General features: G+C 70.2%; 47 protein-coding genes, 3 tRNA genes and 5 pseudogenes (1 of these 55 cut by a window edge). 37 read left to right on the top strand and 18 right to left on the bottom strand.

Annotation, left to right across the window (positions count from 1 at the left end; translation table 11 throughout):
- Positions 1–108: 108 nt before the first annotated feature.
- Entirely contained in the window at positions 109–1,542 is a 1,434-nt protein-coding gene (locus E0500_RS08425) for a PIN domain-containing protein (RefSeq protein WP_131558551.1), read from the top strand.
- A 378-nt stretch (positions 1,543–1,920) separates the two neighbouring features.
- Here E0500_RS08425 and E0500_RS08420 read toward each other — a convergent pair whose 3' ends face one another.
- A complete protein-coding gene (locus tag E0500_RS08420) occupies positions 1,921–3,018 on the bottom strand; it encodes a DUF1152 domain-containing protein (RefSeq protein WP_131558553.1) in 1,098 nt (365 codons plus the stop codon).
- 144 nt (positions 3,019–3,162) lie between these two features.
- Here E0500_RS08420 and E0500_RS08415 point away from each other — a divergent pair, with 144 nt between their 5' ends.
- From E0500_RS08415 to E0500_RS08345, 15 genes are all read left to right on the top strand, one after another.
- On the top strand, positions 3,163–3,903 hold the full coding sequence (locus E0500_RS08415; RefSeq protein ID WP_131558555.1) for a GntR family transcriptional regulator: 741 nt from the start codon (positions 3,163–3,165) through the stop codon (positions 3,901–3,903).
- 288 nt (positions 3,904–4,191) lie between these two features.
- Complete coding sequence (locus E0500_RS08410) at positions 4,192–4,656, top strand: ATP-binding protein (protein WP_131558556.1); 465 nt, start codon at positions 4,192–4,194, stop codon at positions 4,654–4,656.
- A gap of 62 nt (positions 4,657–4,718) precedes the next feature.
- Positions 4,719–5,447 carry a GntR family transcriptional regulator gene (locus E0500_RS08405; protein ID WP_131558558.1) on the top strand — a complete coding sequence of 243 codons (729 nt, stop codon included), beginning with the start codon at positions 4,719–4,721 and terminating at the stop codon, positions 5,445–5,447.
- A gap of 123 nt (positions 5,448–5,570) precedes the next feature.
- On the top strand, positions 5,571–5,921 hold the full coding sequence (locus E0500_RS08400; RefSeq protein WP_131558560.1) for a hypothetical protein: 351 nt from the start codon (positions 5,571–5,573) through the stop codon (positions 5,919–5,921).
- A 5-nt stretch (positions 5,922–5,926) separates the two neighbouring features.
- Entirely contained in the window at positions 5,927–7,300 is a 1,374-nt protein-coding gene (locus tag E0500_RS08395; protein ID WP_131558562.1) for an FtsK/SpoIIIE domain-containing protein, read from the top strand.
- A 90-nt stretch (positions 7,301–7,390) separates the two neighbouring features.
- Positions 7,391–7,597, top strand: coding sequence for a hypothetical protein (locus E0500_RS08390; protein ID WP_131558564.1), 207 nt, complete (start codon positions 7,391–7,393; stop codon positions 7,595–7,597).
- Positions 7,594–8,259, top strand: coding sequence for a DUF2637 domain-containing protein (locus tag E0500_RS08385; protein WP_309504996.1), 666 nt, complete (start codon positions 7,594–7,596; stop codon positions 8,257–8,259). The genes E0500_RS08390 and E0500_RS08385 overlap by 4 nt, the downstream gene beginning before the upstream one ends.
- Before the next feature lie 19 nt (positions 8,260–8,278).
- On the top strand, positions 8,279–8,470 hold the full coding sequence (locus tag E0500_RS08380) for a hypothetical protein (RefSeq protein WP_131572065.1): 192 nt from the start codon (positions 8,279–8,281) through the stop codon (positions 8,468–8,470).
- The gene (locus E0500_RS08375; protein ID WP_131572066.1) at positions 8,470–8,661 is read left to right on the top strand and encodes a mobile element transfer protein; all 192 of its coding nucleotides are present in this window, start codon (positions 8,470–8,472) and stop codon (positions 8,659–8,661) included. The genes E0500_RS08380 and E0500_RS08375 overlap by 1 nt, the downstream gene beginning before the upstream one ends.
- Positions 8,662–8,671: 10 nt before the next feature.
- Positions 8,672–8,866: a hypothetical protein gene (locus E0500_RS08370; protein WP_131572067.1), complete on the top strand. Its 195-nt coding sequence runs from the start codon at positions 8,672–8,674 to the stop codon at positions 8,864–8,866.
- Positions 8,867–8,892: 26 nt separating this feature from the next.
- Positions 8,893–9,156 carry a SpdD protein gene (locus E0500_RS08365; protein WP_165935263.1) on the top strand — a complete coding sequence of 88 codons (264 nt, stop codon included), beginning with the start codon at positions 8,893–8,895 and terminating at the stop codon, positions 9,154–9,156.
- 131 nt (positions 9,157–9,287) lie between these two features.
- The gene (locus E0500_RS08360; protein ID WP_131572068.1) at positions 9,288–10,586 is read left to right on the top strand and encodes a replication initiator; all 1,299 of its coding nucleotides are present in this window, start codon (positions 9,288–9,290) and stop codon (positions 10,584–10,586) included.
- Positions 10,583–10,795 (top strand): excisionase family DNA-binding protein, encoded by a 213-nt coding sequence (locus tag E0500_RS08355; RefSeq protein WP_131572069.1) that lies wholly within the window; start codon positions 10,583–10,585, stop codon positions 10,793–10,795. Before E0500_RS08360 ends, E0500_RS08355 begins: the two co-directional genes overlap by 4 nt.
- Positions 10,795–11,937 carry a site-specific integrase gene (locus E0500_RS08350; RefSeq protein WP_131572070.1) on the top strand — a complete coding sequence of 381 codons (1,143 nt, stop codon included), beginning with the start codon at positions 10,795–10,797 and terminating at the stop codon, positions 11,935–11,937. Before E0500_RS08355 ends, E0500_RS08350 begins: the two co-directional genes overlap by 1 nt.
- Before the next feature lie 175 nt (positions 11,938–12,112).
- Entirely contained in the window at positions 12,113–12,502 is a 390-nt protein-coding gene (locus tag E0500_RS08345) for a hypothetical protein (protein WP_131572071.1), read from the top strand.
- A 270-nt stretch (positions 12,503–12,772) separates the two neighbouring features.
- Here the strand turns inward: E0500_RS08345 and E0500_RS08340 are convergent.
- Positions 12,773–13,641, bottom strand: a pseudogene (locus E0500_RS08340) (bifunctional DNA primase/polymerase).
- 388 nt (positions 13,642–14,029) lie between these two features.
- Between E0500_RS08340 and E0500_RS08335 the strand changes: the two are divergent.
- The 9 genes from E0500_RS08335 (at position 14,030) to E0500_RS08295 (ending at position 23,140) form a co-directional block, all read left to right on the top strand.
- On the top strand, positions 14,030–14,338 hold the full coding sequence (locus E0500_RS08335; RefSeq protein WP_131570321.1) for a hypothetical protein: 309 nt from the start codon (positions 14,030–14,032) through the stop codon (positions 14,336–14,338).
- A 308-nt stretch (positions 14,339–14,646) separates the two neighbouring features.
- Complete coding sequence (locus E0500_RS08330; protein ID WP_131570319.1) at positions 14,647–15,810, top strand: acyl-CoA dehydrogenase family protein; 1,164 nt, start codon at positions 14,647–14,649, stop codon at positions 15,808–15,810.
- A 137-nt stretch (positions 15,811–15,947) separates the two neighbouring features.
- On the top strand, positions 15,948–16,871 hold the full coding sequence (locus E0500_RS08325; protein ID WP_131570327.1) for a bifunctional MaoC family dehydratase N-terminal/OB-fold nucleic acid binding domain-containing protein: 924 nt from the start codon (positions 15,948–15,950) through the stop codon (positions 16,869–16,871).
- Position 16,872: 1 nt separating this feature from the next.
- The gene (locus tag E0500_RS08320) at positions 16,873–18,030 is read left to right on the top strand and encodes an acyl-CoA dehydrogenase family protein (protein WP_131570317.1); all 1,158 of its coding nucleotides are present in this window, start codon (positions 16,873–16,875) and stop codon (positions 18,028–18,030) included.
- Positions 18,027–18,419 carry a MaoC family dehydratase gene (locus E0500_RS08315; protein WP_131570315.1) on the top strand — a complete coding sequence of 131 codons (393 nt, stop codon included), beginning with the start codon at positions 18,027–18,029 and terminating at the stop codon, positions 18,417–18,419. Before E0500_RS08320 ends, E0500_RS08315 begins: the two co-directional genes overlap by 4 nt.
- Positions 18,419–19,585 (top strand): lipid-transfer protein, encoded by a 1,167-nt coding sequence (locus E0500_RS08310; RefSeq protein ID WP_131570313.1) that lies wholly within the window; start codon positions 18,419–18,421, stop codon positions 19,583–19,585. The genes E0500_RS08315 and E0500_RS08310 overlap by 1 nt, the downstream gene beginning before the upstream one ends.
- 177 nt (positions 19,586–19,762) lie before the next feature.
- Positions 19,763–20,317 carry a SigE family RNA polymerase sigma factor gene (locus E0500_RS08305; RefSeq protein ID WP_131570311.1) on the top strand — a complete coding sequence of 185 codons (555 nt, stop codon included), beginning with the start codon at positions 19,763–19,765 and terminating at the stop codon, positions 20,315–20,317.
- Between the two features lie 287 nt (positions 20,318–20,604).
- Positions 20,605–21,228, top strand: a complete 624-nt coding sequence (locus tag E0500_RS08300) for a superoxide dismutase family protein (protein ID WP_131570309.1) — start codon at positions 20,605–20,607, stop codon at positions 21,226–21,228.
- A gap of 256 nt (positions 21,229–21,484) precedes the next feature.
- Positions 21,485–23,140 carry a long-chain fatty acid--CoA ligase gene (locus E0500_RS08295; protein WP_181586915.1) on the top strand — a complete coding sequence of 552 codons (1,656 nt, stop codon included), beginning with the start codon at positions 21,485–21,487 and terminating at the stop codon, positions 23,138–23,140.
- Between the two features lie 91 nt (positions 23,141–23,231).
- Here the strand turns inward: E0500_RS08295 and E0500_RS44895 are convergent, their stop codons facing one another.
- From E0500_RS44895 to E0500_RS08285, 3 genes are all read right to left on the bottom strand, one after another.
- On the bottom strand, positions 23,232–23,966 hold the full coding sequence (locus tag E0500_RS44895; RefSeq protein WP_309504995.1) for a hypothetical protein: 735 nt from the start codon (positions 23,964–23,966) through the stop codon (positions 23,232–23,234).
- A 92-nt stretch (positions 23,967–24,058) separates the two neighbouring features.
- A complete protein-coding gene (locus tag E0500_RS08290) occupies positions 24,059–28,144 on the bottom strand; it encodes a PAS domain-containing protein (protein ID WP_309504994.1) in 4,086 nt (1,361 codons plus the stop codon).
- Positions 28,145–28,534: 390 nt separating this feature from the next.
- Positions 28,535–29,050: a subtilase-type protease inhibitor gene (locus E0500_RS08285; RefSeq protein ID WP_258572677.1), complete on the bottom strand. Its 516-nt coding sequence runs from the start codon at positions 29,048–29,050 to the stop codon at positions 28,535–28,537.
- Positions 29,051–29,381: 331 nt separating this feature from the next.
- Here E0500_RS08285 and E0500_RS08280 point away from each other — a divergent pair.
- Together E0500_RS08280 and E0500_RS08275 are read left to right on the top strand one after the other, a co-directional pair.
- A tRNA-Ser gene (locus E0500_RS08280) sits at positions 29,382–29,472 on the top strand.
- A gap of 220 nt (positions 29,473–29,692) precedes the next feature.
- Positions 29,693–29,765: transfer RNA gene (locus E0500_RS08275), tRNA-Arg, on the top strand.
- A gap of 91 nt (positions 29,766–29,856) precedes the next feature.
- Here the strand turns inward: E0500_RS08275 and E0500_RS08270 are convergent.
- The 3 genes and pseudogenes from E0500_RS08270 to E0500_RS08260 form a co-directional block, all read right to left on the bottom strand.
- On the bottom strand, positions 29,857–30,645 hold the full coding sequence (locus E0500_RS08270; RefSeq protein WP_309504993.1) for a site-specific integrase: 789 nt from the start codon (positions 30,643–30,645) through the stop codon (positions 29,857–29,859).
- A gap of 410 nt (positions 30,646–31,055) precedes the next feature.
- A complete protein-coding gene (locus E0500_RS08265; RefSeq protein ID WP_131569951.1) occupies positions 31,056–31,253 on the bottom strand; it encodes a helix-turn-helix domain-containing protein in 198 nt (65 codons plus the stop codon).
- Positions 31,250–32,423: pseudogene (locus tag E0500_RS08260) on the bottom strand (replication initiator); the annotation flags it as partial. The pseudogene E0500_RS08260 and the gene E0500_RS08265, both read right to left, overlap by 4 nt.
- 147 nt (positions 32,424–32,570) lie before the next feature.
- Between E0500_RS08260 and E0500_RS08255 the strand changes: the two are divergent.
- Complete coding sequence (locus tag E0500_RS08255; protein ID WP_131569953.1) at positions 32,571–32,837, top strand: hypothetical protein; 267 nt, start codon at positions 32,571–32,573, stop codon at positions 32,835–32,837.
- Between the two features lie 689 nt (positions 32,838–33,526).
- Here E0500_RS08255 and E0500_RS08250 read toward each other — a convergent pair.
- The 6 genes and pseudogenes from E0500_RS08250 to E0500_RS08230 form a co-directional block, all read right to left on the bottom strand.
- Positions 33,527–34,863, bottom strand: a pseudogene (locus tag E0500_RS08250) (cryptochrome/photolyase family protein).
- 14 nt (positions 34,864–34,877) lie between these two features.
- On the bottom strand, positions 34,878–36,398 hold the full coding sequence (locus tag E0500_RS08245) for an SDR family oxidoreductase (protein WP_165935188.1): 1,521 nt from the start codon (positions 36,396–36,398) through the stop codon (positions 34,878–34,880).
- A gap of 263 nt (positions 36,399–36,661) precedes the next feature.
- Complete coding sequence (locus E0500_RS08240; protein WP_131569959.1) at positions 36,662–37,450, bottom strand: Fpg/Nei family DNA glycosylase; 789 nt, start codon at positions 37,448–37,450, stop codon at positions 36,662–36,664.
- A gap of 627 nt (positions 37,451–38,077) precedes the next feature.
- Entirely contained in the window at positions 38,078–39,496 is a 1,419-nt protein-coding gene (locus E0500_RS08235) for a zinc ribbon domain-containing protein (RefSeq protein WP_258572674.1), read from the bottom strand.
- A 42-nt stretch (positions 39,497–39,538) separates the two neighbouring features.
- The gene (locus E0500_RS43065; protein WP_220140444.1) at positions 39,539–39,754 is read right to left on the bottom strand and encodes a hypothetical protein; all 216 of its coding nucleotides are present in this window, start codon (positions 39,752–39,754) and stop codon (positions 39,539–39,541) included.
- Between the two features lie 410 nt (positions 39,755–40,164).
- Complete coding sequence (locus E0500_RS08230) at positions 40,165–43,194, bottom strand: SpoIIE family protein phosphatase (RefSeq protein WP_181586914.1); 3,030 nt, start codon at positions 43,192–43,194, stop codon at positions 40,165–40,167.
- 592 nt (positions 43,195–43,786) lie between these two features.
- On the opposite strand from E0500_RS08230, the gene E0500_RS08225 reads away from it, so the two are divergent.
- Complete coding sequence (locus E0500_RS08225) at positions 43,787–47,806, top strand: glycoside hydrolase family 2 TIM barrel-domain containing protein (RefSeq protein WP_131565786.1); 4,020 nt, start codon at positions 43,787–43,789, stop codon at positions 47,804–47,806.
- Positions 47,807–47,832: 26 nt separating this feature from the next.
- Here the strand turns inward: E0500_RS08225 and E0500_RS08220 are convergent, their stop codons facing one another.
- The 3 genes and pseudogenes from E0500_RS08220 to E0500_RS44890 all read right to left on the bottom strand — a co-directional run.
- Positions 47,833–49,911 carry a copper resistance protein CopC/CopD gene (locus E0500_RS08220; RefSeq protein WP_131565774.1) on the bottom strand — a complete coding sequence of 693 codons (2,079 nt, stop codon included), beginning with the start codon at positions 49,909–49,911 and terminating at the stop codon, positions 47,833–47,835.
- 132 nt (positions 49,912–50,043) lie between these two features.
- A pseudogene (locus E0500_RS08215) lies at positions 50,044–50,887 on the bottom strand (SDR family NAD(P)-dependent oxidoreductase).
- A gap of 334 nt (positions 50,888–51,221) precedes the next feature.
- Positions 51,222–51,284: pseudogene (locus E0500_RS44890) on the bottom strand (cupin domain-containing protein); the annotation flags it as partial.
- Between the two features lie 65 nt (positions 51,285–51,349).
- Between E0500_RS44890 and E0500_RS08210 the strand changes: the two are divergent.
- The 4 genes from E0500_RS08210 to E0500_RS08195 all read left to right on the top strand — a co-directional run bounded on the left by E0500_RS08210 (position 51,350) and on the right by E0500_RS08195 (position 54,532).
- Positions 51,350–51,943, top strand: a complete 594-nt coding sequence (locus tag E0500_RS08210) for an HhH-GPD-type base excision DNA repair protein (RefSeq protein ID WP_131565771.1) — start codon at positions 51,350–51,352, stop codon at positions 51,941–51,943.
- Positions 51,944–52,018: 75 nt separating this feature from the next.
- On the top strand, positions 52,019–52,708 hold the full coding sequence (locus tag E0500_RS08205) for an HdeD family acid-resistance protein (RefSeq protein ID WP_131565769.1): 690 nt from the start codon (positions 52,019–52,021) through the stop codon (positions 52,706–52,708).
- 705 nt (positions 52,709–53,413) lie between these two features.
- Positions 53,414–53,710, top strand: coding sequence for a type II toxin-antitoxin system VapB family antitoxin (locus tag E0500_RS08200; RefSeq protein WP_003999914.1), 297 nt, complete (start codon positions 53,414–53,416; stop codon positions 53,708–53,710).
- 174 nt (positions 53,711–53,884) lie between these two features.
- The gene (locus E0500_RS08195) at positions 53,885–54,532 is read left to right on the top strand and encodes a LytR C-terminal domain-containing protein (RefSeq protein WP_131565783.1); all 648 of its coding nucleotides are present in this window, start codon (positions 53,885–53,887) and stop codon (positions 54,530–54,532) included.
- A gap of 212 nt (positions 54,533–54,744) precedes the next feature.
- On the opposite strand, the gene upp is transcribed toward E0500_RS08195, so the two are convergent.
- Positions 54,745–55,380, bottom strand: a complete 636-nt coding sequence (upp, locus tag E0500_RS08190) for a uracil phosphoribosyltransferase (RefSeq protein WP_131565766.1) — start codon at positions 55,378–55,380, stop codon at positions 54,745–54,747.
- A 156-nt stretch (positions 55,381–55,536) separates the two neighbouring features.
- Here upp and E0500_RS08185 point away from each other — a divergent pair, with 156 nt between their 5' ends.
- The 4 genes from E0500_RS08185 to E0500_RS08170 all read left to right on the top strand — a co-directional run.
- A complete protein-coding gene (locus E0500_RS08185) occupies positions 55,537–55,779 on the top strand; it encodes a hypothetical protein (protein WP_131565764.1) in 243 nt (80 codons plus the stop codon).
- Between the two features lie 334 nt (positions 55,780–56,113).
- Positions 56,114–56,647 carry a hypothetical protein gene (locus E0500_RS08180; RefSeq protein ID WP_131565781.1) on the top strand — a complete coding sequence of 178 codons (534 nt, stop codon included), beginning with the start codon at positions 56,114–56,116 and terminating at the stop codon, positions 56,645–56,647.
- Positions 56,648–56,730: 83 nt separating this feature from the next.
- Entirely contained in the window at positions 56,731–57,162 is a 432-nt protein-coding gene (gene tadA / locus E0500_RS08175) for a tRNA adenosine(34) deaminase TadA (RefSeq protein ID WP_258573212.1), read from the top strand.
- A 167-nt stretch (positions 57,163–57,329) separates the two neighbouring features.
- Positions 57,330–57,357, top strand: a tRNA-Ser gene (locus tag E0500_RS08170) (it continues 57 nt past the right edge of the window).

The following is a 57,357-nucleotide window of genomic DNA, read 5'->3' as shown; positions in this document are numbered from 1 at the left end:
ACCAGGCCGTCCAGGAAAGAGCCCAGCTGACGCGATCGGCGTCCGAGAAGCTAGTGCCGTGGCCGCAGACGTTTGAGACCATGCCAACAGTCCTACGTAGGGAGGGTCGTGTCAGAGAATCGAGGGCTGTTCGACGGGTTCGAAGCGCAACGTACGCCTGCTGATGCCGATTACAGGTCTGTGCTGCGCCGAGGAATGGTCGCCCTAGACACGAACGTGCTGCTTGATCTTTATCGGATGAATGGTCAAGTCCGCACGGATATGTTGACCGTACTCAAAAGCGTATCGGAACGGATTTGGATTCCTCACCAAGTTGCCGTGGAGTTTTGGCGTAACCGGCAAGGTGAGGAGCTGATCTCATATCACGACAGGAAAGCGGGTGTCGTTAAAGACGCGTTGAGGTCCGCCATGGATAAGGCGAACAGGGCTCTAGACGAGTGGGTTAGAAACGTCCATATTGGCGATAATGTCGATATTTCCGCCCCTATGTATGAAAAGCTCGATCGCGTGCGTAGCGTATTCGAGGAAATCGAGGATCTTCTCGATAGGCAGGCCGATAAGGATAGAGTCCCCGGGATTCGCGACACGAACGCGGATCCTGTTATCGCCGAGTTGGAGACCCTACTTGCGGGGCGTGTGGGTATCCCCTACGACCCTGAGCGATATGCTGAGGAACTGGCTAAAGCCAAAGAGAGGGCGGACGGTCAGATTCCCCCTGGATACTTGGACTTTGAGGGCGGAAAGAAAGGGGACGAGGAAGCGGCCGGTGATTACCTGGTCTGGCGGCAACTGCTAGACGAAGCTCACGAGCGGAGGGTGGACGTTATTTTCGTTACTCGTGACCTAAAGGATGACTGGTGGCGCAGATGGTCTCCGAAGGCTATGCGACTTCCTCGTGCAGAGCTCGTCGACGAGTTTCGAGATCTGATAGGCGGCCGATTCTTCATGGTCGAACCGAGTGTCTTGATGCAGCACGTAAGCGCAGTGTTTAGGCTCGAGAAGCAAGTCGATCGAAACTCTGTTGCTGCCTTGCAGTTCTTTGAATCGACCGAGTCTGATGCGGCCGAGAGGCGCTCAAGCGATGCAGATACACGATACCGCCTCGCGCAAGTCCCGGGGGGCCGGAACGGGGACTATGTAGAGACCATCTGGACTATGGTGCAAATCGCCGACGAGCGACCACAGATGGAAGACTGCATTGGGGAGTTCATGCGAACCTTCCCTAGTGTAACGCTGGCTCCTGAAGCCCGTCGTCGTCTGATGAATCTCGTTTCCCTTGGTTTCGCTGTTGTGCAAGGGCAGCGGATATCTCTCACAGATGCTGGAAAAAAGTTCCTAAATAGCCGAGACGCTGAACTTCTGTCGAGGCTATTTATGGAGAGGGTCGAAGGGGCTTTTGAGGCGCGTAAGTTGCTTCGTGGCGGGTCTCAAGTATCTGAGCTGAAGGACCTGCTATTTGAGCATCCCGCGTTGGATCTTAGCCCGACCCAGATTGAGTTGCTATTGCGCTGGATGGGAAAGCTAGGCCTCCTGGGAACATAACTGCCTGTCTGCGTTCCCCTCTGAGGGCGGCGGAGCGGCTTTGGCCGGTGGCCTGCCCGGTCTGGGGTCGAGCATGAGCAGGGGGCCGTACGCTAGTTGGCAACTCGGGCAGGCTTTGGACCTGCCCGCAATGTGCACGAGTGGCCCCCTGGTCTTGCTCGACGCGGGACCCGGACCGGGGAGGTGGCTAAAGCCGCGGAGCTGACCGCCCCAGCTACGACGTACCTCTTTTCTGACTTCGCGCGGCTGAACGCTTAGAGCGCGGCACGGGCGCCGGCCGGGCTGGAGCGGGGCGGAGACAGGAGCGCAGGCCCGGCCGGGGGCCGGGCCTGCGCGCGGGGAGCGGAGCGAGCCGCCTTGAACCCGTGAAGAAGGTTGTTACTCAGGAGTGGTCGTGATGCGCCACAGGGGCGCGTCGTATTGCTCCGTGCGGCTGCTGATGAGCAGTTGGCGCAGGTCTTCGCGCTGAGTGCCGTTGAGGTTCAGGGCCTCGGTGAGGTGTCGGAATGTGGTGTGGGTGATGCCGCGTGCTGCGGCCTCAGTCTCGAAGCTGTCGAGCGCTGGCAGGACCGTTTGCGGGGCCAGCTCGGTGGTCGGCTGGTCTTTGAGCCATGCCGCCTTGTTGCGCTCGTAGTCGATCTCGGAGTAGCCGCAGATCTCGCGGCTGTGTGCCTCGATCTGGCTCAGGGTCTCGGTTGTCAGGACCGCCCGTGCCAGATGGTTGCGGCTCAGCGCCTCGTCTAGGTCGACCTCGTGGACTGTCGGCCCTTCGTCGGTGAGTGGTACGGGTAGGCCTGCGTCTCGTACCTCGCAGGTGCCGCGTGCGCCTTGGGCTGTTGCCGCGAGCATCCCGGTGGCCTCGGAGGGGTGCCATTCCAGGACCGTGCTGATCGGCTCTACGTCCTTCGGTGTGAAGGTGTGGATGACCGGGCCGAGTACCTCGCGCAAGTCGTCGAGTGGGAGTTCGCCGTCCAAGCCGGGGCCTGCCACCAGGAGGCGAATGGGATTGTTCACTCGGCAGCAAGCTGCGAGCGTGACGGCGTCGGCAAGCGGGCTCTTCAGTGTGGGCTCGTCGCCTCGGGCGAGGATGTCCCCGCCCACGTCCAGCAGGTCGATCGACTTCGGCGACAAGTGGGCCACCAACTCTTCGAGTTGGCGCGTTACGCCTTCGACTCCGTGGTGCGGGTCAAGCAGTGCGAAGGTGTGGGGGAGCTCCGCCGCAAGTCGGGGAAGTGTCGAGCCCGCTGGTGAGATGGGGCGGGCTTCCGCCGGCACTGCCCATACGGCCGGGGTGATCTGTTCGAGGCCGGTGAAGTTGGACGGTCCCCGCGGGCCCGGTACCGGGTCGATCAAGAGGCGGTCCCACGCGTACGTGAGGATCACCGCCTGGTCCTCGTCGCCGTAGAGGGCGGCGTGAAGCATTGCGGCGGCGACTGCGTCGCCCCCTCCTCCTGCTGCGACGATCAACCGCTTCATGCGGTTCAGCCTACGGGGTCCGGGGTTGACCACTCACCCTATAGTGGCTAGAGGCCATAGCCACTTGTGTCGAGAAGTAGGTCTCAGGTCGGTAGTGGGGTTCCCGACTGCTCGCCTGGGGCCCGCATTGGGTGAGGAGGGCAGATGCCTCAGATCGAGGAGGCTCAGCCGAAGTATCTCCAGATCGCGCACTACATCCGTGATCAGATCCTTCGGGGGGACCTGCGGCCGGGGGACGAGGTCCCCTCTGAGCGGCAGTTGGCGGCGGACTGGAAGGTGTCCCGGCCCACGGCTGCGCGGTCGTTGGAGGCGTTGAGTCATCAGGGGCTTGTCGAGAAGCGTCAGTGGTCGGGCACGTACGTGCGGAGCCTGGAGGTCAACCGGCGGGCGCGTGAGCTGTACGGGCGGGCTCGGCAGACTGGGAAGATCTACACGCCCGGTGAGTACGCGGTGATTACCTCGGCGGGTTGGCTGGAGGCGCCGGATTATGTGGTTGAGGCGTTGGGCCTGGTCAAGGATCGTCGGGCTGTGCATCGGCGGAGGGTGACCAACAACCAGGATGGGCCGATCACGCTGTCTACCTCGTGGTTCGCTCCGGATGTCGGCCAGCGTGCGCCGAAGCTCCTGGAGCCGGACCGGATTCAGGAGGGGACGCTCATGTATGTGGAGAACATGACGGGGCGTCAAGGGAGTTATGCCGAAGACCGCATGTGTGCTCGGGGTGCGACGGACGAGGAGGCGGCGGATCTCCAGCTGGAGCCCGGATCGGCTGTCCTGATCGTTCACCACGTCGTCTTCGATCTCCAGGACCGGCCGTTGGAGTTCGCCGAAGCCACGTACCCGCCGCATCGCTGGGCGTTCGAACAGGGCTACCCGCTTACCTGACAGTGTTGTGACGGCCCGTCAGTTACGTCGGGCGGGTTGCGCAGTCGAAGTGGCTAATGCCACTATCCAGGAAGTGGCTAAGGCCACTTGGATCGGAAAGGGCGCGGAGTGACGAGTCAGCGGCCGGATGAGGGCGCGCGTTTAACTTGCCGGGGTTGCCGGGGGCGTGGCTGGAAGCGCGTCGGCTCCCGTACGGCTCTGGCGCTCTCCACGGCCAACGACCGCACCCGTGCCACATCGAAACGGCGCTGCCTCGACTGCGACGGCAGCGGCAAGGAGTGAGCGCGGATGGCCTACACGATCGACCGCTTTCCCTCTGAGGGCTCACCGCGACTCGGGGCCATGACCTTGCACCCCGTCGCGGAGTCTGTGCCTCGGGCTCGGCGGTGGTTCCGGAAGTTCATCGCCCCGTACAACCCGGCCTGCTCGATCGACGACTGCGTGTTGATGATCTCGGAGCTGGTGACCAACGCCATTCTCTACGGGCGAGCGGATGACACCTGGGTGGTACGCGTTGAGTGGTATCGCGAGGACACGTCGCTTCGGGTCTCGGTGCACAATCCGGGATTCCCTGCGAACGTGCGGATGCGGCAGCCAGAGGCCAGCGATGCCCACGGGCGCGGTCTGCTCCTGGTCGACTCCATCGCCGACTCGTGGCATTCCGGACCCAGTCTCTTGGGCGGGACGGTTGTCTCCTTCGTGGTGGCTGATGCGTGGCCGTCCAACGAGGGCTTCGGGCCGATTCTGTTCTGACGGCCGTGTTGTCGTTAGTCTGGTTGACCAGTTGACTTGGCCAATCTCGACAGGCGGCGTTCATGGCGTATGAAGTGGCGGCACCGAAGTACGTGCGCCTCGCGCAGACGATCCAGCGCCGCATTGAGGACGGTACCTATCCGCCGGGTACGCGGGTTCCCAGTGAGAATCAGCTGGTCCAGGCGTTCGGGATGTCCCGCCCGACCGTCGTACGGGCGCTGGAGCTGCTGAAGCGGGACGGCTGGCTGGAGTCCCGGCAGGGGTACGGCACGATCGTTCGCGGTCGTCCAGAGGTCATCGAGCAGAAGGGCCGGCGCGGCCGAGAGGCGCTGGAGCGCGACGAGTCGCAGGCCTCTGGGCGCCTGGTGGAAGTCGGTGAAGTCCCTGTTCCGGCGCGGGTTGCCTCGGTGCTCGGGTTGCCGAAGCGGGCCAAGGTTCTCATGCGCCGCTTCCTGGTGGAGGAGGACGGTGAAGCGGTCGAGCTGGTCTCGTCGTACTTCCCCGCCGGCCTGGTGGAGGGCACCGAGCTGGCGAGTGCCGAGCCCTTGAGTGGCGGTGCGCGTGAGCATGTGGAAGCGCGGAAGAAGGTCCGCTTCGACCATGTGACGGAGCGGGTCTCGGCTCGACTGCCCGAGTCTGGTGAAGCCGAGCTTCTGGGCTTGCCGGATGGTGTGCCTGTGCTCAGTGTTCTGGTCATCGCGTGCGATGCCTCCGGGCAGGCTCTGCAAGTCTCTGACGTGCTGCTTCCTGCTGATCGACAGGAACTCGAAGACACCTATCGCTTGAACTGACGCCTGGTTCAGGCGAGTTCGCCCCCAACTTCACTTGACAAGTCAACCTGGCATCTCTAGCTTCGAACTTGCTAAGTCAACTTGTCAGGTGGCAGGTTGATCGACTCAGAAGGAGAAATCTCTGTGCGTGTGATCCGCATTGACGCCTCGTCCGCCACGATCCTCCTCACCGAAGCTCCGTCGCCGAAGGTGCGCGACCGGCAGACCGGTGAGATCGCCAAGGACGCCGTGAGCGGCGAGGCGCTGATGACCGTCGGCGTCGTCTTCATCGACGAGGGCGAGTCGTCACTCATCCAGGTCACCATCCCCGAGAGCGGTGTGACCGATGGTCTGACGGTCGGTGCTCCGGTCTCCCTGCCGGGGCTCATCGCCCGGCCGTGGGAGAGCGTGTTCAACGGCCAGCAGCGCCACGGCATCGCCTACCGGGCCACCGCCGTGGCGCCGGGCGCCTTCCCGATGGCTCAGGCGGGCTGATCGACGTGACCGACCTGGTGACGTGGGCCGAGCTGGGCGGGTCGCTCGCTGCGATAGGCGGCGCGGCCTACGCCCGGCACGCCCACCCGGCGGCGTACTGGTCCACGGTCGGGCTGCCGGTCTCGGTGGTCCGGCTGCTGGCCTCGTACTCCTCGACCATGGACGCGTGCGGCCTGACCGTCGAGCCGTCCCGGTGGCGGGCACTGGCCGTCAGAGCGACCACTCGCCGTGAGGTCCGGCCGGTGCCTCCTCGGCGGGGCATGATCCGCCCCACCACGACCGGCCTTCGGCTCCGGCTGCGGCTGGCTTCGGGGCAGGAACCCGCTGACGTCTCGGCCTCGGCCGAACGCCTGCGGCACGCCTGGGGCGTTCACGCCGCGTACGTCCGGGAAGTGAAGCCCGGAGTCGTCGAACTGCGGCTCGTCGGCTTCGATGTCTTGCGGAAGGTGCGGATGCCCCGCCGTGTCGATGCCGGTGCGCTTCAGGTGCCGGTGGCTCTGCGGGAGGACGCGACCGCCTTCGTACGGGACTACCGGGCCGTGCCGCATGAACTCGTGCTCGGCGCCACGCTGTCGGGCAAGTCCATGTTCCTGCGGAACCTGCTTACCGGCCTGGCCGCTCAGCCGGTGGTCCTCGCAGGGATCGACTGCAAGCGCGGTGTGGAGCTGGCGCCGTTCGCGCCCCGGCTCTCCGCGCTGGCCACCGACCCGAAGCAGGCGGCCGAGCTGCTGCCCGTGCTCGTCAAGGAAATGGAGGACCGATACGACCTGATCAAGGCCCGACAGGGCATCGCACCCGGCACCCCGGACGAGCTGATCACCTCCGACGTCTGGGGCCTACCGGAGGACGAACGACCCGCGCCCATCGTCCTGTTCATCGATGAGGTAGCCGAACTCTTCCTCGTCGCCACGAAGAAGGAGGAGGAACGGCGGGACGAGATGGTCACCCAGCTCATCCGGCTCGCTCAGCTCGGCCGTGCGGCCGGTATCTACCTGGAGGTCTGCGGGCAGCGCTTCGGCGCCGAGCTGGGCAAGGGCGCGACCATGCTCCGGGCCCAGCTCACCGGCCGGGTCTGCCACCGCGTGAACGACGAAGCCTCCGCCAAGATGGCACTCGGCGACATCGCCCCCGAGGCCGTCTACGCGGCCTGCGCCATCGCCCCCGAGCTGCCCGGCCTCGCTGTCATCGGCGACACCTCCGGCGGCTGGTCCCGCATCCGCACCCCGTACCTGTCCCTCGCCGACGCTGCGGCCACCTGCCGCGAGACGGCACACCTCGCCCCGGACGTACCAGCGCTCACGCCCTTCCGGCCGTACGTCCCGCCCATGCCGGTGAAGGCGTCCGGGCCGGTGGGCGCACCGAACCCAGTCACCGAGTAACCGACCCCGCTCCACGGTCCGCGCTGCCGCTCAGCGCCAAGTCCCTACCCCCGCCATGCCCGAAAACCGACCGAAAGGACGTGAACCGCGATGCCCCATCGCCCCACGGTCGACGAGATCGCGGCCTTCCTCGCAGACCTCAAGGCTCTCTGCACCATCGGCGGGAATTCCGTCGAACTGGCCGACCGCAAGGCTGACTTGCTGGAACGCATCTCCGACGCCATGCCCGGCGACCAGGAGGCGGCCGATGTCGCGCATGGCGCTCGCGCGGCTGCCGATCAGGCTCGGGAGCAGTGAGCGATGCGTGTACGCGTGTGGTCCGGGCTGACCCGGTACTGATCCAGGCAGCCATCGCCGCCGCGCTCTCCTTCGCCCATCTCCACGACCTTGCTGCTGCGGCCGGACAGGACGGCTGGAAGGCGTGGGCCTACCCGGTCTCCGTCGACCTGCTGTTGGTGGCGGCCTGGCGGCGCCTGCGCTCCGGTGAGGCGAAAGCCGCCGGGTGGTGCTGGTTCCTCGTCGCGCTGACCGCGTCTCTCGGCGCCAACGTCGCCACCGCCGGACTGCTCGACCTGGACGATGTACCGGCCTGGCTGCGCATCCTCGTCGCAGGCTGGCCCGCAGTCGCCTTCCTCGGCGGCACGCTGCTCGCCCATGGATCGCCGGAGCCGACCGAGACCTCGGCGGAGTCCACCGAACCAGCCTCGACGATCACCGTGCCGGAACCGATCGCCGCTGAAGTCGAGCCGCCCTCGCAGGCGGCCGAGTTGCCCGCCGCCGAACCGGAGTCGGCTCCGCCCGCGCCGTCCCCCGTCCCACCCGCCCTCGTCGCTCTCGCCCGCAAGGTCGCCGACGAGCACCGCGCCCGGACCGGAACCGCCATCGACACCTCAACGCTTCGCGCCCGGCTCGGCGTCCCGATGCCGCTCGCCGAAGCCATCGCCACCCAACTCACCTGACCCCGGAGGACCTTCCCCCGTGCGCCCGTCCACGCTCCGCGCGCTCAACCGCGCCGCCGAGCTGACCCGACAGAACCGCTTCATCGAAGCCGTGCTCATCGCCGAACCGGTGATCCTCACCGCCGACCTCGACGAGGGCGAGGAGATCCGCCGCTGGCTCATCGCTCACGTCACCGACTTCACCGCCCAGACCACACAGGAGACGCCCTGATGCCCGCCAACCGCCGCTTCCGCAACGTCGTCCGCATCGGTCCCGTCCAGGTCGGCACCTCCTACGACGGCCGGGGCCGTGAGACGCACACGGCCGCTTGCACGGCTCCGCGTTGCGGCTTCTCGACCGACTACGACAGCCGCGCCGCCGCCGAGCTGGCCGCCCGCACCCACCGCTGCCGCGTCCGCTGAGGAGGACTCCGTGACCGTCTCGCTCCCCCTCGTCTTCGTCCTGGGCGTCGTCGCCTGGGCCGCGATCAAGTTCCTCGGCATCCGCCTCTGGGTCGCCGTCGTGATCGCCCTGTTCGGTTTCTGGCTCTCGCACACCTTCTTCGCCCCGGCCATCGAGTCCGGCACCCGCTCCGGGGTCGACGTCGTCAACGGCACCCACGACTGACCACCCGACCGATGAGGAGTCCCACCATGCTCCGCCCCAAGCTGCCCGACACCCCGCACGTCCCGAGCATCACCACACACATCCCGCAGGACCACTCCCCGGCCCCCGCTCACTCCGCCGGCCGCCCGGTCGCCCCGTACGTGGGGGCCGGTGTCGGCGCGGTCGCCGCCGTGGTCGTCGTCGGCGTCGTCCTCACCGCGCTCCTGGTGGCGGTCGCCATCTCGGCCATCTCCGTGGCCATCGCCGCAGTAGTCCTGCGCTCCCTCGTCAACGGCGCCAACAAGCGCTGACCGGCCGCCGGGGCGGCAACAAGCCGCCAAGCATCCCGCCGCCCCGGGGCCGTCCCTCTTAACCGCTGAAACAGCCGAAAGGAAGACCCATCATCACCCGGCAGACTCCGCCCCCGCTGGCGGAACTCTCCATGCTGGCCTCCCTCGGAACCATGCCCGAGCTGGCCCGCCAACTCTCCGGCCTGGGCGGCTGCACGCACCCCATCCGCCTCGACGGCCACCGCACCGAGTACGAGGTCAACCAGACAACCGGCGAGATCGGCCGCGTCCTCAAGCACCTGGACTCGACCGCACTGCCCGCCGGAAACCTCCTCGTCCGCTGCAACAACCGCCGCGCCACCCGTTGCGCGGCCTGCGCCGAGACCTACCGCCGCGACACCTACCACCTGATCACCGCCGGACTGCGCGGCGGCAAGGGCACCCCCGAACAGGTCGGCACGCACCCGCGCGTCTTCGCCACCTTCACCGCGCCGAGCTTCGGCCCGGTCCACAACCGTCCTTCGAGCGGCCGGGTCTGCCGCTGCGGCATCCGCCACGACGACACGGACCCCGACCTCGGCACACCCCTTGATCCCGACACGTACGACTACGAAGCGGCCGTGCTCTGGAACGCCCACGCCGGGGCCCTGTGGCGGCGGTTCTCCATCTACCTGCGCCGTGAGGTTGCCAAGCGCGCCGGACTCACCCAACGCGTCTTCCGTGACCACGCGCGCATCTCCTTCGCCAAGGTCGCCGAGTACCAGAAGCGCGGCGCCGTTCACTTCCACGCGGTCATCCGCCTCGACGGCCCGGAAGGCGGTGACACCTCGCCCCCGGCCTGGGCAACAGCCGAGCTGCTGACCGACGCCATCCGCGCCGCCGCCACCTCTGCACGCGTCAACGGCCCCGATGTCGGCCGGGCCCACACCTTCACCCTCGGCCGTCAGCTCGACGTGCGCACGATCCGCTCCGCCGACTTCGACAACGGCCAGGAACTCACCGAACGGGCCGTAGCCGCGTACATCGCCAAGTACGCCACCAAGGGCGCCGAGACCGCGACCGGCACCCTCGACCGACCGATCCGCTTCCTTGCCGAGCTGGCCCAAGTACGGATCACCGACCATGCCCGCCGCATGATCCGTACCGCCTGGACCCTCGGCGCACGCCCCGAGCTGGCAGACCTCCGGCTGCGAGCCTGGGCCCACATGCTCGGCTTCCGCGGCCACTTCTCCACCAAGTCCCGCCGCTACTCCACCACCCTCGGCGCACTCCGCGACGCCCGCGCCGAGTGGCGCCGCGCCCAAGCTGCCCCGCTCATCCCGCAGGACGGCGAAACCACCCTCGTCCTCGCCCACTGGGTCTTCGCCGGAACTGGCCTCAGCACCGGCGAACAGTGGCTGGCCGCATCCCTCGAACCCTCCGCCGGAACGGAAGGAGAGCCGACCACATGAACGATCGCTACCTGTCCGTCGACCAGGTCGCCGAGCTGCTGGGCACGACCACCCGCTTTCCTCGGCGTCTCATCGAGGAGCGGCGCATCCGGTACGTGAAGGTCGGCCGACACGTCCGCATCCCTGAGAGCGCCGTACGGGAGTTCATCGCCGCCAACACCGTGGAACCGGTCGTGCTGCGGCCAACGGGCCTGAGGAGGGCTGCCTGATGGCTGGCAAGCGCAAGTCCCGCCGGACCTTCGGCCGTGTCCGCAAGCTGCCCTCGGGCCGTTTCCAGGCGCGGTATCCGGGGCCTGACGGCGTGCTGCGGCCTGCGGATCGAACGTTCGCCACGTCGACGGACGCTGACCGATGGCTCATGCGAAAGCGCATCGAGATGGAAGAGGGGCGCTGGCTCGACCCTGCTGAAGGGCAGACCACGGTCCGCGACTGGGCGGCCCGCTGGCTCGCTGCTGTCTCCCCTCAGCTCAAACACAAGACCCAAGCGTCGTACCGGTCCCTGATCAACTCGTTGATCAATCCGGCGCTCGGGGACCGCGAGCTGTCGAGCCTCCGGCCGATCACGATCACTGAGTGGGTGGCCAGCATGAACACCAAGGGACTCAGCGCCTCGCGTATCCGGCAGGCGTACCGGGTCCTGTCGCAGATCATGCGGGCGGCTGTCGACAACGACATGATCCCGCAGACGCCGTGCCGGGGCGTGAAGCTGCCCCGGATGCCGCAGACGGAGCCGCACATCCTCACCCCGCTTGAAGCCTCCCGGATCGTGCGGAGTGCGGCCAAGCCACATGACGTGCTGATCGCGCTCCTTGCGTACGCGGGCCTGCGCGTCGGCGAGGCATTCGCCCTCCGCCGCGTCGACATCGACATATCCGGCGGCTTCGTCCTGGTCGACGAGAACCTGGCCGAAGCCAACGGAGCCTTGGTCTTCGACACGCCGAAGTCCCACCAGAAGCGGCTTCTTCGGGTCGGCCCCGCCCTCTCGAAGCGTCTCGGCCGGCACCTGGAGACCCTGCCCGGCGGGGATGACGCGCTCCTGTTCACCACCCCCGGCGGAAGGCCTCTGCGCTACAACCAGTGGCGCAAGGCCTACTTCGACCCCGCCGTGTCGGCGGCCGGGCTGACCGACGTCACCCCGCATGACCTGCGTGCCTCACACGGGACGTGGGTCGCCGACCGGTACGGCGTGATGACCGCCGCTCACCGGCTCGGCCACTCGAACGCGAGCGTGACGACCCGGCATTACGCCCGGCCGGTCGCCGGTCGTGATGACCAGGTGGCGGAAGCGGCCGATGCATGGCTAGGAGGGCAAGAAGGGATCGGTTCTACCGAAGCGCATAGGCCGCTCTGAGACGCCTGCACTTGTGACGCCCCTGGCCAGAAACACGGTCAGGGGCGTCGCGCTGTGCGGCACCGAGCGCCGTGTGATGCCGCTCTGCTCCTGATCGTTCATGGCCGGGCACGCATGGGCGCGTGACCAATTCACATCTATGCGTTGCGCATATGCGCCACTACTCTGCGCGTCTATGGGGAAAGTAGTACGTCTGTACTGGGGATACATGGTGGCTGCTGCCTTGGTCGTTGCTTGGAGCCAGCAATGGGCGTTGTCGGTGATCGTCGCTCTGTCAGTCGGCGTCTCGGCTTATGCCGCCTTCCAGGTGCCGGTCTGGTGTGGAGCGGTTAACCGAGACGGGCAGACCTACTGCCGCAACAACGCTTATGGCGTGTTGATGGGGTGCTCGAAGCGTCAGCACAGATGGCAGAAGATCAAGATGATCGTCCTGCGTAGCAAGGTCGGGAACGTGAGCCGCTCCGTGTTTCCAACGGCCAAAGAGAAGTTCAATGGTGCTCTCGCAGTAGGAGGCCTGCTGTCGGCTGTCGCCGCAGTGATCGTTCCCGTTATGACTGGTGATTGAGCGGGCACGTTCGTGCGCCTGGGGCACGTAGAGGGCACGACAAGCATGGCCGCGACTGCGGCGGCGCGGTTTCGCTGGCCTGACCTGCATGGGAGCGGAGATCCCGCCCGGCCGCCGAAAGGTCTTGAAAACCGTCGTGGCAGCGATGTCACCGTGGGTTCAAATCCCACCGCCTCCGCGCAGGTCGTAGACGTTGCAGGTCAGAAGGGGTGTCACTCTCCGGAGCGGCACCCCTTCGGCATGGGCCCTGCCTCAACGTTGACCATGGAATCAAGGCCGCTGCCTCGTCATCCGTGCCGCCGAGGCGATCGTTGAGCGGGCCTCGCGTGCCGTGAGCCCCGTGCGTACCGCCGCGTCGACCAGGGCGTCGGCGAGGTCCGGCCCGATGCCGTTCTCGTAGGCGCGGCAGGCGGCCCAGAAGAGGCGGGTGTTGCGCTGGCCCTCATGTGCGGCGAGGACGAACTGGACCAGGCCCTGGCCGCGCTGGGCGGTGGATGCGAGGGCGGTCGGGTGGTGGGCGCGCGGTGGGGGAAGCAGCAGGCGCAGGAGGGGTGGTGGGCAGGGGCGGGGGCCAGGTGGGCGGTTCCCGGGGCCGTGCCGTAGACGCCGTGGTCGGTGCGTGAGCCGGGGCCGACCAGGTAGCCGCCGGCGCCCCTGATGTCGATTCCGGGGGCCAGACGGCTCGCGGAGTTGGGGACGACCACGTCCGGTGGCCCGGCCAGCCACAGGTGGCGGCCGCCGCTGGGGGTCAGGACGACGACCGTCTTGGGGATCGTGAAGAGGTGCCGGAGGGCCAGTTCACGCAGGGCCGCGGACGAGTCCGTGCCGGATTTCGTGTCGAGGTCCACGCCGATCAGATGGTGCGGGTGCAGTCCGCAGGCGATGCCGTAGCCGGTCGCCCAGGGGGCCGCGGCGAAGAGTTCGCGGATGCGGTGCGGGTCGGTCGAGGCGTCGTGGACGCCGTGCCCGAAGCGGCCGCACTCACCGCGGCAGAGGGCCGGCGACGGGTCGTCGCGATGGGGGGAACGGAGGGCCGGGAGCTTCGTCCGGGACAGAGGGATCACCGCCAGTCCGCGTTCGGCGGCGGACAGGGCGTGCGCCAGGGCCAGGGTGGTGGCCTGCCGGTCTGGGGTGGCCATACCTCCATGTTCGTACTCATGTTCGAAAAAAGGAAGAGGGGGTGGGTGGGGGCGTGGGCCGTCCGGGTGAAGCGAAGTGGAGTGGCCGGAGGCGTGCTGGAACGTTTCGTTCCTTGCGATCACTGGATTTGTCGCAGCCTGCGCCGACCACCGCCCGACCATCGCCTTGAGCTGGTGATTATGAGGCCTCAAGGGGTTTATCGACATGTCATCACGCTTACGTGCGAATCAGGGCTTCCGGGGTGGTTCGCCGGGGATTCGGTGGGCAACTCTGGATTCGCGACGTCGAGCACAGCGCCGGGGCGGTCGGCCAACCGCCTTGGAATCAGCCGCACTTCACGTACGTCCGGCAGTGGAGCCGGCGCGTACCCGGTTCTGGAGGTAACACATGGCAAGCATCCGTACCGCACGCGTCCTCGCCGCCGTCGCGGCCCTGCCCCTCGCGGCCGCCCTCTTCTCGGGTGTGGCGGCGGCAGACAACGGCGCCTTGGCGGATCTCGGATCGAACGCGGCCGCGGCGTCTGCCAACAGCGGGGTGGGGCGCGACAACTACGGCAACTCGTCCACCACGCAGCAGCAGGCGGTCGGCTCCGGCGCCTCGAACCAGAGCAACACGGCTCAGGTCAACGGCTCCGCGTTCACGGCCATCGACCAGTCGAACGAGAACGTCGCCGTCAACTTCACCCCCCTGTGGTGAGCCGGGGGGCCGATGCTCTCCCATCGGCCCTGAAAGTCCCGTCTGGGGTGTGCTTCGTGGGGTGACTACGTGTCTGCGCGGCGGTACTTCGGTACCGCCGCGCAGCCGTTTTCCCGTGCGGTTGTTTTCCGTGGTCTACGCGCGCGTGCCCCGACGACGGCCTACGCGCGCGCGTGCCTGGCGGCGGTCTATGCGCGCGCGTGCCTGGCGGCGGTCTATGCGCGCGTATCCGACGGCCTTGACAGTCCCTCGTATCTGACGGACAGTCAGAAACTCTTGCTCGTACGAGGTCCTGGAGGGTCCGAGCCGTGCACCTCGCCCCCACCGAGCGCCAGCGCCGGCTGCGCGCCGAACTCCGTACGTACTTCCGGGACCTGATGCCGCAGGGCCCGCCGGGCAAGGACGATCAGCGGGGGCAGCGTGCCCTCCTGCGTCGTATCGGCACCGACGGCTGGCTGGGGCTCGGCTGGCCCGAGGCGTACGGCGGTCAGGGGCGCGGCGCGGACGAACAGTTCGTGTTCTTCGACGAGGCCCACCGTGCGGGTGCGCCCGTGTCGATGGTCACGCTGAACACAGTCGGGCCCACTCTCATGAGGTACGGGAGCGAGGAACAGCGGGCGTTCTTCCTGCCCCGCATCCTCAGCGGGGGACTCGTCTTCGCGATCGGGTACAGCGAGCCGTCGGCGGGCACGGACCTCGCGGCGCTGCGAACCCGGGCCGTCCGGGACGACGAGGGCTGGCTGATCGACGGGCAGAAGATCTTCACCTCGGGAGCCCAGAACGCCGACTGGATCTGGCTCGCCTGCCGGACCGACCCCGATGCGCCCAGGCACCGAGGCATCTCCATCCTCCTCGTCCCCACGGACACACCCGGGTTCTCCTGGACCCCCATCGAGACCGTGGGCGGGCTGACGACGACGGCGACGTACTACGACGGGATCCGCGTACCCGCAGCGAACCTCGTCGGCGAGGAGAACGGCGGCTGGGGGCTCATCACCAACCAGCTCAACCACGAGCGGGTCGCCCTCGCCGCGATCGGCATGCAGGCGGAGGACTTCTGCACGGCCGCGCTGGAGGCGGCGCTCACACCTGATCCGGTGACGGGGAAGCGTCGGGTTGACGAGCCGTGGGTGCGTTCCCGGCTGGCCGAGGTGCATGCCCGCCTGGCGGCAACGCGCCTGCTCAACTGGCGTTTGGTGGGGGACGTGGGAGCCGGCCGACTGGCGCCGGGCGACGCGAGCGGCGTGAAAGTCGTGGGAACCGAATCGGCGGTCGCGGTGTACCGAATGTGTCAGGAAATCGTCGGAGCGGACGCGCTGATCCGCTCCGGTTCGCCAGGGGCGTTCAGGGACGGCGAGCTGGAGCGGATGAACAGGGCGGCGCAGATCAACACGTTCGGGGGCGGGGTGAGCGAGGTGCAGCGGGAGATCGTCGCGACGATGCGGCTCGGAATGACGAGGGGGCGACGGTGAGCGCCGGGGCAGGGCAGCCGGAGCGGGGCGGGTCGGAGCAGACGGAGCAGACAGGGCAGACGGAGCGGCACGGGCCGGAGAAGCCGGAGCGGCATGAGCCAGAGCAGACGGATCGGGAAGGGACGGAGCTCAAGGAGCTGGAAGCGGACGAGGAGCTGTCCGTGCGGCTGAAGGCGTACGAGGGGCGTCCGGCGGCGGTCGGCGGCATGGGGAAGGATCGGGTGAACGGGCCGATGATCCGCCATTGGTGCGAGGCGATGGGCGACACCAACCCGGCGTACGCGGGGCCGGACGCCGTCGCGCCCCCCACCATGCTCCAGGCGTGGACGATGGGCGGCCTGTCCGGGCACAGCGGCCGCTCGGAGGCGTACGACGAAATGTTCGCACTCCTGGACGACGCCGGGTACACCTCGGTGGTCGCCACCGACTGCGAGCAGGAGTACCTGCGCCCTCTGCGGCCCGGGGACGAGATCACCTTCGACTCGGTGATCGAGTCGGTCTCGGAGCGCAAGACGACCAAGCTGGGGACGGGGTACTTCGTCACGACGCGGACGGACGTACAGGCGGGCGGCGAACCGGCGGGCACGCACCGGTTCCGGATCCTCAAGTACGCACCCGCCCGGCGCAAGCCGAAGGGCCCTCGGAGCCGGCGCCCACGCCCGGTGGTCAACCGGGACAACGCCGGGTTCTGGGAGGGAGTGGCCCGCCACCAGCTGCTCATCCAGCGCTGCGGCGACTGCGGGACGCTCCGCTTCCCCTGGCTGCCGGGGTGCACCGCGTGCGGCTCGCTGGAGTGGGACACGGTCGAGGCGAGCGGCGAGGGCTCGGTCTACTCGTACGTGGTCATGCACCACCCACGCTTCGAGGCGTTCGACCCTCCCTACGCGGTCGGACTGATCGAGCTGGCAGAGGGCGTGCGGATCGTCAGCAACGTGGTGGGGGTGCCGTACGACAAGGTGCGGATCGGTCTGCCGGTGCTGCTGGAGTTCGCGCGGTTCGACGACGAGGACGGAGAGCTGGTGCTGCCGGTCTTCCGGGTCCCGGAGGGTGGTGGGGACTGACATGGACTTCACGCCCACGGAGGAGCAGACCGCCGCCCGCGAGTTGGCCGCGCGGATCTTCGGCGACCTCGCCACGCACGAGCAACTCGCCACCGTCGGAACCGGCAGCGACATGGAGCTGTGGAAGGCGCTGTGCGCCGCCGGACTCGTGAGCGCCGTGGAGGACATCGGCCTCCTCGGCCTGGCCCTCCTCCTGGAAGAGCAGGGGCGCACCACGGCTCAGGTGCCCTTCGCGACGAGCTGCGTGTACGGGCTGCTGACGGTGGGGGCACACGGCTCTCTGGAGCAGCGGGGACGGCTCCTGCCGGGGATCCGCGACGGCTCGGCGGTGGTGAGCGGGGCGTTGCCGGCCGTGGGGGGTGTACGGGCCTCCGAGCGGGGCGAGTTGACCGGCACCGTGCCCCTCGTGCCCTGGCTGAGGGATGCCACGCATGTGCTCGTGCCTGACGAGCGGCGGCGACTGTGGCTGGTGCGGGCCGCTGACGCGGGCTGTGAGCCGGTCGAGTCGACGGCGCCCTGGGCGGCGGGGCGGCTGACCCTGGACGGTACGCCGGGGGAGCTGCTGGGGACACCGGACGCGTACGAGGACGTGCTCGCCACCGCACGCACCGCCTTCGCGGGCCTGCAGGCCGGGGTGTGCGCGGGATCGCTGGCGCGCGCCGTGGCCCACACGAACAGCCGGGAGCAGTTCGGACGGCCCCTCGCCGTCAAGCAGGGCGTCCAACTGCGGGCGGCCGACGCGTACATGGACACCGAGGCGATACGCGTGACGGTGTACGAGGCGGCCTGGCGCCGCGATCAGGGCCTGCCCTACGCCATGGAGGCTCTGACAGCCGCCTGGTGGGCGTCCGAGGCGGGACAGCGCGTGGTGCACGCCGGACAGCATCTGCACGGCGGCATGGGAGCCGACTTGGAGCATCCCGTCCACCGGCACTTCCTATGGGGGCGGCAGCTGGACGCGTACCTGGGGTGCGGGAGTGAAGTGCTGGAGGAGTTGGGGGAGTTGATCGTGAGCGACGCCGAGGAATCCCGGGGAGCCCGGGGAGCCGAACGAGCCGAACGAGCGGAAGGGGCCGGAGAGACCAGAGGGACCGCAGTGTCTGGGGGCACTGGGCGTACTGGAGGTACTGGAGGGATCGCAGGAGGTGAGGCGGTATGAGGACAGGTGAGGAGCTGCCACCGCTGGAGATCCCGATCACCCGCACGCTGATCGTCGCCGGGGCCATCGCCTCGCGCGACTACCAGGACGTGCACCACGACGCGGAGCTGGCGCGGCAGAAGGGCTCGCCGGACATCTTCATGAACATTCTGACGACCAATGGCCTGGTCGGGAGGTACATCACGGACCACTTCGGCCCAGGAGCGGTCCTCCGTAAGGTGGACATACGGCTCGGGGCGCCCAACTACCCGGGCGACAGGATGGTGTTGACCGCGTCGGTGGAGACGGTCGAGGACGGCACGGCGACGGTGCGGGTCGTCGGGGAGAACGGCATCGGCAGACATGTGACGGGCACCGTGACGGTCACCCTCCCCTCCAGGGGCGCCTGATGAGCGTACGGACGCGGGACGCCCTCGGAGGGCGGGCGGCGGTCGTCGGGATCGGGGCGACCGAGTTCTCCAAGGACTCGGGGCGCAGTGAGCTGCGGCTGGCGGTGGAGGCGGTGCGGGCCGCGCTCGACGACGCGGGGCTGACGCCGGGCGATGTGGACGGGATGGTCACGTTCACGATGGACACCAGCCCGGAGATCACCGTCGCCCAGGCCGCCGGGATCGGGGAGCTGTCCTTCTTCTCACGGGTCCACTACGGCGGCGGGGCCGCGTGCGCCACGGTCCAGCAGGCGGCGCTCGCGGTGGCGACCGGGGTGGCCGAGGTCGTGGTCTGCTACCGGGCGTTCAACGAGCGCTCGGGGCGGCGGTTCGGCTCGGGAGTGCAGCACCGCGAACCCTCGGCCGAGGGGGCCGCGCTGGGCTGGGCGCTGCCGTTCGGGCTACTGACGCCGGCGTCGTGGGTGGCGATGGCGGCCCAGCGGTACCTGCACGCGTACGGGCTGTCACCCGAAGCGTTCGGGCATGTGGCGGTGGTGGACCGGAAGTACGCGGCGACCAACCCGGCGGCGTACTTCCACGGCAGGCCCATCTCGCTGGCCGAGCACGCGGCCTCGCGGTGGATCGTCGAACCACTCCGGCTGCTGGACTGCTGTCAGGAGACGGACGGCGGTCAGGCGATCGTCGTCACCTCGGTGGAGCGGGCCCGTGACCTGCCCAACCCACCCGCCGTGATCCTGGCGGCCGCCCAGGGTGCGGGGCGGGCACAGGAGCAGATGACCAGCTTCTACCGGGACGACCTCACCGGGCTGCCCGAGATGGGGGTGGTGGCGCGGCAGCTGTGGCGGACGTCGGGGCTGGGGCCGGCGGACATCGACGTGGGGATCCTGTACGACCACTTCACGCCGTTCGTGCTGATGCAGTTGGAGGAGTTCGGGTTCTGCGGGGCGGGGGAGGCAGCCGACTTCGTGGCCGAGGAACGACTTCCGGTCAACACGCACGGGGGACAGCTCGGGGAGGCGTACCTCCATGGGATGAACGGGATCGCGGAAGGGGTGAGGCAGGTGCGGGGCACGGCGGTGAACCAGATACCGGCAGCCCGGAGGGTGCTGGTCACGGCCGGGACGGGGGTCCCGACGTCCGGGCTGGTTCTGGGAGCGGAGGGGTGAGTGGTGCGGCGCCTACGACCAGGGGAGGTGTCTCTCAGGGGTACACCCTCAGTACGTGAGGGCCACTCGTCCACCTTCAGGAGGTGGGGTCTGCCCTACTCCTACAACCTGAGGGTGATTCGCCTTCGGGACTTCCGGCCGATCCGCCGGATCGGGGGTCGCTCTTAGCGTGGAGCCATGACCACACCCGTCTGCACCAGCGCTTCGAACGCCGCTGCTTCAGCGAGGCAGACCCTTCCGTATCCGTCGTTCTCGTCGTACATGAAGGACCGCCAGCCGGTGCTGCTGCGTACCGCCCGGTCGCTGACCGCGAACCCGAGCGACGCGGAGGACCTGCTGCAGACCGCGCTCACCAAGACGTACGTCGCCTGGGACCGGATCGAGGACCACCGGGCCCTCGACGGTTACGTACGGCGTGCTCTGCTCAACACGCGGACGTCGCAGTGGCGCAAGCGCAAGGTGGACGAGTTCGCGTGCGACGAGCTGCCGGAGCCGGAGTCGGCGGCCACCGGGGATCCCGCCGAGCAACAGGCGCTGCACGACGCGATGTGGCGGGCGATCATGAGGCTGCCGGCTCGGCAGCGGGCGATGGTCGTCCTCAGGTACTACGAGGACCTGAGCGAGGTGCAGACTGCCGAGGTGCTCGGAGTGTCCGTGGGCACGGTCAAGTCGGCGGTGTCGCGGGCCCTGGGCAAGCTGCGGGAGGACCCCGAGCTGGAGCCCGTGCGGTAGTGCCGTGAACCGCGGTGCCTCCGGGCGCTGTGAGGCGCGAGTTGCCCTGGGGAGTCGTGGGAGTGCCGGGCGCGAACTTCCACGGGGTCTCCCCAGTACCCATCGGTAGGAGATTCGGTATGGCTTGTCCGTTGTTGTACTGTGCTGATCCCAAGCACCAGTCGGCATGCGGCATGCGGCATGCGGCATCAAGTCTCCCTGAAAAGACTGGACTTGGGCGCTGCCGCCGCGTACGGGAAACGACAGCGTGGACTCCCCCCACTCAGTGCGTACGGGAGAGAAGAACCATGCCCAGGCACAGTTTCACCGCCACGAACAAGGGCGCCCTGGTCGCAGTCGCCGGTGTCCTCGCCGTCGCCGCCGGTGCCGGTGTGATGGCGACGGCCGACGCCGCCGAGCCAAGGGCCGCGAAGGGCTCGGTGCCGAGGCTGGTCGTCGCGACCGTCTTCGCTCCGGTGAGCGCGGCGCCCTACGCACAGGCAGTGACCTACGACTCCGAGCTGGTGCCGGTGGGCGGCAGGGTGCAGGTCGAGGAGACACTGCGCCGCGACGGCGGGACGCGGATCGAGTTGCGTGTGAAGGACCTCGCCGCGGACCGCGTCTACGGCGCCCACGTCCACACCAAACCGTGCGGCAAACTGCCCGCCGACGCCGGGCCGCACTACCAGGACCGGCTGGACCCGACGCAGCCCTCGGTCGACCCCGAGTACGCCAACCCGGACAACGAGGCATGGCTGGACCTGACCGCCGACAAGCACGGCTCGGCCCGGTCCCTTGCCACGGTGGACTGGCGCTTCCGTGAGAGGGGAGCCCGTTCCGTGGTGCTGCACGAGATGGCCACCGCCACGCACGAAGGCCATGCGGGCACGGCCGGAGCGCGGCTCGCCTGCATGAACGTGCCCTTCGTGTAGCGCGTCCGCAGCCGGGCTGGCCTCGTCGCAAGGCCGGCCCACCTCGCTGCCATCATCCTCATGGACCGCTGCCCTCATGGACAGCCGCCCCCGATGGACCGCAGCCACGGGGGGCCGCACTCACGTGCTCACCGCCCACGCCAAGCCCCGACACGGGCGGACCAATCCTCCGTCGCCTAGTGACATACTGCGTGGTACGCCAGCACAATCGCGGGACATCTACCTCGCGTAGCCGCTTCAATGAGGAGGCCCCCCGGTGCTGAGCACGATGCAGGACGTACCGCTGCTGATCTCCAGGATCCTGAGTCATGGATCGGCCCTGCACGGGACATCGCAGGTGATCACATGGACCGGGGAGGGTGAACCGCAGCGCCGTTCCTTCGCCGAGATCGGGGCACGCGCGGCGCAGTTGGCACACGCCCTGAGGGACGACCTCGGGGTCGAGGGCGACGACCGCGTGGCCACGCTCATGTGGAACAACGCCGAGCACGTCGAGGCGTACTTCGCGATCCCCTCCATGGGCGCCGTGCTGCACACGCTCAACCTCCGCCTTCCGGCCGAGCAGCTCGCGTGGATCGTCAACCACGCCGCCGATCGCGTGGTCATCGCGAACGGTTCGCTGCTCCCCCTGCTCGCACCGTTGCTCCCGCACCTCACCTCGGTCGAGCACGTCGTCGTCTCCGGGCCGGGTGACCGTTCGCTGCTGGCCGGGGTGACCCCGCGGGTGCACGAGTACGAGGAGCTCGTGGCCGGCAAGCCGACGACGTACGACTGGCCCGAGCTGGATGAGCGCAGTGCCGCGGCCATGTGTTACACCTCCGGCACGACGGGCGACCCCAAGGGCGTGGTCTACTCCCACAGGTCGATCTACCTGCACTCCATGCAGGTCAACATGGCCCAGTCCATGGGCCTGACCGATCAGGACACGTCCCTCGTCGTGGTCCCCCAGTTCCACGTGAACGCCTGGGGGCTGCCGCACGCCACGTTCATGACCGGCGTGAACATGCTGATGCCGGACCGGTTTCTGCAGCCCGGACCGCTCGCCGAGATGATCGAGAAGGAGCAGCCCACGCATGCGGCGGCCGTCCCGACCATCTGGCAGGGACTGCTCGCCGAGCTCGGCGAGCGCCCCCGTGACGTCGGTTCGCTCACCCAGGTCACCATCGGAGGCTCGGCCTGTCCGCCCTCGCTGATGGAGGCGTTCGACAAGCTGGGTATGCGTGTCTGCCACGCGTGGGGGATGACGGAGACCTCGCCGCTCGGCACGGTGGCGCGTCCGCCCGCCCATGTCGTCGGCACCGAGCAGGAATTCGAGTACCGGCTCACCCAGGGCCGCTTCCCCGCCGGCGTCGAGGCCCGGCTCACCGGACCCGGCGGCGAGCGACTGCCCTGGGACGGGGAGTCGGCCGGTGAGCTGGAGGTGCGCGGGCCATGGATCGCGGGCGCGTACTACGGCGGTGAGGGTGCCGAACCCCTGCGTCCCGCCGACAAGTTCAGCGAGGACGGCTGGCTCAAGACCGGTGACGTCGGCACCATCACCCCGGACGGCTTCCTGACCCTCACCGACCGTGCCAAGGACGTCATCAAGTCGGGCGGCGAGTGGATCTCGTCCGTCGAGCTGGAGAACGCCCTGATGGCCCACCCGGACGTCGCCGAGGCCGCCGTCGTCGCCGTACCGGACGACAAGTGGGGCGAACGCCCCCTCGCCACGGTCGTGTTGAAGGACGGCGCCACCGCCGACTTCGCGGTCCTCCGGTCCTTCCTCGCCGATGAAGGCAGGATCGCCAAGTGGCAGCTCCCCGAGCGCTGGACGATCATCGAGTCGGTACCGAAGACCAGCGTGGGCAAGTTCGACAAGAAGGTGCTGCGCCGTCGGTACGCCGAGGGGGATCTGGACGTCACGCGGATCTGATGCGTCGAACGGCTTCTGCTGAATATGTGGCTGGGGCGCTGTTTCACGTGAAACAGCGCCCCAGCCACATACGGTCGGTCCCGGTTCGTGATCAGTTCGTGCCGATACGTGCCAACAGGTCCACGATCCGGTCCTGTACCTCGGGGCTCGTCGAGCGTTCCGCGAGGAACAGGACCGTCTCCCCGGAGGCCAGACGCGGGAGTTCGGCCTGGTCGACGGCGGCGGTGTAGACGACGAGCGGAGTGCGGTTCAACTGGCCGTTCGCGCGCAGCCAGTCGACGATTCCGGCATGGCGGCGGCGTACCTGCAACAGGTCCATCACCACGAGGTTCGGCCGCATCTGCGCGGCGAGTGTGACCGCGTCCGCGTCGGCCGCGGCCCGCGCAACCTGCATGCCACGGCGCTCCAGCGTCGCCGTCAGCGCCAGCGCGATCTCCGCGTGCTGTTCGATGAGCAGGACGCGTGGCGGATGCTGCTCGGAGTCGCGTGGCGCGAGGGCCTTCAGGAGTACGGCAGGATCGGCGCCGTACGCCGCGTCCCGCGACGCCTGCCCGAGGCCGGCCGTCACGAGCACCGGCACCTCGGCGGCGACGGCTGCCTGACGCAGCGACTGCAGAGCCGTACGCGTGATCGGGCCCGTGAGCGGGTCGACGAACAGGGCGGCAGGGAAGGCGGCGATCTGCGCGTCGACCTCCTCGCGCGAGTTCACGATGACGGGCCGGTAGCCGCGGTCGCTCAGCGCCTGCTGCGTGGTGACGTCGGGCGCGGGCCACACGAGGAGGCGGCGCGGGTTGTCGAGCGGCTCCGGGGGGAGTTCGTCGTCCATTGGCCGCGGTTGCGGCTGATCGGAGACCTCCACCGCGCCACCGGGGCCGTCGAGCGGCTCGGGGCCTTCGTCGGCGTTCTCGTCGGGTGCCCCTATGGCATACGAGCGCCCGGCGCCGTCGGTGACACCGGCCAGGCGCGACTGGCCGGCGAGCGAGGGCTGCGCGGGGAGCGGGACCTGTCCGGCCAGAGACGGCTGCGCCGGTACGGGTGCCTGCGCGGCAGGGGCCGGAGCCGCCGCCTGGGCCTGCCCCGGCTGCGGGTGGGGGCGAGCGCCCGCCTCCGGGCGCCCGGGGGTTCGGGCGGTGTGCCCAGCTTGCGGCGGCGGCCGGAGACGTTGGTGCCCGAACCGTTGCTCTGGTGCGAGGCAGGAGTGGGGGCGGCACCGGGCTGGGGCTGGCGGGCGAACGGTACGCCTTGGCCGAGCGTGCGCACGCTGATCGCCCGCCCCTGGGTCGAGTTGGGGTCGACCGGGGCGGCGGCCTCGGCGGGCAGCGGCTGCGCGGTCCGCGCCGGGGCTTGCGCTTGCGCCTGGGGTGCCGCCTGGGCTTGCGCCTGTGCGGGCTGTTGCGGCTGCTCGGGCGGGAGCGGGGTGCCGGGCGCCGAGGCGGACGCAGTGGTCTGCTCCGCCGGAGCGGGAGACGCGGCTTGTGCGGGAGCGCCGGGTTGTACGGGATGGGCGGCCGGGGCGGGCATACCGGCACCGGAAGTGTCGTCTGCTCCGGACCAGGGCTGAGGACCAGCCTGTACGGGGATGCCCGGGGGCGCCGCCTGCGCGGACTGCTGCCCCCGAGCGGGCTGCGCCGGCACGGGCTGCCCCGGAGCGGGTGCGCCGGGGGCTCCCTGCGCGGGGCTGGCCGGGTTGGGGCCGGCCGGGTTGGGGCCGGCCGGGGTGGGGCCGATCTGGAGCGGGAGCTGGGCGGGGACGGTCACACCCGGAACACCCTGCGCGGGCACGGGCTGACCGGTGGCGGCGCCGGGGACCCCCTGGGCGGGTACGGGCTGAGCTGAGCCAGGGACCCCTTGGGCAGGTACCGGTTGCGCTCCGCCGGGGATTCCCTGGGCGGGGACAGGCTGCGCACGACCCGGAACTCCCTGTGCGGGCACGGGCTGTTGGGCGGGCGCGGGCACTCCGCGCGCGGGCACGGGCTGCCCGGCCGGAGCCGGCGCTCCCTGCGGGGGCACGGGCTGCTGCCTTGCAACGCCCTGCGCGGGGACGGCTTGTTCGCCTCTCGCTGGAGCCTGCATCCCGCGACCGGCAACGGCAGCGGCAGCGGCCTGCCCCGGCACGGCGCCCTGTGCGGGCGGAAGCTGCGCCGGGACGCCCTGTGCGGGCGCGAGTGCTGTCTCACCCTGCTCCGGAGCGCGACGGCCCCGGCGGCGGCCTGTCGGTGCGGGCAACGGGTGCGGCTGCGGCGGGGTGTGGTCGTCGGACGGATCACGCGCCGTGTCATGGCGCCCGTCACCGGCCTGATCCCCACCCGGCAAACCCTCACCAGGCACACCGGCACCGGGTACGCCGCCCGGCACACCGGCACCGGGCGCGCCACCGGCCATACCGGCACCCGGCATGCCGGCACCCGGCATGCCGGCACCAGGCGCACCCGGTACTTCGGTCGCCTGACCGGCACCCACTTCGGCACCCACTCCGGCACCCACTCCGGGCCCCAGGGCGAGAACCTGCCCCGCAGCCTGGGGGGCCGGAGCCACGGGAACTCCAGGGGGCAGGGGAGCCGCGGTACCACCGGCACCACTCGCCGGCCCAGCAGCAGCCGCGGCGGCGGCAGCGCCGTGCGCGGCCTCGTACTCGGGTGTCCGGTCGGCCGCGGCGGGCGGCAGCGCGAAAACGGCCCGGCCCGGGGCCGCCTGCGTGGCGGCGCGCTCCTCCGCGTTGGCGAGGGCCCGGCGACGCCGCCCGGTCGGCTGGGGCTGTCCATCGGCACCGCCAGCACCGGAGGGGCCCGGCGCGCTCGGGGCCGCGGGCAGCGCCGGCGGCAGGGCGTGCTGCTCGGTGTCCCGGCGAGCCCGCCGCCCGGCGGGTGCGGGCACGCCCTGCGGCGGCACCGTCTGCCCCAGTCCGGTGGCCGCGGCGCCCGCCGCATGCTCGGCGGCCGTGACGACCGCGCCCTCGGAGACCCCCTGCGCGCTGCTCTCCGCGGGACTGGGCCGCCCACGCCGCCGTCCCGTACCACCGGACCCGGCACCGGGGTCGGCGGACGCCTCCTCGTTCCCTTCGCCCGACGCCGGAACCGGCTCGGGTTCACCGTCCGCGGACTCTGCCCGCCGCCTGCGCCGCCCGGTGGGCGCGGCGGCCTCCGCCTCGGGCTCCTCGCTCTCCAGGAACGCGTCCACCGACGACCGATGCGCCCGCCGCCGCCCGCGCCCGGAGGCGTTTCCCGAAGCACTTCCCGCGGCCTGCTCCGGCACCGCGACCTCGGCGCCGACACCGTCGGTAGCGGTGCCCTCGTCGGCCGCAGCGGCGTCGGCCGCGGGCTGCTGCTGAGCCGGAACCGCCCCGGCACCGCCACCGATCGGCACCTCAAGCACATACGCGCTGCCGCTCATGCCCGGCACCTCGTGTGTCTGCAGCACACCGCCGTGCGCCCGCACGATCCCGCCGACGATCGGCTGGTGCACAGGGTCTCCCCCGGCATACGGCCCGCGCACCTCGATACGGACGACCTCGCCGCGCTGCGCGGCGGCCACGACCACCGTGTTGTCCATATAGCCGCCGGTCGCGACGGGCGAGTTGCCCGTCGCGTCGACCCCGGCCACGTCCGCGATGAGGTGCGCGAGCGCGATCGCGAGCCGCTGCTGGTCCACCTCGGCCTCGATGGGAGGCGCGTGCACGGCGAACTGCACCCGCCCGGGGCCGATCAGCTCGACGGCCCCGTCGACGCCCGCCGCGACGACGGCGTCGAGCATCACCGCGGTCCGTACGAGATCGTCGTCGCCCGAGTCGAGGTGCTGGTAGCCGAGGACGTTGTCGACGAGCGTGGTGATGCGCGAGTACCCGGCCGCCAGATGGTGGAGAACCTGGTTGGCCTCGGGCCAGAGCTGGCCGGCGTCGTCGGCGGCGAGCTTGCCGAGTTCGCCGCGGAGCTGTTCGAGCGGGCCGCGCAGGGAGTGCCCGAGCACGGCGAGGAGCTGATCGTGCCGCGCGGCGAGCGCCTCGTACCGGTCCTTCTCGCGCTCGCCGAGCGCCGCGTACCGCTCGTCCCCGGCGGCGACTTCCTCGGCGTGCCGCTCGTTCAGTTCGTCGAGCTCGCCGGCGTGCTCCTCGCGAAGTTTCCCGAGCTCTTCGGCGTGCTCGGCGGTGAGCTTCTCGAGCTCCTCCGCGTGCTTCGCGGTCTCGCTCTGCTTCTCCTCGGCGAGCGCGTCGTACGGCCGCCGGTCCGTGAAGGTCATGACGGCACCGACGAGCTGGTCACCGTCGCGCACGGGCGCGGTGGTCAGGTCGACCGGCACCTTGTTGCCGCTCTTCGACCACAGCACCTGCCCGCGCACCCGGTGCTTGCGCCCCGAGCGCAGGGTGTCGGCGAGGGGCGACTCCGCGTACGGGAAGGGGGAGCCGTCCTCACGGGAGTGCAGTACGAGGGTGTGCAGCTCCCGCCCACCGAGGTCACTGGCCCTGTAGCCCAGTATCTGAGCGGCGGCCGGATTGACGAGCACGATGCGCCCGTCCGTGTCCGTCCCCACCACACCCTCGGAGGCGGCCCGCAGGATCATCTCGGTCTGCCGTTGCGCACGCGCGAGTTCGGCTTCGGTGTCGAGCGTGCCGGACAGGTCGCGCACGACGAGCATGAGCAGCTCGTCGCCGGTGTAGCCGTAACCGTCGTACGCCTGCTGGCCGTTCTCCAGGTTCGCGCTCGTGACCTCGACCGGGAACTCGCTCCCGTCGGTCCTCCGCGCGATCATCCGGGTCGGCTTGGTGCGTCCGTGCGGGTCGATGGAGTCGGGGCGCCGCATGGACCCGGGGATGAGCCGGGAGTCGAACTCGGGCAGCAGATCGAGCAGCCCGCGCCCCACCAAGGCGGTCCCCGGGGCTTCGAAGGCCTCCAGGGCGATGGTGTTCGCGTTGACGACGGTCCCGTTGGCGTTGACCAGTAGCAACGCATCAGGAAGTGCGTCGAGTATGGCTGCGAGGCGAGCAGCGCCTCGGGATGGCCTGCTGCTCACGAGACGCTTCCTCCCTGTTACCGCATCTTGCCGACTGCCCGGGCCATCTTGCCAACCGGCTCGCAGCGTGTCACGCGAGGGAGTCTACGGGCAGTGGTTGCGCTCGCGACGCCGGATGAGAGGGAGGTCGCACGTGGATCTTTATGGGGATCTGCGGCGGACCTGTGACCGTGCGTTTCGCCCTGCGGGGCACGATGATCCGTTTCGCGAAGCCGGGGCACCGGGTGGCTGACCGCACATATGTACGGCGCAAGACGGCTCGGTGGCCGACCTTTCCGTACTCGACCCCGTACTCGACTCCGTACTCGGCCACTTGCCGTACCCCACCGTTTGCCGTACTCCGCCCTCCGCTTCCGCCCCCTTGGCGCGGCTACCCGGACTGCCTCTGCCCTACTTGCCGCGGCTGAGGTCGGGAAGCACGGGGATGAGCGCGTCCCACCGGGCGATCTCGCAGCCGTTCCCGCGGTCGAAGCGGGAGTCGACGGGGCGGCCGGCCCAGGTGCCGGTGACGTGGGCGGTGGCCGGACCGCCGTACTGCATCGTGCACACGGTGCCGGGCGCCACGGGGGCGAAGGGGTCCCGTCCCCAGGTCGTGCTCCCGTCGAGCTTCCCGCAGGCGGCCCGGGCGTCGGGGTGGCTCCCGCCGTCCGGGTGGCACTCCAGCTTGTACGTCCCGTCGGCGGCACCGCCGGCGCCCTCGACCGTGACGGTCAGCCGATCTCCGGGAGCCGGTGGGGGTACGGGTGCCGGTACCGGTGCCGGCAGGGGCCTCGGCGCACCGCTCTCGGCGTACGCCGCCGGGGGCACGGAGGTCAGACCGGTGATCGCTCCGAGGACGGCGGCTCCGAGGAGGAACCGGCGCAGGGCGGCGGGGCGACGGGGAGGAAAGGAAGAGGGGCGCACCATGACCTGCCTAACGCCGGCGGACGCGCGCGGTTGCGCCACCGGCTTCCCGGCTTCCCGGCTTCCCGGCCTCCCGCGGCCTGGAGGGCTTCCCGGCTTCCCGGCTTTCGGGCTTTCGGGCTTCCGGGCCCTGGGCTCTCCAGGTCCCCTCAGGCACTCAGGGCCCGGCAAAGCCCGGGAGATCATCCGCGACGAAAACCCCGAGCCGCCGGACCGCCATACGGCTTTGCCCTGCGGCCTCTCCGCCTAGTACCGTGGGGGGCGATTGGTGACACCCCGCTCGGCTGTGTCATCATCTGCACACGCCACTCGCGCTCGCGCGGGCGGCTGTGATGGAGGCGTCGCCTAGTCCGGTCTATGGCGCCGCACTGCTAATGCGGTTTGGGCCTTAAAGCCCATCGAGGGTTCAAATCCCTCCGCCTCCGCACCTGCTCCCGAAGCCCCGGTCTCCGACGACCGGGGCTTCGGCCGTTCCGGGGGTCGTATCCGGGGCGCGTACGAGGCCCGCCATGGGTCGTTTTCGCAGGTCAGGTCAGGTGCGGCAAACGGATTTCGCCTCACGCTGCCAGTCATGTAATGTTGTTCCCGCAACGCCGACCGGGCCGAAAAGCCCGGAAGGAAGAGCCAACACAACAGAACACACAAGCACTCGTAGCTTAACGGATAGAGCATCTGACTACGGATCAGAAGGTTGCAGGTTCGAATCCTGCCGAGTGCACAGCAGACCAGAGGCCCTGTGGAGTGATCCACAGGGCCTCTGGCTTATGCCTTGACGGCAGTGTTTGACGGCAACCGCATTCGGGGGCGGATCAGACGGCTACGAGGACACCGGCCGCGCCGTCGTCATCGTCCGGATCATTGCCGTCACCCCTCAGCGCGTCGCCGACACGATCGAAGGCAGAGCGCTGGGAGTCGAGCCGGACGAAGGTGTAGATGTCCATGGTCACTCGGATCGAGCTGTGGCCGAGGACTTCCATGATCATGCGGGCGTCGGCGCCCCGTTCGTGAAGCAGGGACGCGCAGGTGTGGCGCAGGTCGTGGAAACGAACCTTGCGGACGCCGGCGCGGACGCAGAGCGCTTCGAAGGACCGGTTCAGGTTGCGCGGCTCGATGGGGGTCCCGTTCTTCGTGGTGAAGACGAGGCCGTGGGCCGTCCCCTTCCAGTTCGCGCCAGCGGCCTTACGGTCGGCGATCTGCTGGGCACGCTGAGCACAGAGTGCGGTCACGCACTCGGGCGGCAGGGCCACGCGGCGAGCCGAGCGCTGCGTTTTCGGCGCGACGATCAGCAGTTCGCCGCCGACCCGCTGTAGAGCCTGCCGGACGGTGAGGACCCCCTCGGGGAGATCCACATCCGACCAGCGCAGCCCCAGCAGTTCACCACGCCGCAGGCCGATGCGGACCGCCAGTTCGTACGCGGTCCACAGACGGTTGTCTCGGGCCGCCGCCAGGAGCTGACACCCCTCCTTGGCGGTGAGCGGTTCGATCTCGCGCTTCGTGCCCATGCTCAGCTCCACGTTCCGGGCCACGTTCCGGGGCAACTCGTCCTCCCGTACGGCGTGCTGGAGGGCGGCACGGAGGATCACCAGCAGGAAGCGCACGGTCCGATCGGACGGGAGCTTCTTGCAGCACTTGCGGAGGGCGCAGCAGCGCCGCTTGTGCTCCGGTCGCTTCTTGTCCTTGCCCTGAGCGCAGCACGGCCGTCTTGGCCAGGAAGGCCCGGATGTCGCGGGCGGTGAGCCGCACCAGCTTCTTCTTGCCGAACTCCGGGGTGACGTAGTTGCGCACCAGCGACTCGTAGTTGACGAATGTGGTCCTGCGGACCTTGCCCTTGGCGAGAGTCGGCCTTGAGCGGTCAGCTTCTCGTGCGCTTCGTCCCAGGTCTTGCCGTAGACGCTGCGCCGCTTGTACGTGCCGTTCGTCGCCAGTACGTACGCAATTCCCTCCCAACGACCGTCCTCGCGCTCGTAGATGGTGCCCTCGTTGTTGGGGTTCTTCTTCGGCTTGGCCATCAGGCGGCTTCCTGTTCGGCCTGGAGGGATATGTAGTCGTGCACGGCGACTTCGCTGATGCGGCGGCAGCGGCCGATCTTGAAGGAGGCGAGGTCGCGGGAGCGGATCAGGTCGTGGACCTTCCAGCGGCTGATGCCGAGACGCTCGGTGACCTGGTCCACGGTGACCTGGTCCACGGTGAGCACGGCCGTCGTCATGCGAGCACCAGTCCTTCCTGCTTGAGGCGTTGTGTGTGGGCTATGTCGTGGCGGACCTGGGCGGCGAGGAGTTCTTCGCCGGGGCGGTAGCCGCTGCTGAGGTAGGTCCACGCGGAGGCGGTGACGAGGGTGGTGTTCCCGTCGTTCGTGGGGAGGCCGGCGCGGGTGCGGGCGGCTTCGGCTTGGGCGAGGCGCCAGGCTCGGCGTACGTCGCGGAGTGCGCCGAGGGTGGTGGAGCAGGCGCGGGATTTGGTGGAGAAGCGGCCGCGGAAGCCGAGCATGTGGGCCCACTTCCAGAGCTTGAGGTGGGCGAACTCGGGGAGGTGGCCGAGGGCCCAGGCGGTACGGATCATCTGCCGTACGTGCAGGGCCTTGATGGGTTCGGCCTGCCCGGTGCCATGGCAGTTGGTGCAGCCGACAGCGAGGCGGGCGTCGCCGCGTGCATAGCCGCGTCCGGCGCAGGGGCGGCACATGAGGGTGCGGTCTACGGTGCCTGTGCCTTCGGCGTTTTTGGTGGCGTACTTGGCGATGTATCCGGCGACCTTGGCGTCGGTGAGTTCGCCGTCGCCCAGGGCCGAGACGGGGTCCACCTTGAACCGGCCGTCCCAGGCGATGACGCGTTCTCCGGTGGCGTCGGACTCGACGGTGAGCCGGGCACGCTTGACCGCCAGGCCCACGGCGACGCGGAGGGCGTCGAAGGTGGCCCAGGGCGGGGGCGGGGTGGTGTGGCCGTCGGGTCCGTCGAAGCGGATCACGGCGTGGAAGTGGACCAGGCACGCGCTTTTGATACTCGGCGACCTTGGCGAACGAGACGCGCAGGGATGCGTTCAGCGCCTTCTGCGTCATGCCGAGGTGTTCGGCCAGGGCGCGGCGCAGGTAGGTGGTGAAGCGCGCCTACAACTGCCCGGCGTGCGGGTTCCACAGCATGGCGCCCGTGTAGTCGTACGTGGCCGGGTCCAGCGGGGTGCCCAACGCCGGGTCGTCCTCGGCATGGTGGGTGCCGCAGCCGCAGCCGCAGCCGCAGCCGCAGCCGTAGCCGCAGGGGCGGGGCTTGCCCGCGTGATCGGTCTAGCAGTTGTGGACGGGACCGAACGAGGGGGCGGTGAGGGTGACGAACGCTTGGGAAGCTGCGGGCATTTGCGGCCAGTTCGAACGCTGACCAACGAGTCCTCTTGCCCGCTCAGTTCGTCCAGCAGCTTCGTGATTTGTACGGCCGTAGGAGTGATCAAAAGATGAATGACGTTACGCTCTGATCCCTTTTGTGCATGGTTCTCCAGGTATCTGCCCGATCCGGGGCACGGCAGCGAAGGAGAACATATGAGGACCGTCCAGAAGATTGCAGGGGTGGCCGTAGCCACCTGCGGAATCCTTCTCGCTGGCATCGGCGGGGCCAGCGCTGCCCCCAGTGGCGGGGGGGACAACATCCCCGTGCTCAGCAACATCCAGACGCTCAACTGGGACGATTCGCCCTTCTGCGGAATTCAGGTCAAGACCCAGCACAGCCAGCAGAAGACGTCCTGTCCGGTAGTGCACAACGAGGGCAGCACCAACAGCCCCGTCTACATCGTCACCTTCGGTGATTGATCTTTCATAGCGGTCCGGCGGTCCGGCGGTTCGTCCGTCGGACCGTTTGGCTTGTCGGGGCGTTGGCAGGCAGGTGAGTGATCCGGCTGTTGTATCGGGTGGGCTCTCAGGGTTTCGGCATGGTTCGGCCTCGCTGCGGTTCGTCATGCGGCGGTCAGTGAGGCACGCGGTTCGCGGAGCCGACCGCCCCAGCCACGACGTGTTCTGACCTCATGCCCGTGCTCCCGCCCGGAGGAGCGAAGCGACGACGACGGGTGCTTGAACCCGTAGAGAAAGTTGTACTTGCGGCCGTCCTGGGCTTGGGGTCCTGCGACGCTGTGAGTTCAGCGCTCACAACACGACCACTTTCACCAGTTCACATACGGTCGTTGCACGGCCGTCAGCGATCAGCCGGGAGGAAGGCGGAGCCCCCGCCCAACCGCCTGCCCGATCCTACGGATCAGAAGGTTGCAGGTTCGAATCCTGCCGAGTGCACACAGGCCAGAGGCTCCGGAGGGAATCCGGGGCCTCTGGTGTTTTCGCGTTCGTGCAGCGGCGATCTCATTGCAGACAGCGACCAATTGTGTATGCAAGGCCACGAAGTGGTAGTGAGCGGGCTCCTTCCGGGGGAGTACGGGGCGCTCCGCAGCAGGATGCGCCTCAATAGGGCTCGATAGGGCTCGATAGGGCTCAACAGCGCTCAACAGGCCTCAGGAGGTCGCCGTTTGCCTGGCTGAGGTGAAGCGGGCGGTGGCCGATGCCAGGTCCACGATCGGGGCGGGGTAGTCCCTGCCGGAGTGGGGGCGTCGACGGGGCGGAGTTCGGGTAGCCAGCGGTGTACGTACTCGTCGTGGGGGTCGAAGCGGCGTGCCTGGGTTAGTGGGTTGAGGACGCGGCCCGGGCGGGTGTCCGTGCCGGTGCCGGCCACCCATTGCCAGTTGAGCTGGTTGTTCGCGATGTCGCCGTCCACGAGCAGGTCCAGGAAGTGCCGGGCTCCCACCCGCCAGTCCACGTACAGCGTCTTGGTGAGGAAGCTTGCCGCGAGCAGGCGGGCGCGGCCCGGCATCCAGCCCTCGTGGCGCAGTTGCCGCATGGCCGCGTCGACGACGGGGTAGCCCGTGCGGCCCTCCTTCCAGGCCTCGATGTCCTTCGTGGCGTGGCGCCAGCGGTCGTGGCGGGGGCGGTAGTCGTGGTCGGCCGCGTCGGGGCGGGCCGCCAGGACCTGGTGGTGGAAGTCCCGCCAGGCCAGTTGGCGGACGAAGGCGTGCGCTCCGGGGTTGTCCTGTGCGCGGGCCCGGTGCAGCAGTTCGGTCGGTGAGAGGCAGCCGAAGTGCAGGTACGGGGAGAGCCGGGAGGTCGCGTCGGCGGCCAGGTCGTCGTGCCGGTCCTCGTACGCGGCCAGCGGGCCCGCCAGCCACGACCGCAGCGCGCGGCGGGCCTCGGATTCCCCGCCGGAGGGGAGAGCCGGCGACGTGGGTCCCGGTGCGAGGGATTGTGCGCGGGGTAGACCGGCCGAACGTACGTCCGGTACCCGTACCGCGTCCGGTGCCGGCAGGACGCGGCGTACGGAGAAGGTCTCCCAGCGGCGGAAGTACGGGGTGAAGACCGCGAAGTGGTCCTTGCCCGCAGGTGTGAGCGCCCCCGGTGGGACGGTGGTGAGCGAAGCGTCGTGGACGCGCAGTTCGCGTCCCTCGCCCGACAGTTCCGTACGCAGGCGGTTCTCGCGCCGGGTCGCGTAACGGCTCACCCCGCCCGCGAGGTGCACCGCCGCGGCCCCGGTCTGGGCCGCCACGCGGCAGGTCTCCTCGACCACGTCGCCCTCGCGCACCACCAGTCGGCCGCCCCGGGCACGCAGGGCCGCGTCGAGGTCGGCCAGGCTGTCGGCGAGGAATGCCGCCCGGTTGGGTACGACGAAGCCGGTGCGGCGGATGCCGGTGTCGACGACGAAGAGCGGGACCACGCGTTCGGCGTCCTTCAGGGCGGCCCACAGGACCGGGTTGTCGTGGACCCGCAGGTCCGCGGTGAACAGGGCTACCGAGACGCGCACGCTACCCCGCCCCCTCAGCGGGCACCCGGTGTGGCGGCCGGTTCGGGGGATGCCGACTCCGCCGCGACGGCGATGTTGCGGGCCATGCCGCCGAACACCGCTGCGTGGAAGGGAGCCACGCCCCACCAGTAGGCGTGCCCGGCAAACCCGTGCGGATGGAACAGGGCCCGCTGCCGGTACACCGTGCGCCCCTGCCGGTCCGAGTCGACGGTCATCTCCAGCCAGGCCAGGCCGGGCAGCCGCATCTCCGCGCGCAGCCGGAGCAGCCGGCCCGGCTCGATCTCCTCCACGCGCCAGAAGTCCAGGCTGTCGCCGATCCGCAGCCGGTTCGCGTCCCGGCGGCCCCTGCGCAGGCCCACAACGCCCACCAGCGTGTCCAGCCAGCCCCTCAGGGACCAGGCCAGCGGCGAGGAGTACCAGCCGTTCTCGCCGCCGATCCCCTCCACCACCCGCCACAGAGCCCCCGGCGACGCCGCGACCGTGCGCTCACGGTGATCGGTGTAGAGGGTTCCGCCGGCCCAGTCGGGGTCGGTCGGCAGCGGATCGCTGGGGGCGCGGGGAGTCGAGGCCGATGACCACCTGGTGGCAACGTCCGCGTCCTGGACGCGCCGGAGAGCCAGCCGGATCGCCCGGTCGAGGGTGACCGGTCCCTCCGGCGGGTCCGGCACGTGGCGGACGATGTCCCGCTCGGCGCAGATCACCTCGTACTTCAGTGACTCGACCAGCGGGCGTGCCAGGGAGCCCGGCACCGGGGTGACCAGACCGACCCAGAGGCTGGACAGCCGGGGGGTGAGCAGCGGCACGGGAAGGATGACACGTTTCGGCAGGCCGGCGACGGCCGCGTACCGCCGCATCATGTCCTGGTACGTGACGACGTCCGGCCCGCCGATGTCGTAGGCGCGGTTCACGTCGTACGGCAGCCGCGCGCACCCCACGAGCAGACGGAGCACGTCGCGGACGGCGATCGGCTGGATGCGGGTGCGCACCCAGCTCGGGGTCACCATCACGGGGAGCCGCTCGGTCAGGTGGCGCAGCATCTCGAACGACGCCGAGCCCGACCCGATGATCACGGCTGCCCGCAGTACGGCGGTGGGTACCCCCGAGGCCAGGAGGATGCGGCCCACTTCGGCACGCGAACGCAGATGGGGCGACAGCGCGTGCTCGGGCACTCCGGAAGGGGTCAGCCCGCCCAGATAGACGATCCGCCGGATTCCGGCGGCGCGCGCCTGCTCACCGAAGATCCTGGCCGCGCGCCGGTCGGTCTCCTCAAAGCCCCGCCCGGTGCTCAGCGCGTGCACCAGGTAGTACGCGACGTCCATCCCCTCCATCGCCGCGCGCACGGACGCCTCGTCCGTCACGTCCCCGCGCACGGCCTCCGCCCGCCCGGCCCACGGATGGTCCCGCAGCCTGCCCGGCGAGCGGGCCAGGCAGCGCACGGAGTGTCCGGCGGCCAGCAGTTCCGGCACCAGCCTGCCGCCCAGGTACCCGGTGGCACCGGTGACCAGACAGCGCAGCGGCCGGTCGGTACCGGTCATGTCACCTCCGGTCATGCCGGCTTCGGTCATGTCGCCTCCGGTCACGCCGGGTCCGGGCACCGTGTCCGGCACAGGCCGCGAGGCCGGTCCGCGCGCAACTCCATGTCGCTCCCGGGGCGGTGGTGCGGAACTCCTCAGCCCATGCTTGGGCGTGAGGTCGGGCGCCGCAACCGCTACGGCCGGTCCGGGCCGGTGCCTGTGCCATGCTCCCGGTGTACCTCCCGGAGTACTTCCGGTGTACCTCCCGGAGATCTGCCCGGGGCTCAGGACCCGTCCGGCTGGCACTGCGGGCACCACACCGTGCTGCGGCCCGCCATACGGGACCGGCGCAGGAGGGTGCGGCAGCGTGGGCAGGCCGGGGCGGGGTCGTCGCGGTGACCGGTGAGCCAGGAGTCCCGCGGCGGCACGCACCCGGCGGTGACCGCCGAGCGCAGGGTGCGGCGCATCCCTGTGTACAGGCGGCGGCGGTCGGCCTCGTTGAGATCGCTCGCCCGGACGGTGGGCCGCAGTCTCGCGCGCCACAGAACCTCGTCGGCCAGCAGATTGCCGAGTCCGGCCAGGACGCTCTGGTCGGTGAGGACTGTCTTGACCCTGCCGCGGTGTGAGGAGAGCGCGGCCTCGAACTCCGCACGGTCCACCGCCAACGCGTCGGGGCCCTGGCCCGCCAGCAGCCGTGCGGCCTCGGAGTCGTCGTCGGCCAGCCAGAGGCCCTGGAGCTTGCGCTGGTCGCGGTAGCGGAGCTGACGCCCGCCGCCCAGGGTGAACAGGACGCGGTCGTGGGCCTCGACCGCGTCGTCGGGACGGGCGCAGGCCAGCTGACCGGTCATCCCGAAGTGCAGCAGGAGCGTGGGCCCGCCCGTGCGGGCGAGCAGCCACTTCCCGTGCCGCTCCGGCTCGGTGAAACGCCGGCCCACCAGCGCGTCGCGCAGCCGCCGCGTGCTCGTGCCGTGCAGTACGCCCGTGTCGCGTACGTCGACGCGTTGGATGACCCTGCCCTTCGCGCAGGACTTGAGCACCTTCCGGAACCCCTCGACGTCTGGCAGCTCTGGCATGGAGGGTGTCCTTCAGTCGGGGACCCGTTCGAGCCGCTGTGCCGCAGGTCGAGGGTCGAGTGGTCGCACATGTCCGTCATGTCCATCACGTCCAATGGTGGCCTCCTCTGCGTGATGTCTCTCGCTGAGGCCCGTAGGCATCCCTCGCCGCGGCGATGACGTCCCCGCGTGTCCTGCGGGGTGACGTATCCGTCCCGGTGCAGCTGCTCGACGGCCATGTAGAGCGAGCTGTTGCGGTACTTGATGCTCTGTTGGAGGTTCCGCTCCTTCAGGAGCGTCTCTGATCAGTTTGGTGATCCCATGTCAGATGTGGTGTCTGGTGTGGGTTCTGCCCATCGTGGAGGGGTGGCGTGGGCGTGCAGGTGGAATCCCGCGCCCAGTGCTGCTCCTCGTGGCCGGTGTCGGCTGGATGGTGGTCCTCCCGAACGAAGTCCGGGGGAGGGTGTGCTGATCGTCGTCACGTCCTGGTGCCGGTGGGCTGCACGGGGCAGTGTCCTCCGGCCCGGTGGTGCGTGTCCCTCCGGACGCTTGCCCGCCGGACCCGAGGGGCCGGTGGGGGAGGGTGCCCCGCGTCGCCTGGGCGCGGGGCGTGTGGTTCGGCGCCGGGTGGGGCCGGTCTTGGACCGGTCAGCCCGGCTGGTCTCGGTGATGACCGCTGCGGTTTCGAGTGTGTCCACCACCGTGCGGATCACCATCTGCCCAGTGGCCCGGTCGGTGATGGTCTTGGCCTGATGCGTCAGGCCGCGTGCGGCGATGCTCCCCCAGAGGGGGCACCCCCAGCCAGGCGCCGCGGTCGCGGTCGCCCTGCCAGCCGCATCCTGCCCGGTCCGGGCAGATGGCCCATTTCCAGCCCGCCACGGTAGGCCGGTCGGGGGCTTTGCGGTGCCGCAAGGGGGTGAGGCACTGGGGGCAGTGCCTGGAGGTGTTGCGGGGCGGGACGGTGACGACGGCGATCCCGGCCTCGGCGGCCAGATGCCGGATGCGGTCGGCGATGTGCCCGCGCACGGTCTGGGACAAGCGGGTGTTGTGGGTACGGCCCATGCCGCCTGCTTCCATCGACCGCAGGTCTTCCAGGTAGATGACCGTGGCGTGTGCGGCGATGGCCTGGTCCACCGTCCAGCGGGCGGCAGCCCAGGCCAGGGCATCGTTGAGGTGCGACCCGCGGTCGGACACGAAGCGGATTTCGTCGCGCAGCACCTCGTGCTTGCCGGACAGCTCGTGCCGCGGGTCACCTGCGATGAGCCGCTCGATGTGGTCGGCCTTGGCGTGCAGGTGTTCCGACAGGCGCCGCAGGCGGTGCTGCCTGGCCAGGACACCGGCCGCCCGGAACTGGGCGCCGTGTCCGAGCGTGGTGATGTGCCCGTCGTCGTGCAGCCGGGCCGCACCTGCGCCGAGAAGGGTGTTCAGGCCCCAGTCCACGCCGAGGGCGACCGTGTGGCCGGTGCGGCCGGCCTTGGGGACGGCGTGGGTGTAGGCCAGATCGGCGCGCACCTTTCCGCCCGCAGGGCGGAGAGTGGGCAGGTGCAGCGCCGCACCGGCAGGGACCGTGGGCGGCAGCGTGATGGGGCAGGCCACCCACGTCCAGTCCCGGTAGGAGCGCGGGTCGGGCCGGGTGGGCAACTGCACACGCAGCAGCGCCCGCTGTGGGTTGTCCTCGCCGCGTTCGATGGTGGCCTGCTGCCCGTCACACGCCGACAGCAGCAGCATCCGTGCGGCCCGGGGCGGAGCCTCCAACTCGAACACAGCAGCCGGCAGACGGCCGTTCTTCGCGGCGAAGGCGGCGATCTGCCGTGTGCGGGAGTGGATCACACCCGAGGGGAGATACCGGCCGCCCGGGGCCGCCTCCCGCACCTGGTCCCACTCCTTGGGCGTGCGCTTGCCCGGATCGCACGGCCACGTCTCAAGGACCGCGGACGTCAGCCCGGCCCGCCAGCAGGCCGAGCGCAGAGCACGCCCGGCCTGCTCCTGGGCCATGCGCACGATCCGGTCGTTGACCATCACACCTGCGGCCGGACCGGCCGTCCAGCCCAGTCGGCGCAACGCCATCCACGCGTTCGACGGCAGCTTCCGCCCGCCCGCGTCCTCACCCTAGGCGAGTACGTCCACATCCGCGGCGTTCCAGTGCTCGGCCAGCAGTTCGCCAGCCATGCCGACCACCAGATCAGCGACCCAGCCGACCCTCTGTGCCAGCACCACGGCGGACAGCACCTCGCCCGTCCTCTCCACCACGCCCGCACGCAGCAGCCCGCGGGCACAGGCGGTCCGGGCCGTCTCATCCTCGCCGAGCGGCAGCTTCCGGCTCACCGCTCCCCCCCTTTCCTCGCCCGTGGTGCTGTCATCCGATCAACGACACTCCCGCGAAAAGGTCACCCATTCGAACCGCACACTCAGATACGACACCGACACCGACACCGGACACACGGCACGACGCCGACGGACGAACATCACTACGGATCCCAAAGGAAACACATGAGCCTGCCGCTCTCGTAGGATGCATCGGCCGCTGGACCAGGAAGGCAAGCACGGCGAGCGCGAGCGGGTGGCTCACCTTGCGGCGTTCCAGGTCCAGGGCCCTCCCGTCGTCGCCCCCCCCGTAATCCGCTTCGGAGGATCCGATTGAACCCGCCCGGAGGCGCCCCTGACCTGGCCCTGACGCGTCCCCGACTCAGCCGGGGCCACCCGGACCTCGGCCCGATTCGGGCCCTGACCCGCCCCTACTGCTCCTCGTCCCCGAGGGCGAGCGCGTCCAGGTCCGCGTCGATTCCGCCTGTGCCCAGGAACAGCAGCTCCAGGACGTCGGGCGACTCGTCCACGCGAGTGTTCGGGCCGTGGAGTGCCTGTTCGGTCCAGATGCACTTTCCGGTCGCCGTGTAGCGGGTGCCCCAGCGTTGCGAGAGTGCCGTGATCAGCTGTAGCCCGCGCCCGCCCTCGTCGGTGTCCGTGGCGCGGCGCATACGGGGCATCGTGAGGCTGCCGTCGAAGACCTCGCAGACCAGTTCGGCGCCGTGCAGCAGCCGCAGGCTGACCGGGCCCCTGGCGTGGCGTACGACGTTGCCGACCATTTCGCTGGCCAGCAGTTCCGTGATGGGGGTCAGTTCGTCCAGGCCCCAGACGGAGAGCTGCTCGCGGACGTGGCGGCGGGCCAGGCCGGCCGCCTTCGGGTCCTCGGCGAGCGGCCAGGAGGCCATCCTGTCCTCGGTCAGGGCGTGGAGGCGGGCGACGAGGAGCGCAGCGTCGTCGGCCGCCTGGTGCTCGGCGGGAAGCAGCCCCGCCGTGAGGGTGTCGCAGAGGCGCTCCAGATCCGCGCCGGTGCCGTCCTCGTGGGCGGTGCGCAGGAGCCGGGCCAGGTCCGCCATGCCCTGGTCGATCTCCCGTTTCGACGACTCGACGAGGCCGTCGGTGTAGAGCACGAGCAGACTTCCGTCGGGCACCGTCAGCTCGACCGTCTCGAACGGCGGCTCCGCCGCGCCGAGCGGCGGGTCGGTGGCCAGTTCCGGGAAGTGCACGGTGCCGTCGGGGTGCACCAGGGCCGGGGGCGGGTGTCCGGCGCGGGCGATGGAGCAGTTCTGGGTGGTGGAGTCGTAGAGCGCGTACAGGCAGGTGACGTACGACCCCTCGCCCATGTCGCCGACGATGTCGTTGAGGTGACTCATGATTTCGTCGGGCGGCAGTTCGAGGTCGGCGAGGGTGTGCACGGCGGTGCGCAGGCGGCCCATGGTGGCCGCTTCGGGCAGGCCGTGGCCCATGACGTCGCCGACGACGAGGGCGACCCGGCCGCTGGAGAGCGGGATGACGTCGTACCAGTCGCCGCCCACGTCCATGCCCTGCCCGGCGGGGAGGTAGCGGGCCGCGGCCACGCACGCGGGCAGGTCGGGGAGGCCGGTGGGGAGCAGGCTGCGCTGGAGTTCGCGGGACCGGGTGTGCTCGGCGTCGTAGAGCCGGGCCCGCTCCAGGGCCTGTGCGACGAGGGCGCTGATCGTGGTCAGCAGCGAGCGCTCGTCGGCGGTGAGCCGACGCGGACGGTCCCAGGACAAGACGCACACCCCGAACGTGTGGTCGGACACCGTCAGCGGCATGAACGCCCAGGCCTGCTTGTGGGCGATTCCGGGGAGGTCGGCGTGGTCGGGCGAGTACGCGACGTACTCCTGCGGCGAGGACAGGAACGCCGGTGCTCCGGACCGGATCACATTCCAGGACGGGCTGGTGCCCGCTGTGGAGCGGCTGTTCAAGAGGTCGAGGAAGTCGTCCGCGTAGCCGACGGCCCCGACACCGAGGAGCCGGTTCCCTTCGATGGCCTGCACCATGAGCCCGACGGCGTCGAACGGCGGCAGCACCCGCTGCGCGACCGCGTCCACCACGTCCCGTGAGGTCGTCGCCTTGGCGAGTGCCGCGGTCAGCTCCGCGATCCGGGTCGCACGCTCGGCCGCCGCCCGGTCGGCCGCCCGGCGCTCGTCCTCCAGGCGCCGCCTCTCGGTGACGTCGGTGGCGTAGAGGGTGAGGCCCGCCGGGCCCGGGACCAGCCGTAGGTGGTAGCGGCGCCCGTCATCCGGGCTGCGCACGTCGAAGCTGGTGGGCTTCTCCTCCGCCGCGGCCTTCCGGCAGAGGCTCTCCAGGCCCGGGACCTGCCGCGCGGCGGGCAGGTCCCACAGGACACGCCCGAACAGCTCCTCCTCGGAGGAGCCCAGCGCGCGCTCCGCCTCCACGTTGGCGAAGGTGATCCGCCAGTCGTCGTCCACCGCCAGGAAGCCGTCGCTCATGTGGCGCAGGGCGCGGCTGAGCGCGTCACGGGCGGTTCGGGGTTCGTTGCTGTCCCATCCCACGCCGATCAGCCGGAACGGTTCGCCGTTCTCGTCGTACGTGGCCCTGCCACGGGCCCGGGTCCAGCCCCATGTGCCGTCCAGTTTGCGCACCCGGTACTCGGCCTCGTACACGCCGTGGTCCCTGATCGCCTGCTGCACCGCCGCCAGCGTCGGGGCCAGGTCGTCGGGGTGGACGATGCGCATCCAGTCCTCGACCCGGCCGGTGAATTCGGACGGCCTGGTGCCGTAGAGCGCCAGAGCCGCCTCGTCCCAGATCAGCTCGCCGGACTGGATGTTCCAGTCCCAGGAGCCGACACTGACCTCCTTCAGCGCCTGCCGCAGGCGCTCGCCGAACAGATCCGTCTGTGTGGGGCCGGAGGGTGGCGGCGCCTGGGCCATGCGCTCCTCGGTCCAGGCGACGAGGGCCCGGAGGAAGTCCCACTGCTCCGGGCTGGGCTCGCCCCGGTCGCCCGTCAGGACCGTGAGCGCGCCGATGCCGCGGTCCCCGCTGAACACCGGGAGTGCGGCCAGGCCGGTGCCGGGCCACACGACGCCGCCCGCTGTTTCCGACGAAGGCCCGGCAGGCCGGGAAGGCCCGGTGTGATCGGCGGGCCCGGCAGGACCGACGCCCTCGGCAGGACCGACGCCCCCCGCCGGAACCGCGGGCCCGGCGGACGTGAACGGCACCCATACGCCACTGCCCTGCTCCAGGGCGCGGGCCGGGGCCAGCGGGCTCTCCTGGTCGACGATCTCCCAGGAGCGCGTGAGAACGGGAGGGAGGCCGGTCACCGACACCAGGCGCAGCGCGGACATGGGGCCGCGCAGGTGCATCGTTCCGCCCAGGGCACCCAGCTCCCCCACCGCATGCTGGAGCGCCAGCCGGAAGACCTCACTTTCCGCGAGACCTTGATCCACCGCACTGAGCAGGGCCAGCCGTGCGTTCATGCAGCAAATTTTAACGTTGTCGTATGTACTGATGCAGCGCGTCACCGGAATCTCGCCCTCAGTGCCTCACTGCACCCCACCGGGCCCAACACCCCGAGATCAAGCTCCTGTTACCGCACATCTCCCTGGATTTGCCATTACTTTGCTTTCGGGAATGATGCGCCGAATGCGGGACGGTCCGGGAGGCGCCTCCGCGGCCAGTTCTCCGGCAACGGGAGCGAGAACGCCGTCCGCCCCCCCTCGGTGGGTGCACGGGCGCGGACTTCTGATCACGGACGCTCACTCGCTCATGATCGTGAAGGCGTCACTCGCCCGTGATCGCGAACGTGCCACCCGCCCATGATCACGGACGCGCACCCACCCATCAGAAACACACAAAGACCGACGGAGACATTGCTTGGGTTCTGTTCGGGTTCTAGGGTGATGCGGGCTCAGCAGTCGCCTCCGACATCAGCAGTTGAGATCTGACTCGACATCAACTTCCGCCCTGCACGGAGAACGGGGAGTCGAGCCGTTCACCGCGCTGACCGGCTCAGGTCCGATGCTCCCTCAGTCCGTGCAGCGCACTGTCGTACCGAGGAAGGCCACGGTCATGCCGCACCCGCACGACTCGCACACCTCGAACAGCCAGTCCACATCGCTCAGCCAGTCCACCTCGCTCAGCCGGTCAAGCTCGCTCAGCCGGCTCAGCTCACACGTGTCCCCCCTCCCACGGCAGGTCGTCAGCCGTAGGCGTCTCCTGGAGGGCGGAGCCGCCGTCCTCGGCGCGCTCGCCCTGGCCCAGCCGTCCGCCGCGGCCCTCCCGGCCGGCCCCCGCACGGCGGCCGACGGCACCCCGGAGTGGAACGGCAACATCGATCTCTTCCAGGTGGGGACCCAGCCGCCACACACCACACTCATGCCGTACGCGGATGTCAGACAGGCGCTCGACGGTGACCACACGCGCTCCCCGTACCGGATGAGCCTCGACGGGAAGTGGAAGTTCGCCTACGCGGACCGGCCCGACGACCGGGACACCGACTTCTACCGCACCGACGTCGACGACAGCGACTGGGACAGCATCCCCGTCCCCTCCGTCTGGCAGCTGCACGGCTACGACTTCCCGATCTACATCAACATCACGTACCCGTGGTGGGGGCCGAACGGCCTCGGCGAGGAGGCCCAGCCGCCGGCCGCGCCCACCCGTTACAACCCCGTGGGGCAGTACAGACGCACCTTCACGGTTCCCCGGAACTGGACGGGGCGGCGGACCTTCCTGCACTTCGAAGGGGTCAAGTCCGCGCACTACGTGTGGATCAACGGGGAGTTGGTGGGGTACTCCGAGGACTCGTACGTCCCCGCCGAGTACGACATCACCCCGTACCTCAAGTCCGGCACCAACCAGATCGCCGTGGAGGTGTACCGGTTCTCCGACGGGGACTGGCTGGAGGACCAGGACATGATCCGGCTGAGCGGGATCTTCCGCTCGGTCCATCTCTACTCCACGCCGGACGTCCACCTGCGCGACTTCAAGCTGGACACCCCGCTGAGCGACGACTACACCGCCGCCGAGCTGTCGGTCACCGCGAGCGTGCGTGCCTACGGGGACGGCGAGCAGAACACCGGGACCGGCCGGTACTCCGTGGAGACCCAGCTCTACGACTCCCGCGGGCACGCCGTCTGGTCCCGGCCGTTGCAGCAGACCGTCGACCTCGGGTCGGCCCCCGCCGGTGACGACGTCACCGTACGCAGCGCCAGAGCCGTCCCCTCCCCGAAGCTCTGGTCCGCCGAGCACCCGAACCTCTACACCGCCGTGCTGCGCCTGCGCGACCCGGCCGGCAAGGTGATCGAGACCCTCTCGCACCGGGTCGGGCTCCGCGAGTTCGCGCTCAAGGACGGGCTGATGCGGATCAACGGCAAGCCCGTGTCCTTCCGCGGCACGAACCGGCACGAGATGCACCCCGACCGCGGCACGGCGCTCACCCGCGCGGACCTGGTCCAGGACATCGAGGTCATCAAGCGGATGAACATCAACACCGTCCGCACATCGCACTACCCCAACAACCCGCTCTGGTACGAACTCGCCGACGAGTACGGCCTCTACCTCGTGGACGAGACCAACCTCGAAACCCACGGCATCCGGAGCGAGTACCCCGGCAACCACGCCGACTGGACCAAGGCGTGCGTGTCCCGGGCCCAGAACATGGTCCACCGCGACAAGAACCACGCCTCGGTGGTCATCTGGTCCCTCGGGAACGAGGCCGGGGGCGGCAGCACCTTCGTCGCCATGCACGACTGGATCCGCTCGTACGACCCGACACGCGTCATCCAGTACGAGGGCGACGACCGGCCGACGATCAGCGACATCCGGTCGAGGATGTACGAGAGCCCGGCCCGTGTCGAGCAGCGCGCGAAGGACACCGGCGACACCCGGCCGTACGTCATGATCGAGTACGCCCACTCGATGGGGAACTCGACCGGCAACTTCAAGAAGTACTGGGACATCATCCGCCGCCACGACGTCCTCCAGGGCGGCTGGATCTGGGACTTCGTCGACCAGTCCCTGAGCTGGCCCACTCCGGTGCGCCAGCTCCTCACCGAGTCCGGGCCCGGCTCACTGCGCGGTGAGGTCCTCCCGGCGAGCGCCGGCTTCGACCGTGACAAGGGTGTCTCCGGCGACACCGTCTTCGCCCGCGACGAGCGTCTCGACCTCACCGGCTCGCTCACGCTGGAGGCGTGGGTCACCCCGCACGTCACCGGCGGCCACCAGCCGATCCTCGCCAAGGGCGACACCCAGTACGCCCTGAAGCAGTCGGACAGGACCCTGGAGTTCTTCATCCACGGTGGTGGCCAGTGGATCACCGCGAGCTGGGCCCTCCCGGACGGCTGGACCGGCCGCGAGCACCACATCGCCGGTGTCTTCGACACGGACGCGGGCACGCTGACCCTCTACGTCGACGGCGAGGCGAAGGCCACGCGGACCACCACGCAGCGGCCCGGCAGCAACACCGCGCCCCTCACGCTCGCCTTCGACGTGGACAACCCGACCCGCGAGTTCAGCGGCACGATCCGGCGGGCGCGGGTGTACGCCCGTGCGCTGAGCGCCGGCGAACTGGCCTCCGAGAGCCGTGGTCCGGGTGACGACGGCGTGCGGTTCTGGTTCGACGCGGCCACCGTGGAGGTCAGGGAGGAGCGGCCCCGGGAGCGCACCTTCTTCGCGTTCGGCGGCGACTGGGGCGACAACCCCAACGACGGGGCCTTCGTCGCGGACGGCATCGTCACCGCCGACCGCGCCCACACCGGCAAGGCGGCCGAGGTCAAGCAGATCTACCAGACCGTGGGCGCGGCACCGGCCTCCGGTGATCTGCTCGCGCCCGGAGCGGCGGTCACCCTCACCAACGAGAACCTGTTCACCAACCTCCGCGAGTTCGACGGCCGTTGGGCGCTGGTCGCCGACGGCGAAGTGGTGCAGCACGGGAAGCTGAGCCGCTCCCAGCTGGACGTGGCGCCGCTGAGCAGCAAGGACATCACGGTGCCGTTCCGGCTGCCGGACGACCCGGCGCCGGGTACCGAGTACTTCCTCCAGCTGTCCTTCACCACCAAGGAAGCCACCAAGTGGGCGAAGGCCGGCTTCGAGGTGGCCAAGCAGCAGCTCCCCGTCGACGCCGACAGCCCGGCCGTGACACCCGTACCGCTCCAGAGCGTGCCCGCACTGCGGTACGAGGACAGGGACGGGGACGTCACGGTGAAGGGCAAGGGCTTCTCCGTGACCGTCGCCAAGAAGAGCGGCGTCATCACCTCGTACGAGGCCGGGGGCACCCGGCTCATCACCTCAGGGCCCGCCCCCAACTTCTGGCGCGCGCCCATCGACAACGACCACGGCAACGGCCAGCACACCCGCAACCAGACCTGGCGCGACGCCGGCGCCCGGCGCAAGGTGACGGACGTGAGCGTGCGCGCCCTTGGCGACAGGGCCGTCGAGATCAAGGTCAGCGGCACGCTGCCCACCACCGTCGAGTCGACGTACACGACCACGTACACGGTGTTCGGCAACGGCGAGATCAAGGTCGACAACACCCTGCACCCGGGCGCCGCGTCCCTGCCGTACATCCCGGAGGTCGGCACGCTGCTGTTCCTGCCCGGGCGCCTGGAGCAGCTGCGCTACTACGGCCGCGGGCCCGAGGAGAACCACTGGGACCGCAACAACGGCACCGACGTCGGCGTGTACTCCGGAACCGTCTCCGGGCAGTGGACCCCGTACATCCGCCCCCAGGAGAACGGCAACAAGACCGACGTCCGCTGGGTCGCGCTGACCGACCGGAGCGGCTCCGGGCTGCTCGTCTCCGGTGAACCGCTGCTGGAGGTCAACGCCTCGCACTTCACCCCGGAGGACCTGTCGTCCGGGGTGCGCCACGACTACCAGCTCACCCCGCGGGACGAGATCGTCCTGCGCCTCAACCACCGCCAGATGGGCGTCGGCGGCGACAACAGCTGGGGCGCGCACACCCACGACGAGTACAAGCTCTTCGCCAACCGCGACTACGCGTACACCTACCGGCTCCGTCCCCTGCCCGACGTCGACGAGGCGATGAAGGCCTCGCGCCGGCCCACGGCGGGGGAGTCCGCCGGCTAGCGCACCGGGCACCCGGGCACAGCCCTCTACGAAACGCGCACGTCCTTCTCCACGGTGACCTGGTCGATGTCGGTCGTACGGATGGTGATCTTCATCGTCCAGGTGCCGGGGAGGGGGAGACGAAGGGTGTCGGTCGCCCAGTAGCCGCCCCTGTTGGTGAGCTTGGCGTCGATGGGGCCGACGTCCTGGGCCCGCAGGGTGAAGGTCACGCGCATCTCGGGAACGGTCGCGATGCCGCCGTCCGGGCCGAAGATCACCGCCTGGATCGAGTTCTTGCCCACCGTGCCGGGACCGAGGTCGAGCTGGACCTTGCCGTGGCCGTTCGGCGTACCGACGTCGAAGGGGATGAGGCTGCTGGAGGCGGTGGGTTCGCCGGGCGCCGTCGTACCGGCCGCCGATTCCCCCGATTCCGCCGACTCGGCCACTGCCCGGCCGGGGAGCGTCACGGTGAGCACCGTCGTGATCAGCATGACCACGACGGCGACGGCGAACTCCACGAGGACCGACCGACGGAGGGCGAGGCGATGTGCGTCGGTTCCGGCCTCGGCGTCGGCATCGGTGCCGGCACCCTCACCGACATTGGCGCCGGCGTCGATGCCGGTGTCTGTCTTCGTCGTTGCCGACGTCCCTGCCGACCGTGCGGTGACCTCGTCGTCCTCGGGCCTGGCGCCGTCGGCCGCGTCCGTCTCCGCCGGGCCGCCGCCCACCCGTTCGGGCACCCGCGCCTCCACCCGCACCGTTTCCCTCTCGGGCTGCCGGTCCCGTACGCCCGCCGTCACCCATCGGGCCGTCCAGCGCCGGGAGACGGCCGCGGCCGCCAGCAGCAGGACCACCGCACACAGCTTGGCGATCAGGAGTCTGCCGTACGTCGTCTCCGTGAGCGCCGCCCAGGAGCCGAGGCCGCGCCAGGACTGGTACACGCCGGTGAGGACCAGCACGGTCACGGAGACGAAGGCGAGCCGGGAGAACCGGGCGACCACGGTGGCCGAGAGGCTCTCGGGGGCGCGGTACAGCACGGTGAGCAGCGCCGTCAGACCGCCCAGCCAGGCGGCCATGGCCAGCAGGTGCAGGACGGAGGACGTCATCGCGGCGGGGACCTGGATGCCGGCGGAGGCGTGCTCGGCGGCGGCCCAGGTCAGCGCCAGGCCGACAGAGAGGGCGAGCCCGGCGCCGAGCACCGCCTTCTGGCGGGGCCCGGTTTTCCGTACGTCGCCGGTCTCCAGTACGTCACTGTTTTCCCGTACGGCCACGATGCCCCGTACGGCGTCCGCTCCCCGTATGAAGAAGAAGGCCCCCGCCACCAGAACCAGGCGGGCCAGCAGCGCCAGACCCGGCCTGGTCGTGGCCGTGTCCGCCAGGACGGACGGGTCGAGGACCTCCGTGACGCCGGTGCCCCGTTCGTAGGCGCCGCGCAGGAGGAGCAGGGCCACCGTGGAGGCGAGCAGGGCCGACCAGCCGGCCAGGAGCAGCTTGCGCAGGGGCGCGCCGACACCGCCGAGCAGTGCCGTGAAGACGGTCACGCCGATGAGGAGCGCGAGGCCGCCGTACGCGACGTACCGGGCGATGTTGTAGAGGGAGGCGACGACCGGGTCCTCCGTCGGCGTGGTGGCGACAGCCTTGGTCGCGGACGGCTCGCCGATCGAGAAGAGCAGCGCGCCGGAGACCGGGTGGCTGTCGGCCGAGACGACCCGCCAGGCGACGGTGTACGTGCCGTCGTCCAGGCCGGCCGGAAGCGTCGCACGGACCGTGTCGGAGCGTTTGCCCACGCGGCCCGGTTCGCCCGTCTCCACGGCGCGGTTCTCCGGGTCGAGAACGCGGATGGAGTCGTCGAGGAGGCTCACGGACTCGGTGAAGCTGAGGGTGACCTGCCGGGGCGCGGACTTGAGGACTACTCCGTCTTTGGGGTCGCTGTCGCGGAACGCGGCGTGCGCGGACGCCGTTCCCGCGCCGCCGAGGAGGAACAGGACCAGCACGGTGCCCAGCAGCACCAGGCGCTGAAGCCCGAGCCGTCCGCGCCGTCCGCCGGTCCGGATGGTGGCGGCACCACCGCGCGTTCCGTCGTTTCGTCGTCCGCCATCTCGTCCCTCACCGCTCGGTCGGCCCACGTCACGTCTCCGGATCCGTCGTACATGGCTGTCGTATACATACGGATGGGGAGGGCCGCGTGCTCAGGACGGCAGTGTGCTCAGGACGGCCGCGTGCTCACGACGACCGGTTGAAGGTGCCCGGCGTTCGCCTCACCAGGTCGGCCGCGCCGACACCCCGCCGTCCACCACGAGGTCGTGCCCGGTGATCCTCCCCCAGCTCTTAAGAAGCCGGGGGGACCCCCACCGCCATCGGTGAGGCGAGGAAGACGCAGGCGTCGCCGACGTCCTCGGGGCGGCCCAACCGGCCCGTGGGGACGGCCTGTTGCCAGCGGCGCACGCCCTCCGGCCAGCCCTCCTCCAGCCCGTCCCGGCCGATCAGCCCCGAAGAGACGGTGTTGACGCGGATGCCGTACGGCCCGTACTCCAGCGCCGCCGAGCGGGCGTGCATGACGACGGCGGCCTTGGCGGCGCAGTAGTGGGCGTGCAGCGGGGCGGGCCGGCCGGCCTCGATGGAGGCGATGTGCGTCACCGCCCCGCCGCCTGAGGCCCGCATCACCTCGGCCGCCGCCTGCGTGCAGGCGAACACGCTGGAGAGGTTCGTGTCCACCACCGAGCGCCAGTCCGCGACGGTCATGCCGGGCAGCGCCTGGACGGGCTGCACCCCGGCGTTGTTGACCAGGGCCGTCAGCCGCCCGCCTCCCCACTCGGCCGCGTCGCGGACCAGACGGGCACACGCGTCCTCGTCCGTCAGGTCGGCCCGCAGGGCGATCGCGCGCCCGCCGGACTCCCGTACGCCCTCGACCAGGTCGTCCACGCCCCGCACCCGGTGGTGCAGGGCGACGGCGGCCCCCGCGGCCGCGAACCGCAGCGCGATCCCCCGGCCGATCCCGCCCCCGGCACCGGTCACAGGGCCTGCCTGAACGGAGAGAGCCCGCTCACGGGCGATACATCCGTGATGCGGGCCGCTTCGGCCGGTACATGCGGGAGGCCGCATCCCCGTGCTCATACCGTCCCTTTGGCAGCGAGCGAGAGTAGATCCCCTCACTGGCACGCCCCGAACGGTACTGGGCGCACTGGTCGTCCACTTTCGCGTCCCGGGCGGCGACACGGATCCTGTCCGTGGTCCGAGCCAGGCGGGCGGAGTCCCTGGCGACCTGGCCCGTTGAATGCTGTCAGAGGCGACGGGGAGGCCCTGAACCATCTCTCCCGTGGAGCAGGGGCCCCGCACGCTGGCACTGCACCGACGTCCCAGAGCGCATGCAAACGCTACCCCGGTCCACGATCGGCGCCGCTAGCCGCAAGCCGAACCATCACACGATCGAGCTAATACGGCCGCCTTCGCGCGGAATGGGCTCCAGCCCGTAATGGGCGACGAGGTCTTCGGGAGTCACCGGCCCAGGTTACTGACGGGCGGTTCCGTCGGGCGATCACCGGTGCGCCGGGCGATGCTTGAGCCATGAACGTCACCCTGCACCTCGCCCAGGACCCCGAGGCCGACGAACTCCTCGGGCGCAGCCCGCTCGCCGCGCTCGTCGGCATGCTGCTCGACCAGCAGGTTCCGATGGAGTGGGCGTTCCAGGGCCCGGCCACCATCGCCCAGCGGCTCGGCACGGACGACCTCGACGCGCACGAGATCGCCGGGTACGACCCGGAGGCCTTCACCGCCCTGCTCTCGCAGAAGCCGGCGGTGCATCGCTACCCGGGTTCGATGGCGAAGCGCATCCAGCAGTTGTGCCAGTACCTCGTGGAGCACTACGACGGGGACGCGAGCGCGGTGTGGCAGGGGGCCGTCACGGGGGAGGAGCTCCTTGGGCGCCTTCGCGAACTGCCCGGCTTCGGCGCGCAGAAGGCCCAGATCTTCCTCGCCCTGCTGGGCAAGCAACTCGGCGTGCGCCCGGAGGGCTGGCGCGAGGCCGCGGGCGTGTACGGCGAACCGGACTCCTTCCGCTCGGTCGCCGACATCACCGGCCCGGAGTCCCTGGCGAAGGTCCGGGCGCACAAGCAGCAACTGAAGGCGGCGGCCAAGGCGGCGAAAGCCTCCGGCCACTAGCGCCTCCACCAGCACCTCCACCTGCATGGCCCGTCCTGGATGGCACCCCGCTCTCCCCCGGTCCGACCATGAACCATGACCGAGCCACCGAGCAATTCCCGCTGGGGCCCGGCGTACGACGACCGCCGGGTCCACGCCGCCCGCCCCCCGCACGCCTCCTCAACGCCGTACGACTCCCCCGGCAGGCCGCCCGAGGGCCCACTCGAAGGCCCCCTGCACCTGCTCTCGCGCACGGCCTGGCAGACGGTCCTGCTCGCCGGTGCCGTCTCCCTCGTCCTGGGCATCCTGATCCTGGTCCTGCCGGGGGCCTCCCTGCTGGCCGCCGGGGTGCTCTTCGGCCTCTACCTCCTCTTCAGCGGCGCCCTCCACCTTGCGTCCGCCTTCGGCACCCACAAGGCGACGTCGCTGCGCGTCCTGGCCTTCGTCAGCGGGGCGCTGTCGATCCTGCTGGGCCTGTTCTGCTTCCGGGGCGCGATGCAGTCGGTCCTGCTGCTCGCCCTCTGGATCGGCATCAGCCTGCTCTTCCGCGGGCTGACCCAGGCGCTGGCCGCCGCGTCCGACGGGACGATGCCGGCCCGCGGCTGGCAGATCCTCCTCGGTCTCGTCAGCCTCCTGGCCGGGGTCGTCCTGATCATCTCCCCCTTCGAGTCGCTCGCGGTCCTCGCCCTCGTCACCGGTTGCTGGCTCATCGTGGTCGGAGCCGCCGAGATCATCACGTCCGTCCAGATCCGCAACCGGGTTCACCAGGTTCCGCATGCGCTATGACCTTCCGGGGCGCGGCCGGTCCGTCGCGTCTGCCGGGTTCTGTTCGTGGGCGGCTGCGGGTCGTGTGTGGCTGGTCGCGCCCACGCGGCGGAGCCGCAAATTCAGCACAGCCCCGCGCCCCTTAAAAGCACTGGGCGCACCCGGCATCGCAACGCGCCGCGAGTACCGTACGCATCGCCGCAACGCACCCCGAGTTCCCTACACATCGCCGCAACGCGCCGCGAGTTCCGTACGCATCCCTGCAACGCACCGTGCTGCGTTCCGTACACATCGCCGTGCCGAAGGCGACGCGGGCGGCGCCCGCCCCCACGCACCGGCAGTCGCGTACGCACGGCAGGGGGTGTGTCGGGGGGTGTCCGCCCGCAGCGGCCGGCGTCCGCCGCCGAGGGCCTTACGAGCCCACAGAACCGCCGGACCGAGGACGGAGACCCCCCGGCGCGCCCCCGACCCACGAACAAACCCGAGGCGCCCACGGCCACCCAGCGGAGCGGGAGCGCATCCTCACGGCGCCCACGCCCCTCACCACCCCCATGTCACCCTCCCTGCCCCTCGCGTCAGTCCTCCGTTAACGCTGCCGCCGACCCCGGAAACACCGGGCGACCTCGGAGAATTCACACACTTCGCCCAGGTTCATCACGTCTTTTCCGGCGCCGCACTCCTCCGCCATGGCTGCGCCCGGAACGTCTGGGCCGGTAGGCTTTCCGTGTGATCTTCAAGCGCATCGGAAACGGCCGGCCGTACCCCGACCACGGCCGGGAAAGCACCCGGCAGTGGGCGGATGTCGCGCCGCGCCCGGTCCGCCTCGATCAGCTCGTGACGACCAAGGGCCAGCTCGACCTGGAAACACTGCTGGCCGAGGACTCGACGTTCTACGGCGACCTCTTCGCGCACGTCGTGAAGTGGCAGGGCGATCTGTACCTGGAGGACGGCCTCCACCGCGCCGTCCGCGCGGCACTCCAGCAGCGCCAGGTGCTGCACGCCCGCGTCCTCGAACTCGACTGAGCCCGGCCGACCCGAGCGCAACCGAGCCGCACCCGGCCGAGCCTGGCCGGGCTCGCGGGTCACGCCCCGGTTGGCCCTTTCGGGTTGGACCGTCCCCCGGGTAATGATCATCTAGTAGGCATCGCCGCCCAGGCGCACTACGCTGCGCTCATGAGCATGCTGACTCCTCCTGGCATGGGCGGCCAGTACCGGATCACGGGGGCCAAGTACCCACGGATGCGCCGCCCCCGGAGGCGTCGCAGGCTCGTTCTCACGGTCGTCGCGTCCATGGCGTTGGTCGGGCTGACCGGCTGGGGGACGCTGCAGCTCATCGACATCTTCACGGGCGGCGGCGACCAGGCCGCGGCGAGCGGGGCGAAGAGGGACTGCTCGACCAAACCCAGGATGAATGCGGGAAGCACGGCGAGCCCGTCCCCCACGCCCGCCGTGAAGGCCCTGCCCGAGCCCACTCGGATCACCGTGAACGTCCTGAACGCCACGACCCGCACCGGCCTCGCCAAGGAGACCGCCGACGAGCTGAAGAAGCGCGGCTTCCGCATCGGCGACGTGGGCAACGCGACCAAGGAGTACGACAAGAAGGTCGACGGTGCCGCCGTGCTGCTCGGCGCGAAGGCCGCCGACGGCGCGGCACTGTCCGTCGTGCGCACCCAACTCCCGGGCGCCGAGCTGAGAACCGACGCCCGCACGAAGGCCACCGAGGTGGACCTCGTCATCGGCACCGGCTTCACGTCGCTCGCGCGCGAGGCGGACGCCGACAAGGCACTGACCGCCCTCACCGAGCCGACCCCGACACCCACCCCGACGCCCCGGAAGAGCTGCTGAGGGACGCGCCCCGGCCCGCCCGGCTCCCCTCGGCTCACTCGCCGAGGCCCGCCCCAGGGCAAAGACGAACCCCGGGGCACAGACCACCCCGGGGCAAAGACGAACCCCGTAACACGAACCCCAGGGCACGGACCAACCCGGGGCACGGACCACCCCGAGCACAGGCGCCCCGGGCACAGGCCCGCCCGGAGCACAGGGAGCAGCAGGCAGCCCTACTCAGCCGCCCCGTACATCCGGTCCCCCGCGTCGCCGAGCCCCGGCACGATGTACCCGTTCTCGTTGAGCCGCTCGTCGACGGACGCCGTCACGACCGTGACCGGAGTGCCCGCCAGCTCGCGCTCCATGATCTCGACACCCTCGGGGGCGGCGAGGAGAACCACCGCGGTCACGTCGTCGGCGCCGCGCCTGATCAGTTCCTGGATCGCGGCGACCAGGGTGCCGCCCGTGGCGAGCATCGGGTCGAGCACGTACACCTGGCGCCCGGAGAGGTCCTCGGGCATGCGCGTGGCGTACGTGGAGGCCTGGAGCGTCTCCTCGTTGCGGATCATGCCCAGGAAGCCCACCTCGGCGGTCGGCAGCAGGCGGACCATGCCGTCCAGCATGCCGAGACCGGCGCGCAGGATCGGCACGACCAGCGGGCGCGGATGGGAGAGCTTGACGCCGGTGGTGGAGGCGACCGGGGTCACGATGTCGACCGCCTCGGTGCGCACGTCGCGGGTGGCCTCGTAGGCGAGCAGGGTGACCAACTCGTCGGCCAGCCGGCGGAAGGTCGCGGAGTCGGTGCGCTGGTCGCGCAGCGTGGTGAGCTTGTGGGCGACCAGAGGGTGGTCGACGACGTGGAGACGCATGCCCATCAGGGTATCCGGGCCACCGCCGCCCTCGACCGTCGCGCCGAGCAGACCCACCCACCGGCCCGGCAAGGGCTCCCCGTGAACGTCACCCCGATGCCCGCATCAAACCGCCCGCCCAGGGGAATGTCGCAAGAATCAGCTGGGGGTGGGTCTATGCCGAACGTGGACGAGGGGTCCCCGGAACTGCGGGAGGAACGGCGAGGGGAACGGCGGGAGGAACACCAGCAGGAACACCGGGAGGACCCGCTGGAGGCCGAGGCCGACCGCAGGAGGCGCCGGGCCCGGTTCCTGCGGGAGCTGACGGAGGCCCGGGAACTGCGCGACCGCGTCCAGCCCCGCCGCGCCAGGACGGCCCGCCTGCGACACGCGATGCGCATGCGCACGTTCCGCTGGTAGCAACACGCCGTTTCCGCCGGACCACACGGCCGTTCATGTGGTGACCGCGTGCGGCCACGGCGCCCGGAGCCGCGTACGATCGCCACGGCAGCAACAGGCGTCCAGTGCACCCTCGCCGAGCCGGTGAGCACGGGCTACTGCGTCCCGCGGGCGATCGGGCGAATCAGCGACGTGCGATCAAGAGTGAGGGACACAGCGGGCCGAAGACGTCCCCTGAGCGCTCTGTTTCTGCCACGATTCCGATTGGGTGGGACTCGGAGCACGCACTCCCCGCCCGCAGCCTCCGCCGGGGGGACCCCCAACCGGCACGCCTATGACCAGTGGGAGAGTCACGGTGTACTTCGCCGCACTGCTCGCGCGCACCGAAGACGGGTGGGAAGCGAGCGATACAGAGCTCGACGATGTGGAAACCCTGTCGGATCTCGCCGACCTGGCCCGTGAAGCCTCTCCCGAGGACGACACGGTGCTGGTGCTCATCGAACAGGAGGACGCGTGGTTCGGCGTCGTCCGCATCGATGGCGAGGACGACCCTCGTATCTATGTCTCGGACGCCGCTGCCGCTGCCCGCAGCTCGTACGGCGAGATCCTGCTCACGGACGAACTGCTCGGGAGGGAACCCGGCGACGACGACGCGGACCTGGACTCCCTCGACCTCGACGGCACCGAGGACGGTGAGCCGGAGACCGACGACGATGACGACGGCGCGGCCGCCGATGCCGCCGTGCCGCACGGTCCTGTCGGGGACAGCGAGGTCCTCGACGACCTGGGCGTCGGCGAGAAGGAACTGCACTCCCTCGACGCGGACGACGCGTTGAGCGCGATCGCCGAGGCACTGGGCGCCTCGGAGGTCCTGGAGACGGTCCGCTGAGCCCCTGCCCGGCACACCGGACCCCGGAAGCCGGCCGGGCACCGGGCGATCCGGACCCGGTGCGCGACCGCTGGCGGGCCGCGATGCGGCTCGCCCTGGACGAGGCGGGGCGCGCGACCGCGGGCGGAGACGTCCCGGTCGGCGCCGTCGTGCTGGCCCCGGACGGCACGACGGTGCTGGCCGCCGGGCACAACGAGCGCGAGGCGACCGGCGATCCGACGGCACACGCCGAGGTGCTGGCCATCCGCCGGGCCGCCGCGCAGCTCGGAGGGTGGCGGCTCACCGGCTGCACGCTGGTCGTCACCCTCGAACCCTGCACGATGTGCGCGGGCGCCCTGGTGCAGTCCCGGGTCGACCGGGTCGTCTACGGCGCCCGCGACGAGAAGGCCGGCGCGGCGGGTTCCCTCTGGGACGTCGTACGCGACCGCCGCCTCAACCACCGCCCCGAGGTGATCGAGGGCGTACTCGCGCCCGAGTGCGCCGGTCTCCTCACCGACTTCTTCCGCACCCGCTGACATCCGACTTCTTCCGTACAAGCTGAGATCTGCGCTGAGATCCGGCGAGGCCCGCCGGGACCCATTCAGACCCACCGGGACCCGCTCGGGCCCCGGCGCACGACGGGAACCCAGCCCCACGAATACCGATTTCAAACCAGGGCCCACCTTGGGGTAGGGTCTCTCTCGGTAGCGTGTCCGAGCGGCCGAAGGAGC

The organism is Streptomyces sp. KM273126 (assembly GCF_004337435.2).
GTDB classification, from domain to species: domain Bacteria; phylum Actinomycetota; class Actinomycetes; order Streptomycetales; family Streptomycetaceae; genus Streptomyces; species Streptomyces acidicola.
This window is presented reverse-complemented; position numbering and strand designations above follow the sequence as displayed.

Excerpts from the sequence above, each read along its gene's own strand:
- E0500_RS08420 (WP_131558553.1), bottom strand. The coding sequence starts at position 3,018 with ATGAAGCGGTTGATCGTCGCAGCAGGAGGAGGGGGCGACGCAGTCGCC.
- E0500_RS08415 (WP_131558555.1), top strand. The coding sequence starts at position 3,163 with ATGCCTCAGATCGAGGAGGCTCAGCCGAAGTATCTCCAGATCGCGCAC.
- E0500_RS08410 (WP_131558556.1), top strand. The coding sequence starts at position 4,192 with ATGGCCTACACGATCGACCGCTTTCCCTCTGAGGGCTCACCGCGACTC.
- E0500_RS08405 (WP_131558558.1), top strand. The coding sequence starts at position 4,719 with ATGGCGTATGAAGTGGCGGCACCGAAGTACGTGCGCCTCGCGCAGACG.
- E0500_RS08390 (WP_131558564.1), top strand. The coding sequence starts at position 7,391 with ATGCCCCATCGCCCCACGGTCGACGAGATCGCGGCCTTCCTCGCAGAC.
- E0500_RS08375 (WP_131572066.1), top strand. The coding sequence starts at position 8,470 with ATGCCCGCCAACCGCCGCTTCCGCAACGTCGTCCGCATCGGTCCCGTC.
- E0500_RS08365 (WP_165935263.1), top strand. The coding sequence starts at position 8,893 with ATGCTCCGCCCCAAGCTGCCCGACACCCCGCACGTCCCGAGCATCACC.
- E0500_RS08360 (WP_131572068.1), top strand. The coding sequence starts at position 9,288 with ATGCTGGCCTCCCTCGGAACCATGCCCGAGCTGGCCCGCCAACTCTCC.
- E0500_RS08355 (WP_131572069.1), top strand. The coding sequence starts at position 10,583 with ATGAACGATCGCTACCTGTCCGTCGACCAGGTCGCCGAGCTGCTGGGC.
- E0500_RS08350 (WP_131572070.1), top strand. The coding sequence starts at position 10,795 with ATGGCTGGCAAGCGCAAGTCCCGCCGGACCTTCGGCCGTGTCCGCAAG.
- E0500_RS08345 (WP_131572071.1), top strand. The coding sequence starts at position 12,113 with ATGGGGAAAGTAGTACGTCTGTACTGGGGATACATGGTGGCTGCTGCC.
- E0500_RS08335 (WP_131570321.1), top strand. The coding sequence starts at position 14,030 with ATGGCAAGCATCCGTACCGCACGCGTCCTCGCCGCCGTCGCGGCCCTG.
- E0500_RS08320 (WP_131570317.1), top strand. The coding sequence starts at position 16,873 with ATGGACTTCACGCCCACGGAGGAGCAGACCGCCGCCCGCGAGTTGGCC.
- E0500_RS08315 (WP_131570315.1), top strand. The coding sequence starts at position 18,027 with ATGAGGACAGGTGAGGAGCTGCCACCGCTGGAGATCCCGATCACCCGC.
- E0500_RS08310 (WP_131570313.1), top strand. The coding sequence starts at position 18,419 with ATGAGCGTACGGACGCGGGACGCCCTCGGAGGGCGGGCGGCGGTCGTC.
- E0500_RS08305 (WP_131570311.1), top strand. The coding sequence starts at position 19,763 with ATGACCACACCCGTCTGCACCAGCGCTTCGAACGCCGCTGCTTCAGCG.
- E0500_RS08300 (WP_131570309.1), top strand. The coding sequence starts at position 20,605 with ATGCCCAGGCACAGTTTCACCGCCACGAACAAGGGCGCCCTGGTCGCA.
- E0500_RS44895 (WP_309504995.1), bottom strand. The coding sequence starts at position 23,966 with ATGGACGACGAACTCCCCCCGGAGCCGCTCGACAACCCGCGCCGCCTC.
- E0500_RS08285 (WP_258572677.1), bottom strand. The coding sequence starts at position 29,050 with ATGGTGCGCCCCTCTTCCTTTCCTCCCCGTCGCCCCGCCGCCCTGCGC.
- E0500_RS08265 (WP_131569951.1), bottom strand. The coding sequence starts at position 31,253 with ATGACGACGGCCGTGCTCACCGTGGACCAGGTCACCGTGGACCAGGTC.
- E0500_RS08255 (WP_131569953.1), top strand. The coding sequence starts at position 32,571 with ATGAGGACCGTCCAGAAGATTGCAGGGGTGGCCGTAGCCACCTGCGGA.
- E0500_RS08245 (WP_165935188.1), bottom strand. The coding sequence starts at position 36,398 with ATGACCGGTACCGACCGGCCGCTGCGCTGTCTGGTCACCGGTGCCACC.
- E0500_RS08240 (WP_131569959.1), bottom strand. The coding sequence starts at position 37,450 with ATGCCAGAGCTGCCAGACGTCGAGGGGTTCCGGAAGGTGCTCAAGTCC.
- E0500_RS08235 (WP_258572674.1), bottom strand. The coding sequence starts at position 39,496 with ATGGCGTTGCGCCGACTGGGCTGGACGGCCGGTCCGGCCGCAGGTGTG.
- E0500_RS08230 (WP_181586914.1), bottom strand. The coding sequence starts at position 43,194 with ATGAACGCACGGCTGGCCCTGCTCAGTGCGGTGGATCAAGGTCTCGCG.
- E0500_RS08225 (WP_131565786.1), top strand. The coding sequence starts at position 43,787 with ATGCCGCACCCGCACGACTCGCACACCTCGAACAGCCAGTCCACATCG.
- E0500_RS08210 (WP_131565771.1), top strand. The coding sequence starts at position 51,350 with ATGAACGTCACCCTGCACCTCGCCCAGGACCCCGAGGCCGACGAACTC.
- E0500_RS08205 (WP_131565769.1), top strand. The coding sequence starts at position 52,019 with ATGACCGAGCCACCGAGCAATTCCCGCTGGGGCCCGGCGTACGACGAC.
- E0500_RS08195 (WP_131565783.1), top strand. The coding sequence starts at position 53,885 with ATGGGCGGCCAGTACCGGATCACGGGGGCCAAGTACCCACGGATGCGC.
- upp (WP_131565766.1), bottom strand. The coding sequence starts at position 55,380 with ATGCGTCTCCACGTCGTCGACCACCCTCTGGTCGCCCACAAGCTCACC.
- E0500_RS08185 (WP_131565764.1), top strand. The coding sequence starts at position 55,537 with ATGCCGAACGTGGACGAGGGGTCCCCGGAACTGCGGGAGGAACGGCGA.
- tadA (WP_258573212.1), top strand. The coding sequence starts at position 56,731 with ATGCGGCTCGCCCTGGACGAGGCGGGGCGCGCGACCGCGGGCGGAGAC.